This is a genomic window from Kitasatospora sp. NPDC004669 (assembly GCF_040609455.1).
Lineage (GTDB): Bacteria > Actinomycetota > Actinomycetes > Streptomycetales > Streptomycetaceae > Kitasatospora.
Genome location: NZ_JBEXKB010000065.1, coordinates 1 through 46862 on the forward strand (window position 1 = coordinate 1; position 46862 = coordinate 46862).

The 46862-nt window shown below is 72.5% G+C and carries 39 protein-coding genes and 1 pseudogene; 21 read left to right on the top strand and 19 right to left on the bottom strand.

All coding sequences use genetic code 11. The features are described from left to right. Window positions 1-187 precede the first annotated feature (187 nt). Window positions 188-1726, bottom strand: coding sequence for an FAD-dependent monooxygenase (locus ABZW30_RS36735; protein ID WP_355675608.1), 1539 nt, complete (start codon window positions 1724-1726; stop codon window positions 188-190). An 80-nt stretch (window positions 1727-1806) separates the two neighbouring features. On the opposite strand from ABZW30_RS36735, the gene ABZW30_RS36740 reads away from it, so the two are divergent. Then, window positions 1807-2349 carry a CGNR zinc finger domain-containing protein gene (locus ABZW30_RS36740; RefSeq protein WP_355675609.1) on the top strand — a complete coding sequence of 181 codons (543 nt, stop codon included), beginning with the start codon at window positions 1807-1809 and terminating at the stop codon, window positions 2347-2349. 214 nt (window positions 2350-2563) lie between these two features. Here ABZW30_RS36740 and ABZW30_RS36745 read toward each other — a convergent pair whose 3' ends face one another. The 4 genes from ABZW30_RS36745 to ABZW30_RS36760 form a co-directional block, all read right to left on the bottom strand. Next, complete coding sequence (locus tag ABZW30_RS36745; RefSeq protein ID WP_355675610.1) at window positions 2564-2857, bottom strand: DUF6296 family protein; 294 nt, start codon at window positions 2855-2857, stop codon at window positions 2564-2566. A gap of 102 nt (window positions 2858-2959) precedes the next feature. Continuing rightward, window positions 2960-4117, bottom strand: coding sequence for a hypothetical protein (locus ABZW30_RS36750; RefSeq protein ID WP_355675611.1), 1158 nt, complete (start codon window positions 4115-4117; stop codon window positions 2960-2962). Window positions 4118-4311: 194 nt separating this feature from the next. Then, on the bottom strand, window positions 4312-5100 hold the full coding sequence (locus ABZW30_RS36755; RefSeq protein ID WP_355675612.1) for a hypothetical protein: 789 nt from the start codon (window positions 5098-5100) through the stop codon (window positions 4312-4314). A gap of 107 nt (window positions 5101-5207) precedes the next feature. Continuing rightward, entirely contained in the window at window positions 5208-8003 is a 2796-nt protein-coding gene (locus tag ABZW30_RS36760) for an SdrD B-like domain-containing protein (RefSeq protein ID WP_355675613.1), read from the bottom strand. A 472-nt stretch (window positions 8004-8475) separates the two neighbouring features. Here ABZW30_RS36760 and ABZW30_RS36765 point away from each other — a divergent pair, with 472 nt between their 5' ends. Then, window positions 8476-9180 (top strand): TetR/AcrR family transcriptional regulator, encoded by a 705-nt coding sequence (locus ABZW30_RS36765; protein WP_355675614.1) that lies wholly within the window; start codon window positions 8476-8478, stop codon window positions 9178-9180. On the opposite strand, the gene ABZW30_RS36770 is transcribed toward ABZW30_RS36765, so the two are convergent. After that, a complete protein-coding gene (locus ABZW30_RS36770) occupies window positions 9117-9875 on the bottom strand; it encodes an amidohydrolase family protein (RefSeq protein ID WP_355675615.1) in 759 nt (252 codons plus the stop codon). The genes ABZW30_RS36765 and ABZW30_RS36770 overlap by 64 nt on opposite strands. A gap of 238 nt (window positions 9876-10113) precedes the next feature. On the opposite strand from ABZW30_RS36770, the gene ABZW30_RS36775 reads away from it, so the two are divergent. From ABZW30_RS36775 to ABZW30_RS36790, 4 genes are all read left to right on the top strand, one after another. Continuing rightward, window positions 10114-10611, top strand: a complete 498-nt coding sequence (locus tag ABZW30_RS36775; RefSeq protein ID WP_355675616.1) for a signal peptide protein — start codon at window positions 10114-10116, stop codon at window positions 10609-10611. A gap of 157 nt (window positions 10612-10768) precedes the next feature. Then, window positions 10769-10987 (top strand): hypothetical protein, encoded by a 219-nt coding sequence (locus ABZW30_RS36780; RefSeq protein WP_355675617.1) that lies wholly within the window; start codon window positions 10769-10771, stop codon window positions 10985-10987. 278 nt (window positions 10988-11265) lie between these two features. Further along, a complete protein-coding gene (locus tag ABZW30_RS36785) occupies window positions 11266-12681 on the top strand; it encodes a family 2B encapsulin nanocompartment shell protein (RefSeq protein ID WP_355675618.1) in 1416 nt (471 codons plus the stop codon). Next, the gene (locus ABZW30_RS36790; RefSeq protein ID WP_355675619.1) at window positions 12668-14122 is read left to right on the top strand and encodes a SufS family cysteine desulfurase; all 1455 of its coding nucleotides are present in this window, start codon (window positions 12668-12670) and stop codon (window positions 14120-14122) included. Before ABZW30_RS36785 ends, ABZW30_RS36790 begins: the two co-directional genes overlap by 14 nt. A 53-nt stretch (window positions 14123-14175) precedes the next feature. Here ABZW30_RS36790 and ABZW30_RS36795 read toward each other — a convergent pair whose 3' ends face one another. Continuing rightward, on the bottom strand, window positions 14176-15627 hold the full coding sequence (locus ABZW30_RS36795; protein WP_355675645.1) for an FAD-dependent monooxygenase: 1452 nt from the start codon (window positions 15625-15627) through the stop codon (window positions 14176-14178). Between the two features lie 87 nt (window positions 15628-15714). On the opposite strand from ABZW30_RS36795, the gene ABZW30_RS36800 reads away from it, so the two are divergent. The 3 genes from ABZW30_RS36800 (at window position 15715) to ABZW30_RS36810 (ending at window position 19523) form a co-directional block, all read left to right on the top strand. Beyond that, entirely contained in the window at window positions 15715-16359 is a 645-nt protein-coding gene (locus ABZW30_RS36800) for a TetR/AcrR family transcriptional regulator C-terminal domain-containing protein (protein WP_355675620.1), read from the top strand. Between the two features lie 231 nt (window positions 16360-16590). Then, on the top strand, window positions 16591-18426 hold the full coding sequence (locus ABZW30_RS36805) for an alkaline phosphatase family protein (RefSeq protein WP_355675621.1): 1836 nt from the start codon (window positions 16591-16593) through the stop codon (window positions 18424-18426). A 152-nt stretch (window positions 18427-18578) separates the two neighbouring features. Then, entirely contained in the window at window positions 18579-19523 is a 945-nt protein-coding gene (locus ABZW30_RS36810) for a TAXI family TRAP transporter solute-binding subunit (protein WP_355675622.1), read from the top strand. Between the two features lie 41 nt (window positions 19524-19564). On the opposite strand, the gene ABZW30_RS36815 is transcribed toward ABZW30_RS36810, so the two are convergent. The 4 genes from ABZW30_RS36815 to ABZW30_RS36830 form a co-directional block, all read right to left on the bottom strand. After that, window positions 19565-20947 (bottom strand): HAMP domain-containing sensor histidine kinase, encoded by a 1383-nt coding sequence (locus tag ABZW30_RS36815; protein WP_355675623.1) that lies wholly within the window; start codon window positions 20945-20947, stop codon window positions 19565-19567. Next, window positions 20944-21639 (bottom strand): response regulator transcription factor, encoded by a 696-nt coding sequence (locus tag ABZW30_RS36820; protein ID WP_355675624.1) that lies wholly within the window; start codon window positions 21637-21639, stop codon window positions 20944-20946. The genes ABZW30_RS36815 and ABZW30_RS36820 overlap by 4 nt, the downstream gene beginning before the upstream one ends. A gap of 34 nt (window positions 21640-21673) precedes the next feature. Beyond that, window positions 21674-23029, bottom strand: coding sequence for an MFS transporter (locus tag ABZW30_RS36825; RefSeq protein WP_355675625.1), 1356 nt, complete (start codon window positions 23027-23029; stop codon window positions 21674-21676). Between the two features lie 125 nt (window positions 23030-23154). Beyond that, the gene (locus tag ABZW30_RS36830; protein WP_355675626.1) at window positions 23155-23631 is read right to left on the bottom strand and encodes a hypothetical protein; all 477 of its coding nucleotides are present in this window, start codon (window positions 23629-23631) and stop codon (window positions 23155-23157) included. A 111-nt stretch (window positions 23632-23742) separates the two neighbouring features. On the opposite strand from ABZW30_RS36830, the gene ABZW30_RS36835 reads away from it, so the two are divergent. Next, window positions 23743-24363: a PadR family transcriptional regulator gene (locus ABZW30_RS36835; protein WP_355675627.1), complete on the top strand. Its 621-nt coding sequence runs from the start codon at window positions 23743-23745 to the stop codon at window positions 24361-24363. A 16-nt stretch (window positions 24364-24379) separates the two neighbouring features. On the opposite strand, the gene ABZW30_RS36840 is transcribed toward ABZW30_RS36835, so the two are convergent. Beyond that, a complete protein-coding gene (locus ABZW30_RS36840; RefSeq protein ID WP_355675628.1) occupies window positions 24380-25318 on the bottom strand; it encodes an RNA polymerase sigma-70 factor in 939 nt (312 codons plus the stop codon). Window positions 25319-25518: 200 nt separating this feature from the next. Here ABZW30_RS36840 and ABZW30_RS36845 point away from each other — a divergent pair, with 200 nt between their 5' ends. Beyond that, the gene (locus ABZW30_RS36845) at window positions 25519-26001 is read left to right on the top strand and encodes a carboxymuconolactone decarboxylase family protein (protein ID WP_355675629.1); all 483 of its coding nucleotides are present in this window, start codon (window positions 25519-25521) and stop codon (window positions 25999-26001) included. A gap of 471 nt (window positions 26002-26472) precedes the next feature. After that, window positions 26473-27666, top strand: coding sequence for a serine hydrolase domain-containing protein (locus tag ABZW30_RS36850; protein WP_355675630.1), 1194 nt, complete (start codon window positions 26473-26475; stop codon window positions 27664-27666). A gap of 434 nt (window positions 27667-28100) precedes the next feature. Here ABZW30_RS36850 and ABZW30_RS36855 read toward each other — a convergent pair whose 3' ends face one another. Both ABZW30_RS36855 and ABZW30_RS36860 read right to left on the bottom strand, forming a co-directional pair. After that, the gene (locus ABZW30_RS36855) at window positions 28101-28547 is read right to left on the bottom strand and encodes a hypothetical protein (RefSeq protein WP_355675631.1); all 447 of its coding nucleotides are present in this window, start codon (window positions 28545-28547) and stop codon (window positions 28101-28103) included. After that, on the bottom strand, window positions 28544-29659 hold the full coding sequence (locus tag ABZW30_RS36860) for a molybdopterin-dependent oxidoreductase (protein ID WP_355675646.1): 1116 nt from the start codon (window positions 29657-29659) through the stop codon (window positions 28544-28546). The genes ABZW30_RS36855 and ABZW30_RS36860 overlap by 4 nt, the downstream gene beginning before the upstream one ends. A gap of 423 nt (window positions 29660-30082) precedes the next feature. On the opposite strand from ABZW30_RS36860, the gene ABZW30_RS36865 reads away from it, so the two are divergent. Together ABZW30_RS36865 and ABZW30_RS36870 are read left to right on the top strand one after the other, a co-directional pair. Then, window positions 30083-31162, top strand: coding sequence for a PP2C family protein-serine/threonine phosphatase (locus ABZW30_RS36865; RefSeq protein WP_355675632.1), 1080 nt, complete (start codon window positions 30083-30085; stop codon window positions 31160-31162). Between the two features lie 153 nt (window positions 31163-31315). After that, window positions 31316-31525 carry a hypothetical protein gene (locus ABZW30_RS36870; protein WP_355675633.1) on the top strand — a complete coding sequence of 70 codons (210 nt, stop codon included), beginning with the start codon at window positions 31316-31318 and terminating at the stop codon, window positions 31523-31525. A 175-nt stretch (window positions 31526-31700) separates the two neighbouring features. Here the strand turns inward: ABZW30_RS36870 and ABZW30_RS36875 are convergent, their stop codons facing one another. Continuing rightward, a complete protein-coding gene (locus ABZW30_RS36875) occupies window positions 31701-32543 on the bottom strand; it encodes an ABC transporter permease (protein ID WP_355675634.1) in 843 nt (280 codons plus the stop codon). A gap of 2 nt (window positions 32544-32545) precedes the next feature. Beyond that, window positions 32546-33511, bottom strand: a complete 966-nt coding sequence (locus ABZW30_RS36880; RefSeq protein ID WP_355675635.1) for an ATP-binding cassette domain-containing protein — start codon at window positions 33509-33511, stop codon at window positions 32546-32548. 383 nt (window positions 33512-33894) lie between these two features. On the opposite strand from ABZW30_RS36880, the gene ABZW30_RS36885 reads away from it, so the two are divergent. The 5 genes from ABZW30_RS36885 (at window position 33895) to ABZW30_RS36905 (ending at window position 41144) form a co-directional block, all read left to right on the top strand. After that, window positions 33895-34338: a pyridoxamine 5'-phosphate oxidase family protein gene (locus tag ABZW30_RS36885; RefSeq protein WP_355675636.1), complete on the top strand. Its 444-nt coding sequence runs from the start codon at window positions 33895-33897 to the stop codon at window positions 34336-34338. A gap of 62 nt (window positions 34339-34400) precedes the next feature. Continuing rightward, window positions 34401-37436 carry an amino acid adenylation domain-containing protein gene (locus ABZW30_RS36890; protein WP_355675637.1) on the top strand — a complete coding sequence of 1012 codons (3036 nt, stop codon included), beginning with the start codon at window positions 34401-34403 and terminating at the stop codon, window positions 37434-37436. 25 nt (window positions 37437-37461) lie between these two features. Then, entirely contained in the window at window positions 37462-38685 is a 1224-nt protein-coding gene (locus tag ABZW30_RS36895; protein ID WP_355675638.1) for a cytochrome P450, read from the top strand. 45 nt (window positions 38686-38730) lie between these two features. Continuing rightward, complete coding sequence (locus tag ABZW30_RS36900; RefSeq protein WP_355675639.1) at window positions 38731-39966, top strand: cytochrome P450; 1236 nt, start codon at window positions 38731-38733, stop codon at window positions 39964-39966. 536 nt (window positions 39967-40502) lie between these two features. Further along, a complete protein-coding gene (locus tag ABZW30_RS36905) occupies window positions 40503-41144 on the top strand; it encodes a hypothetical protein (protein WP_355675640.1) in 642 nt (213 codons plus the stop codon). Window positions 41145-41224: 80 nt separating this feature from the next. Here ABZW30_RS36905 and ABZW30_RS36910 read toward each other — a convergent pair whose 3' ends face one another. The 3 genes from ABZW30_RS36910 to ABZW30_RS36920 form a co-directional block, all read right to left on the bottom strand. Then, window positions 41225-42409 (bottom strand): histidine kinase, encoded by a 1185-nt coding sequence (locus ABZW30_RS36910; RefSeq protein WP_355675641.1) that lies wholly within the window; start codon window positions 42407-42409, stop codon window positions 41225-41227. Between the two features lie 81 nt (window positions 42410-42490). Then, complete coding sequence (locus ABZW30_RS36915; RefSeq protein WP_355675642.1) at window positions 42491-43210, bottom strand: response regulator transcription factor; 720 nt, start codon at window positions 43208-43210, stop codon at window positions 42491-42493. A 321-nt stretch (window positions 43211-43531) separates the two neighbouring features. Then, window positions 43532-45124, bottom strand: coding sequence for an FAD-binding oxidoreductase (locus ABZW30_RS36920; RefSeq protein ID WP_355675643.1), 1593 nt, complete (start codon window positions 45122-45124; stop codon window positions 43532-43534). Window positions 45125-45358: 234 nt separating this feature from the next. On the opposite strand from ABZW30_RS36920, the pseudogene ABZW30_RS36925 reads away from it, so the two are divergent. Both ABZW30_RS36925 and ABZW30_RS36930 read left to right on the top strand, forming a co-directional pair. Next, window positions 45359-45638, top strand: a pseudogene (locus ABZW30_RS36925) (IS256 family transposase); the annotation flags it as partial. Further along, window positions 45625-46617: a hypothetical protein gene (locus ABZW30_RS36930; protein ID WP_355675644.1), complete on the top strand. Its 993-nt coding sequence runs from the start codon at window positions 45625-45627 to the stop codon at window positions 46615-46617. The pseudogene ABZW30_RS36925 and the gene ABZW30_RS36930, both read left to right, overlap by 14 nt. The last annotated feature ends 245 nt before the right edge of the window (window positions 46618-46862 follow it).

Here is a 46862-nt window from a genome sequence, read left to right on the forward strand (position 1 = left end):
GCACCCGGCTCCCCCGGTGCGGCCACGCCCAGCAGGCACACCTCCGGCCGCCGTCCGGCGACCAGATCGGCGGCGACGCCGACCGGCGAGCCGACTGACGCATCGGAGGATCCGATCACGAACCAACCCGGACGGCTGTGAGCCCCGCCACTCCCAGTGCAACAGCCGTGCAACGCTCCGCTGCCGATCAGACGGAGAGGACCGTCCGCAGGACGTCGCGCAGCCCGGCGTCGGCGGCCGGCGGCTGCGGGGCCCGCCAGGCGAGGTGGCCGTCAGGACGGACCAGGAGGGCTCCGTCCGCCGGGAGGTCGAGCACACCGGCCTGATCATTCCTCAGCTCCCTTAGAGCGACAGGCAGTCCGGCAGCGGAAGCGGCCTCCGCCTGGCGCCGCCAGGCGAGGCCGTCCGGCCGGGTGAGCAGGGTGAAACCGGGACCGACCAGGTCCAGCGTGGACGAGGACTCGGTGAGCCGCACGTGCGGGAGGCGGGTGCCGGACGCACCCTCGGGGTGTTCGCACTGCGGGTCGAGCGCGGGCCGCGCGGGCCCGTCGGGGTCGGGGATGACGGCGGTCGAGGCGTAGGCCGCGGTGAGCAGCAGCTCGTCGTCGATCCGGTAGCCGTCCCGGGCCCGGGAGTTGGCCAACGAGAGGTCGATGACCCGCCGGGCGACCGGGCGGCGTTCGGCCTCGTAGCTGTCGAGCAGCGCCTCGCCCGCCGTCCCGGCGGTGACGGCGGCGAGCTTCCAGGCCAGGTTGTCCGCGTCGCCGATTCCGGTGTTCATGCCGTGCCCCCCGGTCGGGGGCGTCACGTGGGCCGCGTCGCCCGCGATCAGCACCCGGGACCTGCGGTAGGTGTCGGCGAGTTGGGCGTCCATCCGCCAGGTGGTGGTGTCGCGGACGGTGACCGGCAGCTCCGGCAGGCCCGCCGCCGCCCGGATCAGGCGGGCCAACTCTCGTCGGTCGTTCCGGAGTTGTTCGACATCGTCGCGCCGGGGGTCGTACCGGTACTGGTAGATCCAGTGCCGGTCGTTGTCGACGGCCAGGAAGCCGCCCCGGGGCGGGTCGATGAGGAAGTAGGAGGCACTGGCCCGGTCGGCCACCACCTCGCCGAGCGGGGCCTCGAAGCGGACGCCGAGGTAGTGGCCCAGGCCGGTCGGCCCGTCCATGGCGATCCCGGCCGCGGCGCGGACGGTGCTCGACGCGCCGTCGCAGCCGATCAGCCAGTCGGCGCGCACGGTGTGCCGTTCGCCGCTGTCGCGCTCCTCCAGGACGGCGTGGACGCCGTCGTCGTCCTGGGTGAAGGAGCGCAGCCGGGTGGCGAACCGGACGCCGTCCGGGGCGAGTTCGCGGGCGCGGCGCAGCAGGACCGCCTCCAGGGCGTCCTGGGAGCAGACCAGTCCGGGCGAGGGGGTCCGCTCAACGCCCTCCCCCGCGACGGGCGCCACCCCGGTGCGGACGAAGTCCGGGTCGACCAGGCTGCGGCCACGGTAGAAGAAGACCTGGGAGGCGGGAAGCCCGGCTCGCCGAATCTCCTCCTCCAGGCCGCAGCGCCGGAAGATCTCCATCGAACGGGCCGACACGCCGCGGGCCTTGGGGTGGGTCGAGGTGCCCGGGTGCGCCTCGACGAGCAGGTGCCGCACGCCGTACTCGGACAGCAGGAGCGACGTCGTCAGGCCGACCGGGCCGCCGCCGACGATGAGCACGGACGTCGCTGCCGGGAATCGCATGCCACTCCTCTGTAACGCCTAATTGATTAATTTGACGTTACCATGGTGGCGGCGGACCCGATCAAGAGAAATGTGAGCCCATGACCCAGGCCCCCGACGGCGGCAACCCCCGCGGCCTCCACTTCCTCGCCGAACTCGCGAACACCGTCCGTGAGCACCCCGAGGCGGGAGCCGCCGAGCTCCAGGCCGTACTGGAACGCCACGGCGGCCCGCCCCTTGGACTCACCGACGCGGACGCCCGCGAACTGCGCGCCGCCAGCACCGCCGTGATCGCCGTCCTCGACACCGACGACGTCGACCGGGCGGCCGAGGCGATCAACGCCCTGCTCGACCGCTACCCGCCCCGCCCCCGCCTCGTCCAACTCCCCGGCCGCCCCTGGTCCCTGCACACCCGGGCCGCCGACGACGCCGGCCTCACCCACTGGCTGCTCTCCACCGCCGCCCTCGCCCTCGGCATGTGGCTCAGCGAACGCGGCAGCTGCGCCTGGGGCCGGTGCGCCGCCCCGGGCTGCGGCCGCCACTTCATCGACACCGGCCGCCGCACCCCCCAGCGCTTCTGCAGCCCCCGCTGCGCCACCCGCGTCCGGGTCGCCGCCCACCGCGCCCAACACGCCGGAAGGTGAGGGAGAGTTGCCGTCCGGGCCGGGCCCACCCGGACGGTGCCGGCGGCGGTTCCGGTCGTCGTCGCCCTGGCTGTCGTTGTCCTGGTACAGCACACGCGGGTTAACCCGCGGTTACCGGGTGCTCCTGGAGTCCGCCCTGGTGGACGGCGACGAGGGTGCGGCCGGGGTACGCAGCGAGGGGTGATCGGCAGGAGCGGTCATCCGCCGGAGCGCGTCACGGGTTCATCGCCCGGGACACGCTCGGTGCCTGGACGCGCTCGATGTCCAGGGGGCCTTCCGGCAGCGGTACGGCGTGCAGGCAGGGGTGCTGCGGCGCTCCGGCCGGGGCTGCCAGTACGGTGGCCACCTCGCCGGTGATCTCCACCCGGAGGTCGCCCTCCACGCTCTCCCAGACCAGGGTTCCGCCGGGGCCCACGGCCTCGGTGGCGTGGACCACCACGACGGCCGGTGGGGCGTGTCCGCCGATCGGTCCGGGCAGGGTCACCGCATAGCGGCGCTCGCGTCTCATGGCCGGCCTCCTCATGTGCCTCCCCCGCTCGCGTTGTCGATTCTCCTCCGCGCGGATGCCGTTGTACACGAACGGCGGCTACCCCACGCGCCGTGATCGGGCTCAGGCGGACCAGCGCAGGACGGCGCCCAGGCCGCCGGGCGGGCCCGGGACGGCCTCCGGCACCAGCAGGGCCTCCGCGCCGACGGCGGTCGCGCAGCGCAACAGGGCGTCGGCCGCCGGTGCCTGCCGTGGCTCGGCGACGCCCATGGCCCGCAGGTCGGCCCGCTGGACACCGATGTGCTCGTGCTGCGGGCCGGTCCACACCGGGCGCTCCGGGTCGTGGCCGCTCGGCTGGACCAGCAGTGCGGCGAGCTGGTGCTGCCGGGCGGCGGTCACCACGGCGGGCACGCCCTGGGCGGCGGCGCCGGGTGCGGTCTCGGTGCCGGTGGCGTCGGTGCCGTGCTCGCCCGGGCGGCCGATGCCGGTGCGGAAGGCGTCCAGCACGGTGTCCAGGTGGCGGGTCCGGTGGCCGTTCCAGGCGGTCTCGATCCGCTGGTCGAAGGCCTCCCTGGCGATGCCGTCGGCCCGGCCGCCGCCGTCCACCTCGACGGTGTCCGGCCACAGCTGCTGCGGCAGCAGCTCCCGGACGGCCCGGCGCTCGCGGACGTCGCCGGTGAGCACCAGCAGGTCGGCGCCGCTGCCCGGCCAGACCCGGGCCAGGTGGTCGGCGATGATCCCGGCGGTGCGGTCCCAGGCGTCCTCCACGCGGTGCCGGTAGTGCCACTCGTGCCGGTCGGCGGGCGGGGCGCGGTGGCCACGCCCCTGCCACTGCCGTCCCTCGACGGTGCCCATCCGCGCGGCGCCGCCGAGCTCGCGGCGCTCCAGTTCGGCGCCGGTCCGGTCTACGGCCACCACCAGGCAGCGCGGCACGGCGTCGTCGAGCAGCCCTAGCAGCGGGGCGGTGTGCGGCAGCGGCGCCCAGCCGACGGCGACGTCGGGCGGCGAACTGGCCAGCGGCGTGTCGACCACGACCTCTCCGTCGGCGGCGAACAGCGCCCGCCCCGGCGGGGAGCCTTCGGCCGGCTCGGTGGCCAGCCACTCCCGGACGGCGCCGCAGGTGCGCTCGTCGACGCCGAGCCCGGCCAGCCGGTGGACGGCCGCGCGGTCGAGAAGCGCCCGGCGCTGGGCGGCGTCCTCGGTGGCACGGGAGGTGTCGAGGTAGACGGAGGCCCAGGGGCCGGGCCGGTCGAGCAGCGGGGTGAGGAACGCGAGGTCCATGGCGGCCTCCCGAAATCGGTGGGCTACTGGACGCCTACCCGGTTGCGGACGGGGGACACCCGGCCGGGGCGGAGTGACTCCGTCATCCGTTCGGAGGTCGAAGGGCGCACGACCCGGAGCACTCCGGCTACGGCTTGCACGCACCCCACGACGAACAGTGTCGCTCTGTGCGCTTGCCCGACGGTCAGTTGACCTCAGCCCGTGAGCCAGGGCGCCTCGGGGAGCTTGGCGTCGGCGTTCCGCCCGGAGAAGTCCACCGTGGTCGGGGTGCCCAGACCCGCCATCTGCATGGTCACCCGGCCCAGCGTGCCGTCGCCGTCCACCCAGTAGGTGAGCGGCGAGCGCGCGCCGTCCGGGGCGGAGCCCTGGGCACGGGGGCCCGCGAAGCGGTCGTAGCCGCGGTCACCGATCCGGTCGCGGCCCAGCCAGCGGGCGCCGGACTGGGCGAGCAGCAGCGGGTTGTCCGGGCGGTCGGCGCCGACCTGGATGAGTAGTCGGAGGCTGGCGTCCAGCGGGTCCGCGGTGTACGAGCGCGGGGACCAGCCGGTCCGGGGGACGTGTTCGGCCTGCTGCCAGGGCGGGGCCGCATCGCCCGCGGGCTCGGGGGCCAGGCCGAGGCCGCCGGTGTCCCAGACGACCAGGCCGTGGTCGAGCTGGCCGCTCGCGCCGGTGGTCCGGTAGCGGCCGGCACCCCGGTGGGTGCGGTAGTCGACGACCCCCTCGACCCGGACCTGCACTCCCCCACCCTCGGAGGCGGTGAGCACCACCCCCACCGGGCTGGCCTGGTAGAGGTTCAACCGGGACAGCGCCAGCCGCGACGCCTCGTCCGTGGTGACCGGGCGCTCCGAGGCCTCGTCGGAGACGGTCCGGTAGGCGACGACACCGCCCGCCACGGCGCCGCAGAGCGCGATCGCGATCAGCGCCCACAGCCGGCGGGCCTTCCGGCGAGGCGGACGGGCGGCGGTCTTCGTCTTGCGGGCCATGCGGTTGCCTTCTCCCATCTGTTCCGTCACAGGACTCGGGCGGGTCCGCGAACCCGTGGTCCGCGAACCCGCCCGAGCCGGGCTGCCACCCCGTCATGACGGGATGGCTATCGGTGCTGGGCCCTGCGTCGGCGCGTCAGCACGAACAGTGCCGCACCGAGGCTGACGAGCGCCACGGCGCCGGTCACCAGCAGCGGCGTTCCGTCGCTCGCGCCGGTGTGGGGCAGTTGCCCACCCGGTGCCGGGGCCGGCGGGACCGGCGGGGCCGGGGTGCCGGGTGTGGTCGGGGTCGTCGGCGCCGGGGTGGGCGTCGCCGACCCGGTCGGGGTCGGGGTCGGGGTCGGAGTGGGTGTCGGGGTGGGGATCAGCTTGTTGACGGCCGTCACCGAGACGCCGGCGTCGAGGTTGTCGGCGGTGAGCACCAGCGGTCCGAAGACCGTGGTGTCCGGGGCCGAGTAGCCGTCCGGCGGGCTCAGTTCCTGCCAGTAGTACGTCCCCACCGTGCCGCTGCCCTGGCAGATGCCGTCGGCACCGGTCGTGCAGGGGTCGCCGACGGGCGTGTCCGGCTTGGTGCCCGTGGGCTGGAGGCCGTCGGTGCCGTTGGTTTCGTGCCAGAGCTGGAACTTGGCCCCGGCCAGCGGCTTGCCGTCCTGGTCGTGCTTGACCAGCTTCAGCGCGCCCTCCTGCTGGCGGTAGCCGAAGTCGAAGGTGTGGTCGTTCTCGCCCGGTCCGCCGGTGGTCAGCGCCCGTTCGGGGAACTTGGCATCGGCGGGGACGATGCCCTTGGAGTCGATGAAGTGGTTGTCGCCGACGTCGTGGTCGGTGGGCACCCACTGGTACAGGGGGCCGCCCTTGGCGTAGTCGGCCGGGTTGTCGATGCGGATGGTGTACTTCGTCCTCGGCTTCAGGCCGCCGGTGACGTTGCTGTCGTCGAAGTAGTACTCGCCGCGCGCCGTCGTCCTGGTGGTCCCGACCACCTTGCCCGACTCGTCGTAGAGGTTGACGGTGGCACCCTTCACCGGGGTCTGGCCCGGGTTCTGGATGGCCTTGCGCTCGGGGTCGTACCAGACCCGGTTGCCGATCTGCAGCGGCGCCTGGTCGCAGAGCACTTCGAGGTCGCCCATCGAGGCGCCCTTGCCGAACGGGGAGTTGGTCCCCGCCGGGGTCAGCCGCAGGCCGAACTTCGGGTCGTTCGTGCCGTCCTTGCGCTCCAGGAACGACGTGCCGTAGCCGACGGGGGTGTGGTCGGGGTCGAAGGCCGAGACCGCGATGGTGCTCTCGACCTTGGAGAGCGCCATGCCGGCGAACGCCGTGTTGTGGTGACCCACCGCATCCCAGCCGGTGGCGAAGAACCGGGTACCCCGGGCGGTCATCCCACAGCCCAGGTTGGTGTCCATCACGTACATGCCGTTCGACAGGCACGCCTTGTTCAGGTCACCACCGGACATGACAGTGGCCGAGTTCGGCGCGGGGGCGCCCGGCCCGCGGTCGGCGAAGCGGTCGCGGAAGGCCAGCAGCATCGAGCCGTCGGTCTCGAACTGGATCTCGCCCAACTCCGGTTCGGGGAAGGCGATGGTGGTGTTGCCGCACGTCTTGCCGTTCTGCGAGCCCGGGAAGGTGCTGGTCCACGGGAACCAGCCCGCGCCGTCGCACGGGCCCCCACCGACGGTGGACCGGCGCGGGTAGTCCAGCGGCTGGTTCAGCACCGCCTTGCCGAACGCCCCGGTGCCGAGGTCGAACGGCAGGACCACGGCGCGCACGTCCGCGAGCTTGCCGGTGGACTGACCGGAGCAGACCCCGCCGAGGAAGCCGGTGCCGTCCTGGAGGCCGAGGCCGAACGGCCGCCAGTCCGCAGCCGACGGGCAGCCCGGGTCCGGGATCGCATAGACGGCCTTCGGCGCCGACGCGGTCGCCGCCGTGGCGTCGTAGCGGTACAGCTGGCGGTCGTTCACGTTGACGACGAAGAGGTCCTTTCCGTCGTCGGTGATCTTGATGCCGCCCAGGCTCTCCTTGCCGGGCACGTCGAGGAAGGCGTCGTCCGTCCCCGGCCCGTGCACGGTGCTGCCCGCGTTCGGGACGGTGGTGAAGACCGTCGTCTTCTTCTGCGCCAGGTCGGTGACGTAGATCCCGCCGGAGCCGCCGGGGCCGTAGTCGGTGGTCCGCTTGGCCGTCGCCGAGGAGAAGACCCGCTTGTCGGCCTTGTTCCAGGCGATGCCGTACAGCGTGCCGGTCTCGGCGTCGGTGGCGATGTTGGTGGCATTGGCGGTGACGCCGTCCTGGCCGCGCGCGCTGTACGGGAAGGAGACCAGCGTGCGCTGGGCTCCGCCCTGGTAGGTGGCGGTCTGGCAGGTGGTCACCAGGGTGGCGTTCTTCTGGCAGTAGTCCCCCGGGTACCAGAGCCCGGTGGTGTAGGAGACGTTCTTGCCTCCGGAGAGGTCGACGAACTCCTCGTTGCTGCTGAGCTGGTTGGGCGCGCCGTCAAGCCCCTGGCGGGAGGCGAAGGCCGGGAACAGCACCCCCGGCTTCGGATTCACCACCTGCACCCGGTACTTGCCGCCGGTCGCCTTGGTCGACGCCGGAGCCAGCGTCACCGTGCCGTCCGCCGCCGTGGTGCCGTCGATGCCGACACCGGCGTCATCGGTGAGCGTCACCTTCACGCCCGCCATCCCCGGCTCCAGCGCGGGCGTCCACACCCCGCTGGTGTCCACGGCCCGGATCACCCGGACCGTCACCGATCCGTCGCCCGTCTGGGAGACCGCCGACGGGACGGCCGCCAGCGAGCTGCCGCCGACGGTGATCGCGAGCGCCGCGAGGCGGCCCACCGAGCGACGGCCGAGCATGCCCGACCGTCGCAGATCCGGGCCGCGCGCGACGCCGTTCGCCTGTTCTTTCGTTGTCTTCATCCCTGCTCTCATCGTCCAGAAGGGTCTTCCGACCCGACGTCATGAGGGAGCCCACGGCGTGTCCTGAATCCGCCATGATTAACGTGAGCTTAAAGGGATTTCGCCCAACCGGGTGGCGGAACGTGGAACTTCGATGCCCTCTCGGACGTATCCAAAGAGCTTCGACCTGATGATGCATCAGAGCCAAGGGGCGGCCGACCAGCATGAATCCACCCAGAGCACTCCCCCATTCGGAAACAAACGCCATGTCGACAAAGGCGCTCGACCGTTCAGATCGGCTCCCCGCTCGAACGCTGCTACGAATACTTCGGCAATTCGGCACACCGCGCACAGAATCGCGCACGACTCATTCCGACCCACCAGTCCTGGCAGCGGCCTCCGTTCGGGGTCCCACCGAACGCTCCGCCCCGGCCCAGCCGGGGATCCGGTCACCCCTGGATGACGTCAAGTTCGTTGACATAGCCTGTGGGGCATGAGCGAACGCGTGGTCCCCGAGCCCGAGCGCCGTCGACGCCGGCCCACCAAGCAAGGCGTGGTGCTCTCCCAGGAACTGATCGTCGACACCGCGCTACGGCTGATCGGGCGGCACGGCGCCGAGGCACTCACCGTCCGGCGGCTCGGCACCACGCTCGGCGCCGACCCCAGCGCGGTCTACCGCTACTTCCACAGCACCGACGACCTGCTGCTGGCCGTCGCCGACGAGCTGATCGGGCGCGCCCAGGCCGGCTGGGAGCCCACCGGTGACTGGCGGGCGGACCTGCGGGCCATCGGTCTGCGGATCCACTCCGCCTACCAGGCCCACCCGCAGGCCGCCGTGCTCGCCGCTCACCGCACCACCGGCCGCACCCACGAGGTAGCCGCCGTCGAGGCGATCCTCGGGGTCCTGCGAAGGGCGGGCTTCCCCGATCCGGAGGCGGTACGGATCTACCACGCCTTCGTGGACCAGAGCCTGGGGTTCGCCGCCCTGGACGCCGCCGCCCTCGCGCTCCCGGCGGCCGCGGCACGGGCCGACCTGGACGTCTGGCAGGCCTCCTACGCACGTCTGGACGCCGCCACCCACCCCCACATCGCCGCGACCGCCCACCTGCTCACCACCGACATGCGGCGCAGCGGCTACCCGTACGCCCTGGACCTGCTCCTGGACGCGGCCGGGGCCCGGTTGGCGGCGCTGGGCTGAGCCCGGGCAGGGGAGCCGGCACGGGCGCGGGCTCCGAAAGCCGACCGTCGCCGGGCCCGGGTGGGCTCGGCGACGGCGAACAGTGCGGCGGGGCGGGCGGCCTCGACAGCGTCCAGGGCCTCGCGGACCGCGCGGTCGCCGAGGGCGTGGAAGTGCACCTGGAAGCCGAGCGCGTCCAGTTCGGTGACGTACCCGCGCAGTGCGGTCGGATCGACGAAGCTGAGGCCCGAGTTGGCGGTGGCGCAGCCGCAGCCGTCCAGGTAGGGGCTGGTCATCGCGGCGGTGAAGTTCTCCGCGATGCCGTCCTGCATGATCTTCACCGAGCCCGCCCGGAACCGCCCGTGGCTCAACTCGGTCCGGTGCCCGACCAGTTCGGGGATCTGCTCGGCCCCCGGTCGCGCTCCCACCAGAGCGCGCCGGTCACCCGGGCGGTCAGCGCGCCGGAGCGGGCGGCGGCCAGGTAGGCGTCGGAGGGGTCCGGCTGGCCGTTGAAGACGCCGAGCAGCGCGTCCTGCCAGCCGGTGATACCGAGCGAGTGCAGCCCGCAGCAGGCCGTCCAGCCGCTGCGCGGTGGTGGTGGCCGGCACCAGTCGGGCGACCAGGCTGGTGGCTCCCTCCTGGAGGGTGCCGGCCGGGGTGCCGTCGGGCTCGCCCGCCTTGGTCGTGGGGGTGGGGTGGGGGGAAGTCCGAGCCATGAAACCGGCGGCACCCTCACACGTCAATGCCGTTGTCATAAGGGATTCCACTGTTCCACGGCCTCGTCGCCGGGCGGCGCCCTGAGGGCCTGCACGTGCCCGGCGGATGCGGCATCCGCCGGGCACGTGCAGGGTGGAGGGGTACGAACCGCCCGGCCGGCGACCGTCCGTAGCACTGCGGACACCGCCCGCCGGGAAACCCGCCCCCAGCCGCCGTCCCACGACCGAAGGAGGCGCCATGCTCACCCGGACGATCCCCCGTCGGGTTCTGGTGCTGACCGCCGTCGCCCTCGCCGCCCTGCCGACCGCCGCGCTCACCTTCCCCGCCGGGGCCGCGGACTCCGCACCCGCAGCGGCGGCGGCCTCCGCCGCCCCGGTCGGCTTCGTCGACCTGCCCGACAGCCCGCTGCCGAGCGACCACGCGCCGCACCAGGTCACCGTCACCTACCGCAACCCCACGTCGACGGACCAGACGGTCGCCCCGCAGATCCTCATCGAGTCGCCCGATGAGGGCCCGTTCCTCGACCCGGCGCAGATCAGGCTCGAACTGCTGGAGACGGACGGACGCTGGCACACCGTGCCACTCGCCAGCCAGACCGGCACCCTGTACACCGGGCTCATCCCGGCGAAGATCGTCCTGCACGGCAACCACAAGCTCACCGAGCACTACCGGCTGACGGTCCTCGCGGGGCCCGCCCAGGGCACGATCGAGCCCCGGGTGGCGATCTACGCCTGAGCCCCGGTCAGGCCCTGGCCGCCCCCGCGGCCGCGAGGGCGCCCAAGCGGGCGGCGGCCTCCGCGAGTTCGGCCGGTTCGGCCGCCGCGGCGAAGCCGAGCCGCAGGTGGCCGGCCGGCGGCTCGGCCGGGAAGTGGTGGTGCCCGAGGTGGCCGGGGTGATCATCGTCAGCCTGCGCCAGGCGGTGACACCGCAGTCGATGATGGGGCGGATGACCGCGGCGTTCCGGATGCTGCTCTTCGGCGGCGGATCGCTGGGCGGTCTGTCCGCCGGCCTGCTCACCGGGCAACTGGGCGCCCTGACCGTGGCCGCGACCGGCTCCGCCGTCGTCGTCATGGCGCTGCTGCTCTCCCCGGTCAGCCGCCTCCGGGCGTAGAGCGCCTCCAGGGCGGGGACGGGCGCGCGGGCGCACCCGGTGGTGCGCCTCAACTCGCCCCCCGTGCTTCCAAGTTCCGCTTGGGAGAGCATTGCCGCCGGTTATGGAAAAGGCACCCGTTCGAGTGAGTTTGGCGGGCTCGCGTCCCGTATTCGCGCAGCGGGTGTCCGCTATCCGGCGAGTTCAAACGTGGTCACACCCATCGAATCCAGGGGCAACAATCACCGAGTCGATCTGACGACACGTCGGTTGTTCAAATACCGGAGAGAGGACCAGTCGTGACCACCGAGGCCGTTCCGCAGAACCAGCCGAGCCAGCAGAGCCTCAGTACCTCGGCAGCCCGCAACCTCGCCACCACCACCAAGACCGTGCCGCAGATGCTCGGGGTCACCCCCCGCTACCTGCTGCGCGCACTCCCCTGGGTGGACCTGGAGGCGGGTGTCTACCGGGTCAACCGCCGCCGGGGCTTCATCCTCGGCGACGGGCTGGTCAGCACGTACGTCGACGGCGCCGGCGCCACCCGGGTCATCGCCGAGGACCTGCGCGAGCTGGCCTTCCTCAGCCAGGTCGACAGCCCGGTGCTCAGCACGCTGGCGGGCGGGTTCGTCGAGCGCGAGGTCGCACCCGGCGAGCTGATAGTCGACGCCGGCGCCCCGGCCGAGCAGCTGCACATCATCGCGTTCGGCCGCGCCGAGAAGCGCGCCACCGGCGCGTACGGCGACGACGCCCTGCTGGCCGTGCTCGGCGAAGGGGACTTCTTCGACGCCGCCGCCTGGGCCAACGGCAGCGCCACGACGTACCGGGTGAAGGCCGTCACCAGCTGTACCGTGCTCTCCCTCGACCGCCGCATGCTCGTCGAACTCGCCGATCGGGAGCCCTCGTTGCGCGCCCAGCTGACCGAGTTCGGCGCCGGTCAGGCCCCGACCGACCCCGAGCACCCGATCGCCCTCCAGTCGGGCCACTCCGGCGAGCCGTACCTGCCGGAGACCTTCGTCGACTACGACGAGAGCCCGCGCGAGTACGAGCTGAGCATCGCCCAGACCGTCCTCAAGGTGCACACCCGCGTCGCGGACATCTACAACTCCGACATCGACCAGGTCCGGGCCCAGCTCCGCCTGACCGTCGAGGCGCTGCGCGAGCGCCAGGAGTGGGAGATGCTCAACCACCCCGAGTACGGCCTGCTCAACAACGTCGTGCCGACCCAGCGCGTGCGCACCCGCAAGGGCGCGCCCACCCCGGACGACCTGGACGAGCTGCTCACCCGGGTCTGGAAGCAGCCGGCGTTCTTCCTGGCCCACCCGAGGGCGATCGCCGCGTTCGGGCGCGAGTGCACCCGGCGCGGGGTGCCGCCGCAGATCGTCGAGCTGTTCGGCAGCCCGTTCCTGACCTGGCGCGGCGTGCCACTACTGCCGTCCGACAAGCTGGACCTCAAGGGCTCGGCGAACTCGGCGCCCGGCACCACCAACATCCTGCTGATGCGCGTCGGCGAGGAGCGCCAGGGCGTGGTGGGCCTGCGGCCGGCGAAGGTGCCGGACGAGGTCGAGCCCGGCCTGGCGGTGCGCGCGATGGGCGTCGACCGGCAGGCCATCACCTCCTACCTGGTGACCGGTTACTTCTCGACCGCCGCGCTCGTGGACGACGCCATCGCGGTGCTCCAGAACGTCGAGGTGTCCAACTACCATGACTACTCCTGACGGATTCGGGCGCGGTACCGGGATCCACGGGGCGCCGGGAGGCATCTCCACCGCCACCGCCCCGACGGCCACGGCCCCGACGGTGACCACCCCGACGGCCCCGACGGCGATCCCGCTCCCCGAGGCGCTCGCCCATGCCGCCGGCGGCCCCCGGTACTGGCTGCCGACCCAGGCGGACCGGTCGTCGCCGCCCACCGCGCCCGCCGCGCCCACCGGCGGGTTCGACGTCGAGGCCGTTCGCCGCGACTTCCCCCAGCTGCACCGCGAGGTCAACGGCCGCCCGCTGGTCTGGCTGGACAACGGCGCCACCACCCTCAAGCCCCGCCAGGTGGTCGAGGCCGTCGGCGAGCACTACGCGACGGGCACCTCCAACGTCCACCGGGGCGCCCACACCCTCGCCAAACAGGCCACCCAGATCTACGAGGAGGGCCGCGCCGAGGCCGCCAAACTGCTCGGCACCCCGGACCCGGACGAGATCGTCTTCGTCCGGGGCACCACCGAGGCCGTCAACCTGGTGGCGCAGACCTGGGGCCGGGCCAACCTCGGCGTCGGCGACGAGATCCTGGTCTCCGCCGCCGAGCACCACTCCAACCTGGTGCCCTGGCAGCTGATCGCCAAGGAGCGCCGGGCCCGGGTCGTCCCCATCCCGCTGCTCCCCGACGGGCAGTTGGACCAGGACGCCTACCGGGACCTGCTCGGCTTCCGGACCAAGCTGGTGGCGCTGACCCACGCCTCGAACGTGCTGGGGACCGTCCCACCGGTGGCCGAGATGACCGCACTGGCCCACCGGTACGGCGCCAAGGTGCTGGTCGACGGCGCCCAGGCGGTGAGCCACTTCCCGGTGGACGTCACCGCCCTGGACGCCGACTTCTACACCTTCTCGGGGCACAAGATCTTCGCCCCGACCGGGATCGGCGCGCTGTACGGCAAGCGGGAGCTGCTGGAGGCCATGCCCCCGTGGCAGGGCGGCGGCAACATGATCGACTCGGTGAGCTTCGAGGAGACCAGCTACGCCCCCGTCCCGCACCGCCTGGAGGCCGGCACCGGCCACATCGCCGGGGTCGCCGGACTGCGGGCGGCCCTGCGGTACCTGTCCGGGCTGGACCGGCAGGCCGCCACCGCGCACGAGGAGCAGCTCACCGCGTACGCCACGGCCGCGCTGGCCACCGTGCCCGGGCTCCGGCTGATCGGCAACGCGCCGGGCAAGATCGGGGTGCTCACCTTCCTGGTCGCCGGAACGGACCCGATCGCCCTCGCCGGGGCGCTCGACCAGCAGGGCATCGCGATCCGCGCCGGCCACCACTGCGCCCAACCCGCCCTCGCCGCCTACGGGTTGCAGAGTGCGGCGCGGGCCTCGCTCGCCCTGTACAACACCGTGCAGGACGTCGACGCCCTGGTGGCCGCCCTCCGGGGCATCCAGGCGGAGGCCGCCGCCGGGTGACCGGCGTCGGGGGCGGGCACCGGGCCGGTGCCCGCCCCCGACATTCCCCGCGACTACTCGGCGACCGCCGTGACGGAGCCGACGACGCCGCAGCGGGCCGCGTACCGCGCCAGGCCCTCGGCGCTCGCCCCCGCCCAGCCGACGTAGCCGTCCGGGCGGATCAGGAACACACCGGTGCCGTACTCCTCGTAGGGCGGGATGCGCACCACCGGGACGTCGAGGGCGGGCAGTTCGCCCTCGGTGCCGACCGTCAGCAGTGTCCAGTGCGGCCCGCGGAAGGCGTCGAACAGCCGGGTACCGCCGCGCCGGCCGTCCGGGGCGCGGTCGCCGGCCCGCAGCGCGTCCTCGGCGAGGGCCGGTCGGGTGTCCACGGCGAGCGAGGACTCCCGGTAGCCGAGGCCGAGTTGCTGGGTGGCCCGGCCACGGCGGACCTCGCCGCGGTGGACCCTGGTGGACAGCTCCAGCATCGCCGCGGCGTTGGCCCGGCGCTCCTCCTCGTAGCTGTCGAGCAGTGCGGCGTCCGCCTTCCCGGTGAGCACGGCAGCCAGCTTCCAGCCGAGGTTGTAGGCGTCCTGGATGCTGGTGTTCAGGCCCTGGGCGCCCGCCGGGGAGTGCACATGGGCGGCGTCGCCCGCGAGCAGGACCCGGCCGGAGCGGAAGCGGTCGGCCAGGGCCGCGCGCGGCCGGAACTCGGAGGCCCAGCGCACCCCGTCGACCTGCTCGGCGGTCAGGTGGGAGCGCTCGGCGACCAGTGTCCGGATGCCGTCGAGCGTGAGGTCGACGGCCGTCCCCTCCGGGAACTGGGCGACGAGCTGGAACTCCTCGGTGCCGGCCAGCGGGCAGATCGCCAGCAGGCCCTGCTCGGCCTGGAAGACGTGCCAGTGCTCGCGGCCGAGGCCGGTGAGCCGGATGTCCGCTACCAGCATCGGGCCCGGGTCGACGGCCTCCCCCGTCATGCCGATGCCGAGCAGCCGGCGCACCGTCGAGCGCCCGCCGTCGGCGGCGACCGCGTAGCGGGCCCGGACCGGGCCGCCGGTCGCGAACTCGGCGGTCACGCCCTGCTCGTCCTGCGTCAGGCCGACCAGCTCGCGCCCGAAGTCGACCTCGCCGCCCAGTTCGCGAAGCCGCCGGTACAGCAGCTGCTGGGTGCGCCACTGGGGCACCATCAGCGTCTCGGTGTACGGCTCGCCCTCGGAGGGCTCGGTCGGGTCGTACATCCGGTGCTCGCCCTGCGGTGCGCCGGCCTTCCAGAGCAGGTTCGGCGGGTAGTGACCGGCCGTCGCGCGGATCTCCGCGAGCACGCCGAAGTCGTCCAGGACCTCCAGGGTGCGCGGCTGGAGGCCCTTGCCGCGCGAGCCGGGGAAGAGCTGCGCACCGCGCTCGACCAGCCGCGCGGCCACACCGTGCCGGGCGAGGTCGAGGGCGAGGGCGAGGCCGGTGGGACCGGCGCCGACGATCAGGACGTCGGTGTCCGTCCCGTGGTCGGACGCGCCGTGCTTGAACATGCCGTGGTCGGTCACGGCAACCCCCCTTTAACGTTGTTAAACAGCCGTTGCCCCCAGCCTGCAATTAACGGCGTTAAACTGTCAACCGTGACGTCACGGAGAACCCCCAAGCTCGACCGCGCCCAGGTCGTCGACACCGCGCTGACCCTCCTGAACGAGGCCGGCCTGGACGGCCTCACCCTGCGTGCGATCGCCGCCCGACTGGACGTCAAAGCACCGGCTCTGTACTGGTACTTCAAGGACAAGCAGGCACTGCTCGACGAGATGGCAACCGAGATGATGCGCCGCATGACGGCCGAGGCCGGGCCGACGGCGGGCGACTGGCGGGAGGCGTACCTGACGGCCATGCGCACCCTGCGCGCCCAGCTGCTGCGCTACCGCGACGGCGCCAAGGTCTACAGCGGCGCCCGGTTCACGGACACCTCGTACGCGGCGGGCCTGGAGTCCTCGATGCGACTGCTGACCGAGGCCGGCTTCAGCCCGGCGGCCGCCGCCCGGGCCTGGTACACGGCCTACAGCTACACCGTCGGCTTCGTCATCGAGGAGCAGTCCATGGGCCCCAACCCCTTCGACGGCGACGAGGGTTACGACCTGGACGCGCGCGCCGAGCGGCTGGCCGCCCACCCGCTGGCCGCCGAGGCGGGCCGGGTGATGTTCCAGGACTTCGACCGGGGCTTCGAGGAGGGCCTGGCGGCGGTACTGGCGGGGGTGGAGGCGACGCTGCTGGCGTGAAACCGGCGGGTGGGTGTCCTGTAATCGCCCCATTCGACGAGCATTCGACGGACTTGTCTGCCGAATCGCAGCCCTGACGCATCGTTCCGTACCACTGCGGTTAACCACGGGTTTACATACACCTGTTGACCGCGTTCACCTCCTGTGTCTAGTTTCGAGCCGCCGCGTCGTGCTACGCGCGTCACGGCCCCAACTTCTGACACAGATGACGATGACGTCGAGGAACCAACCATGCACGCAGTCCCCACCCGCAAGCGGTGGCTCCGGTACGGTGCCGGCCTGATCGGCGCGGCCTCGCTGACCGCGTTCGGCGGCGCGCCCGCCGCCTTCGCGGCCGACGGCCCGCAGACCGCCACGCCGATCAAGCACCTGGTGGTGATATTCCAGGAGAACGTCTCCTTCGACCACTACTTCGGCACCTACCCGAACGCGGCCAACACCGCCGACGACAAGGTGAAGTTCACCGCCAAGCCCGGCACCCCCAAGGTGGACGGCCTCAGCGACGACCTGCTCCACAAGAACCCCAACCGGAACAACCCGCAGCGGCTGGGCCCGACGCAGGCCGTCACCTGCGACCAGGACCACACCTACAAGGACGAGCAGCTCGCCTTCGACGGCGGCAAGATGGACAAGTTCGTCGAGCACACCGACATCGAGAGCTGCAAGGCCCCGATGTACACCGCGCCCGGCCTGGTGATGGACTACTACGACGGCAACACCGTCACCGGCATGTGGAACTACGCCCAGCGCTTCGCGATGAGCGACAACTTCTTCGGCACCAACTACGGTCCGTCCACCCCGGGTGCCATCAACCTCGTCTCGGGCCAGACGCACGGCGGTTACCCGGTCGACCCGAAGACCGGCGACAAGACCACCGACGCCTACGTGGTCTCCTCCCCGGACGCCAACGGCGTCGGCACCGTCATCAACGACCCCGACCCGGCCTACGACGACTGCTCCAACCCCAAGCACAACCAGCTGGTCCTGACCGGCAAGAACGTCGGTGACCTGCTCAACGACAAGGGCGTCAGCTGGGGCTGGTTCCAGGGCGGCTTCAAGCCGACCGGCACCAAGGACGGCAAGGCCGCCTGCGACGCCGCGCACAACAACATCGTGGGCGCCTCGCAGACCGACTACAACCCGCACCACGAGCCGTTCCAGTACTACAAGTCCACGGCGAACCCGAAGCACCTGGCGCCGAAGGACGTGGACGAGATCGGCCACGACGGCCAGGCGAACCACCAGTACGACCTGACCGACTTCGACGCCGCCCTCCAGCACGGCAACCTGCCGGCCGTCAGCTACCTGAAGGCCGCCAACTACCAGGACGGCCACGCGGGTTACTCCGACCCGCTGGACGAGCAGCACTTCGTCGTCGACACCGTGAACAAGCTGCAGAAGTCCAAGGACTGGGCCTCCACCGCCGTCGTCATCGCCTACGACGACTCGGACGGCTGGTACGACCACAAGTTCGCCGAGCCCGTCAACGGCTCCAAGGACGCCGCCAACGACAGCCTGAGCGGCGCCGGCCAGTGCGGCAAGGACGCCGGCTGGGGCGGCTACGCCGACCGCTGCGGCTTCGGCCCGCGCCTGCCGCTGCTGGTGGCGTCCCCGTACGCCAAGGCCAACTTCGTCGACCACACCCAGACCGACCAGACCTCGATCCTGCGCTTCGTCGAGGACAACTGGAAGACCGGCCGGATCGGCGACGCCTCCTTCGACGAGCACGCCGGCTCCATCGAGGGCATGTTCGACTTCAAGAACGCCCAGGCGGCCACCCTGATCCTGGACCCGACCACCGGCCAGCCGGCCGGCGGCGACTCCACCCCCTCCGGCCAGCCCACCGGCGGCTCCTCGGCCACCACCCCGGCCGGCTCGGCGACCTCGACCGACGGCGCCGGCTCCACCGCGGTCGCGGGTGCCACCAGCAGCGCGAGCGGCCCGGCGCTGGCCGCGACCGGTGCCGACTCCAACACCGGGCCGATCGCGGCCGGGGCCGTGGCGCTGCTGGCGCTCGGCGGCGGCGCGGTCTTCCTCGCCCGCCGCAAGCGCGGTCGCCGCGCCTGACCGGCTGACGCCCGACGCGCCGCCGATCACCTAGCGAACCGACACCGCCGGGTCCTCACCGAGGGCCCGGCGGTGTCGCCGTACCCGGAGTCAGGCGTTCAAGAGCGCGGTTGTCCGCAGCGCCCGCCGCGGAGTCGGGCTACTCTCCCCCCATGACCGGACCGACCCCACGCCGCCGCACCCTCCTGGGTGCGGCCCTGGCGGCGGCCCTCACCGCCGGGTGCTCGGGCGGGGACGAGCCGGTGCGCTCGCTGCGCCTGGCGACCGGTCCCGAGGGTGGGCCCTACAACGCCTTCGGGCGCTCGTTCACCGAGGCCGTGACGGCGGACGGACGGCTGACCCTCACTCCGGTCGGCAGCGCCGCGAGCGTGGACAACCTCCAGCAGCTCGACGACGGCACGGTGGACCTCGCGCTGACCACCGCGGACGTGGCCGAGGACGCCGTACTGGGCCGGGACACCTTCGACCGCCCGCTCGGTGTGACGGCGCTGGCCCGGGTCTACGTCAACTACCTGCACCTGCTCGCCCCCGCCGACGGGCCGGTACGCGAACTCGCCGACCTCGCCGACCGCCGGGTGGCGACCGGCGCGGTGGGCTCCGGGCTGCAGGTGACGGCGAGGCGGCTGCTGCGACAGGCGGGGCTCGGCGTGCGGCAGCAGTCGCTCGGGCTGGCCGAGTCGCTGGCCGCGCTGCACTCGGGCGCCCTGGACGCGGTGTTCTGGTCCGGTGGGGTGCCGACGCCCGCCGTGTCCGAGCTCGCGCGGGAACTGCCGCTGCGGTTCGTCCCGTTGGACGCGATCGCCTCAACCCTGCGGGAGCGCTACGGCCCGGTCTACACGGCGGCCACCCTCCCGGCCGGCGCCTACGGTCTGCGCGGCCCGGTCGGCACCCTCGGCGTCGGCAACTACCTGACCGCCCGGCCGGGGGTGCCCGAGGACGCGGTGCGGCGACTGCTGGAGATCCTCTTCGACCAGTGGGCCACCCTGCTGCGGGCCGTCACGGCGGGCGCCCGGCTGGAACCCCGGTTCGCCGTCTCCACCGGGGCGGTGCCGCTCCACCCTGGCGCGGCGGCCTACTACCGGTCGGTGTACGGCTAGGAAGCCGGACGGGTCTCGGTGGTGCGCGGTGGCCGTCGCCACTAGTTCGGGCCCGGACCCTGGGCCGCGGGCAGCCGGCACTCGACGGTCAGTCCGTGCGGGCTGGTCCCGGCGACGGTCAGCGAGCCGCCGCAGGCGCGGGCCAGCTCGTCGGCGATGGCCAGGCCCAGCCCGGTGCCGGGGATGTTCTGGTGCTCCGACGCCCGCGTGAACCTCCGCAGCAGCAGCGGGAGTTGCTCCGCCGGGACGCCCGGTCCGGTGTCGGTCACCCGAACCACCGCACAGCCCTCGGCGGCCTCCGCGAGCACCCGGACCCGCTCCCCCACCGGTACGAATTTGCTCGCGTTGTCCAGCAGCGCGTCCAGGATCCGTCCGGCCGCGTCGGGCAGCGTCAGGGCGCGCAGGCCGGGCGCGACCTCCGCCGTCAGCTCCAGCCCGCCGGCCTCGAACACCGGCGCCCAGGCCGCCACCCGGTCGGTCACCGCCGAGGAGACGTCGCACTCCCCCAGCGGCGCGGTGGCCGACTCCATCCGGGCCAGCGCCAGCAGGCCGTCCAGCAACTCGGCCAGCCGGTCGGCCTCGTCCAGGGCCAGTGCGTGCGCCTGCCGTCCCGGGCCCGGGCGGACGTGCGGTTCGGTGTTCTCCAGTTGTAGCACCAGGGTGGCCAGCGGGTTGCGCAGTTGGTGGGAGGCGTCGGCGACGAAGTCGCGCTGGCGGCGCAGCGAGTCGGCCACGGCCTGTGCCATGCCGTCGAAGTGCCGTCGCAGCCGCCTGAGTTCGGGCGGGCCGGTGTCGGCGGCGACCCGGACCTCGAAGCGGCCGCCCGCCACCGTGGCCACCGCCCGGTCCAGGTCGTCGACCGGCCGCAGCAGCCAGCGGGCGATCCCGGCCGCGACCAGGGCGGCGGCGCCGAAGGCGGTGAAGGCCCCGGCGGCGATCAGGACCCAGCGCACCAGCACGTCATGGCGGGCGGCGTCGGTGGGGACGGTCAACAGGACGGCGCCGCCCACCCGTTCGTCCTGGCCGACCGGTTCGGCGAGGACGACGGTGTCCGGACCCCAGGGGCGGACGGTGGGCAGCGCCTCGGTGGAGCGGCCGGTGAGGGCTCGGCTCTGCGCGTCCGGCGCGGCCGCGCCGCTCGGGGCCGGACCGGCCTGGCCGACGGTGTGCCCGGCGGTGTCGACCACGGTCACGGCCGCGCCGTAGAGCTGGGCGTAGCGGGTGAGTTCGGCGTCGAGCTCGCGGCGGTCGGCGTCGGTGCGGATCCGGTTGGCGAGGTCGGCGAAGCGCACCCCGTCGGCCCGGCGCTGCAGCAGCAGGTGCTCGGTGCGGCCGCGGGCGTAGGAGTCGGCCAGCGGCAGCGAGAGCAGCAGCACGGCCGTGCCGATCAGGGCGGTCAGCACGGCCAGCAGGCGGCGCCTCACGGGTTCTCCAGCTCGCCGAGCTGGTAGCCGTAGCCGCGGATGGTGCGGACCAGCCCGGCCCGGCCGGTCTTGGCGCGGATGCCGGCCACGTGCACGTCCAGCGAGCGGGAGGAGGCGAGGAAGGCGTCGCCCCAGATCCGGTCGAGGATCTCCTCGCGGGAGCGGACGTCGCCGGGCTGGCCGGCGAGCAGCGCGAGGACGTCGAACTCGCGGCGGGTAAGCCGGACTTGGGCACCGTCGACGGTCACGGTGCGCCCGGCCAGGTCGATCGCCACGTCGCCGGTGCGCACCCGCCGCTCGCCGCCGCCCTGGCCGCCCGGCCCGTCCTGGCCGGGGGCGGTGCCGGTGCGGCGGCGGACGGTGTCGATCCGGGCGATGAGTTCGGCCATCCGGAACGGTTTGATGACGTAGTCGTCGGCCCCGGCCCGCAGGCCCTGCACGATGTCGCGCTCCTCGCTGCGGGCGGTGACCACGATCAGCGGCAGGGAGCAGACCGTACGGAGCTTGCGCAGCAGGTCGAGGCCGTCCAGGTCGGGCAGGCCGAGGTCGAGCAGGACGAACTCGGCCTCCCGGGCGTGCCGGAGCGCCTCGGTGGCGCGGACCACCCGGCGCACGGTGTGTCCGCGCCGGGTGAGCCCGGTGGTGAGGGCCTGGGCCATGCGGTCGTCGTCCTCGACGAGCAGCATGTGCATGGATCCTCCCCGCCGTGGGACCTCTGTGAGGTGCCTACCGTACGGCCTCGGCCCGGGCGGTGGCCGCCGGGGCCTGCTCGGGGCTGAGCACGACCTGCCGGGTGTCCGGCATCAGGACGTAGGTGACCAGGGAGACCAGGGCGCAGCCGGAGACGTACCAGAAGAAGCCGGACTCGTGGCCGCTGTTCTTGAACCAGAGGGCGATGTACTCGGCGGTGCCGCCGAACAGCGCGTTGGCGAGGGCGTACGGGAGGGCGACGCCGAGGGCGCGGATGCGGGTGGGGAACAGTTCGGCCTTCACGGCCGCGTTGATCGAGGTGTAGCCGGTGACGATCAGCAGCGCGACCAGGGAGAGTCCGAGCGCGGACCAGTAGTCGGAGGCGGAGCCGAGTGCGGTCATCAGCGGGTAGGTGCCGACGGTGCAGCCGAGCGCGAAGGTGATCAGCAGCGGGCGGCGGCCGATCCGGTCGGAGAGCAGGCCGGCCAGCGGCTGGACGGCGGCGAAGACGGCGAGCGCGGTGAAGCTGACCAGGGTCGCGGTGTTCTTGGAGAGCCCGGCGCTGCCGATCAGGTACTTGGTCAGGTAGGTGGTGTACGTGTAGTAGGCGACGGTGCCGCCGAGGGTCAGGGCCATCACCAGGCCGGCCTGGCGCCGGTGCTCCCAGAGGCTGCGCAGGGTGCCGTGGGTGCCGGTCCGGTCGCCGTCGGCGGTCTCCGCGGTGAAGGCCTCGGTCTCCGGCAGCCGGCGGCGCAGCCAGAGCACCACGGCGGCGAGGGCGGCGCCGAGCAGGAAGGGCACCCGCCAGCCCCAGGAATGGAGTTGGGCGTTGCCGAGGGTGTGCTGCATGACGATGAGGATGCCGAGGCCGAGGAGTTGACCGCAGGTCATCGAGACGTACTGGAAGGAGGAGCCGAGTCCGCGCCGGTTCGGCGCGGAGGCCTCGGTCAGGTAGGTGGCGCTGGCCGCGTACTCGCCGCCGATGCTCATGCCCTGGAGCAGTCGGGCGAGCAGCAGGACGACCGCGCCGAGGTAGCCGGCCTGGTCGTAGGTCGGGGCGACGGCGATCAGCACGGCCGCCGCGGACATCATGGTGACGGTCAGGGTGAGCGCGCTCTTGCGCCCGTGCCGGTCGGCCGCCCGGCCGAGCAGCCAGCCGCCGACCGGGCGCATCAGGAAGCCGACGGCGAAGATCCCGGCGGTGTTCATCAGCTTCGCGGTGGAGTCGGAGCCGGGGAAGAAGTCGTCGGCGAAGTAGACCGCGAAGCTGGCGTAGACGAACCAGTCGTACCACTCCACCAGGTTCCCCAGCGACCCGCCGACCAGGGCGAGCCGCCGCCTGGCGCGCTCCTCGCCGGGCGGCTGCGGACGGACGGTGTGGGACGGGGACATGGCGGCTCCCGGGATCCGGTGCGGTGGGTGGGTGTCCCAGAGCGTGCGGCCGCCGGTCGGGCAGCGGCAAGGACCACCGCGCAGATCTAACATTCCGCTAAGGAAGCGGCCCGGTGGCCCGCCGTTCAGTGGGAGGTGCGGGCCGGGTCGTCGACGATCGGCATCCGGCCCTCGCGGTGGGCGGCGCGCACGTCGTCCAGGTACTCGCGGGAGAGCATCGCGGAGACGATCGCGACGCCGCCGCGGTGGACCCTGATCTCGCCGTCGGTGACGGTGCCGGTGAGCCGCACCCGGCGGGCGCCGGCCTTCGCCGGGGCCTGGTGGTCCTTGACCTTGCCCCGGGCGTTCCAGCGCAGGTCCCAGTGGTCCAGCCCGGCGTCCTCGGGGAGCAGCAACTTGACCATGGCGCGCTGCAGTTCGAGGTGGATCTCGACCTCGTCGGGGATCTTCGGCGAGCGCAGGTCGAGGACGACGGCGCCGCGGCGGGCCCGGACCTCGATCCGTCCGGCCTCGGTCCAGTGGCCCATCCGCTTGACGGCGGTGTGGTCGGCCTGGATGCGCTCGACGGCCGCGACGTCGCTCAGGGCGGTGGTGGTGCTCATCTCGGTTTCCTCCCAAGTGGGTTGTGACGCCGGCCGGTCGTCCGGCGTGCTTCCATGATGCACCTGGACTAGTTTCAGTGCAACTAGTTCTTCTGGGGATAGAATCGGGGCATGGCCACCACCCCGCTGCGCAGCTCCCCGCTCGCCCTCACCGTCCTCGCCCTGCTGCACTACAAGCCGCTGCACCCGTACGGCGTGCAGCGGCTGATCAAGCAGTGGGGCAAGGACCAGGTCGTCAACGTCGGCCAGCGCGCAAGCCTGTACCGCACCATCGAGCGGCTGCTCGCGGCCGGGCTGATCACGGTCCGCGAGACCGAGCGCGACCAGCTCTACCCCGAGCGGACCGTCTACGAGATCACCGATACCGGCCGGGAGACCGCCCGCGCCTGGCTGCTGGAGATGCTCGCCGCGCCCAAGCAGGAGTTCCCGGAGTTCCCGGCGGCGCTCTCGCACGTGCTGCTGCTGACCCCGGAGGAGATCGTCCGGGCGCTGGACGACCGGCTGGCGCGGGTACGGGCGGCACTGGAGCGGCTGGAGGCGGACCTGGCCCAGGGCGCCGCGATCGGCCTGCCCCGGATCACCCTGCTGGAGACGGAGTACCTGCGTGCCACCACCCGCGCGGAGGCCGACTGGCTGGGCGCGGTACTGGACGACCTGCGCGCCGGCCGACTGGCCTGGTCGACCGAGCAGCTGGTCGCCTTCGCCCAGGGGCAGGAGTCGGCCGAGGGCTGAGGACGCGGGGCGCCGGTCAGCGGCCCAGCGCGGTCTCCCGGGTCATCCGGGACAGCTTCTCCGGGTTGCGCACCGCGTAGAGGCCGGTGACCAAGCCCTCCTCCAGGCGCAGCGCCAGCACCGTGTCGACCTCGCCGGCCAGCCGGATCACCAGCGCCGGATGGCCGTTGACCTGCTCCGCCCGGAGCGAGACCGCCCGCCGGGTGATCCCGCGGAGCAGCCCGGCCACCAGCTCGGCGCCCACCACGGGGGCCGGCGTGGCCTGCACCAGTCCCCCGCCGTCGCCCACCAGGACGACGTCGGGCGCGAGCAGGTCGAGCAGGGTGCGCAGATCGCCGGTCTCGACGGCCCGTTGGAAGGCCGCGACCGCCTGCCGGGCCTCGGCGGCCGAGACCGCCCCGCGCGGCCGGCGCGCGGCGACGTGCACCCGGGCCCGGTGGGCGATCTGGCGGACGGCGGCCTGGCTCTTGTCGACGGCCTCGGCGATCTCCCCGTACTCCAGGCCGAACACCTCGCGCAGCACGAACACCGCGCGTTCGGTCGGCGCGAGGGTCTCCAGCACCAGCAGCATCGCCATCGAGACGCTCTCGGCCAGTTCGACGTCCTCCGCCACGTCGGGCGCGGTCAGCAGCGGCTCGGGCAGCCACGGGCCGACGTACGACTCGCGGCGGCGGGCGAGCGTGCGCAGCCGGCCGAGCGCCTGGCGGGTGGCGATCCGCACCAGGTAGGCGCGGTGGTCCCGGACGGCGGTGAGGTCGACGCCGACCCAGCGCAGCCAGGTCTCCTGCAGCACGTCCTCGGCGTCGGCGGCCGAGCCGAGCAGCTCGTAGGCGACGGTGAACAGCAGGTTGCGGTGGGCGAGGAACGCCTCGGTCGCCGCGTCCGCGAGGTACGCGGCCCCCGTGGGGTGCGCGGCCTCCGTGACGTGCGCGGCCTCCGTGGGGTGCTCGCTCATACCCGTTCCCACCTCTCACTCGCGGATGCGTCCCGATGCGTGCGGATGCGCCGCACACAAGACACCGGTGGGCACCGTCCCGTGACATCCCCCGGCGGTGGCGTGCATCACTCCGCAGCTCTGTCACAGGCACGCCTCCGTCCGCGTCTTGTGGTCGTCCAGCGCGGATGCGCACGACGAGAACGAGTGAGGACGACACCGTGGAAACCCGCTTCAACCTGCTCGCCAACCCGACCGCCGCCAAGGTCGCCAAGCGCTTCTTCAGCACCTCGCAGGCGATCCAGGAGTCGACGCTCCCCAAGGCCCTGCAGGACCTGGTCATGCTGCGCGCCAGTCAGATCAACGGCTGCGGCTTCTGCATCGACATCCACAGCAAGGAGGCCGCGGGCCACGGGGAGACGCCGTTGCGGCTCAACCTGGTCGCCGGCTGGCGGCACAGCACCGTGTTCACCGCGGCCGAGCGCGCCGCGCTGGCGCTCACCGAGGAGGGCACCCGGCTCGCGGACGGCGCCGGCGGCGTCTGCGACGCGACCTGGGCCGAGGTGCGCGAGCACTACGACGACGACCAGGTCGGCGCACTGGTCTGCCTGGTCGCGATGATCAACGCGGCCAACCGGATGAGCGTGATCGTGAACAACCTGGGCGGCTCCTTCGAGCCCGGCGCCTTCGCGGCGCTCGGCTGAGCCGACCGGCATGCCCCGCCCGAGGCCGGAACACCGGCCCGGGCGGGGTTCCTCGCCGCTCCTCGGACGGCGGGCTCCCGCACCTGGCACGCGGCGACCGGGCACTGCCCCGCAGCGCTTGTTGACGAAAAGTCAGCAAGTTGCCCGCACCGCCTTGACGGCACACCGACGCGGCCCTGGAACGTAGACGGCTCCCCGCTCTATCGCTGCTCCGGTCGCGGATGGGTCGTCGTGCACGGTGATCACTTGGCCGGGCTGAAGGTGCTGGCACTGCGAGAAGTCGATCGGTGTGAGTCGCACCGCGGATCGCGCACGGGCCCACGACGAGCGGTGGAGCACGGGCAAGGCAGGGAGAACCCTGGTGGACCCTCAGGGGTGCCTCCGGGAGATCTCCGGGTGCTGCCCTGAGGCCCCGCACCAGCGGGGTGGGCCAAGATCCGGACACGACCTGTCGCACGCACCGGAGGACCCGTGAAGAAGCCGTTAATCCTGATCTGCGCCACGCTGTTACTGGCCGCCGCGCCCGGCACCGCGCTGGCCGCGAGCACGGACGGTGCCTATCGCGCCCAGCACTCCAGCCGCGCCGCGTTGAGCGCCGCCTTCTCGATCCGCCCGGGCGAGCCCGCCGTGGGCGGCGTCGGCCGGGTGACGCTGGACGGCTGGAGCTGGCGCGGCGCCGACCCCGACACGGTCACCGGACGGCGGGTGGCGCCGGACGCGGAGTTCCACGTAGGCAGCATCAGCAAGACCTTCCTGGCCACCGTCATGCTCCAGCTCGCCGCCGAGCACCGGGTCGACCTGGATGGCACGGTCCAGCAGTACCTGCCGGGGGTGCTGCCGGACACCTTCCAGCCGATCACGATCCGTGAGCTGCTCAACCACACCAGCGGCCTGCCGGACGTGAACGCCGGCGCGCCGCCCATCACGGTGGACCAGCAGATCGCGGGTCGTCTTCAGTACCAGACCTTCGACCAGATCATCCAACAGACCCTGCGGCCTCACGATCGTCCCTGGCCGGGGCCGGTCTTCGCGCCCGGCACGGCACAGCAGTACAACTCCTTCGCGTACCGGGTGGCGGGGCGGATCATCGAGCAGGTGACCGGGCACTCCTTCGCCCAAGAGGTGACGGTTCGGATTGTGCGGCCCCTGGGCCTCGCGCACACCTGGGTGCCGCAGGGCGACCCCTTCCTGCCCGACCCGCACTTGCCGGCCTACCTGACCGACAGCGCGGGCACTCCAGCCGAGGTGACCGAGCAGGGCGGCGACCCGTCCTCAATGGTCTCCACCACCGGCGACCTGGACCGCTTCCTGCGCGCCCTGCTGGGCGGCGAGCTGGTGCCGCCGGCCCAGCAGGGCGAGCTGCTCACCCTGCCGCGGGACGCGGCGGGCCGGTTGCTGCCTTCACAGGACCCGAACTGCGCCTCCGGCCCGAACAAGGGTTTGGCCTGCTTCAGCGCGGGACTGCAGAAGGTGATACTGGCGGACGGCACCGTGCTCTGGGGCAAGACCGGCCACGACCTCGGCTACGCCAACGGCATGTTCGCCACCCCGGACCTTCGGGAACGGCTGGAGTACTCGGTGGCCGAGACGGACGGCAGGACCGGTGCCCCGCCGGCGCCGGCCTACCGGCTGGCGATGGCGGCGGTCGGACCGCTCGCCTCCTGACGCCCCGCAGCAGCCGGGGTCACCCGGCTTACGTGTAGCGGTCCCCGGCCCGCCGAGCGGTGCTGTGCCTGGCGTGCGCGCAGAACGCGGGCGAGGCCCGGCACCCTGGTGGGTGCCGGACCTCGCCCGACAGTGGAGCGCCAGGCCCGGGTCGCACGGACTCTCCCTACTGAAAGTAGGACGTGCTCTGGTAGCACCGCTGACGCCTGACGAGGAATCATCTCCCTCGCGACGAGAAGAATATTAGCAGGTCAGAGGCCCACCATCGAAGTCGGACCACCTGGCCCGCTGCGCCCGCACCCAGCAGCCGAGCGACTCGCCCTCGGCCTCCGGCGTCTTCCCGGGGCCGCCGTAGCGTAGCGCGCGCCTAGGACCCCGGCCCCGGGCCGGGGTCCTATACCGGGGGTGCGTCCGCTGGCACGCCCGGGACACCCTCACCACCGGTCTTCCGGGCGTCCCCGGCGCCTGACCGGGTCGGAGCGGTGGCGCCACCGCCGGGCAAGCGTGGTCAGCAGCGCGAGCACGGCAGTGGCAGCCAGCAGGAGCAGCCAGTTGCGCAGGTAGGGCAGTGGCAGCAAGGTCGGGTTGCCGGAGTCCGCACCGGACCGCAGGACGGCGGGCAGGGCGACGGCGGTCACGGACACGGCGACGACCAGCCAGCCGCGCAGGGCCGGCCCCCGCGCCACGAGCGCACCGACCAGACAGAGCAGCGGCACCCACAGGCCGTCGTGGAGGACCAGGGCGTCGACGGCCCAGAGCAGCACCCCGGACGGGTCGGCGATGACGGGGTCCTGGAGGAGCCCGTACAGGCCGACGCCGGTCAACCCGAGCCCGGCCGCCAGGATCGCCCCATGAAGCCACGTCGTCAGCCGGGTCATCATCGGACCACCTCGATCCTGGCCACCCACTTGGTCTGCAGCACCCCGGGGCGGTTCGGCGCGATGATCCGCGCGGGGAAGCCGTGGTCCGGGCTGAGGACCTCGTCGTCGAGCGCGAGCGCCAGCAGGGTCAGCGGATCCTCGGCGTAGGGAGCGGGCATCTCCATCACCCGGAACGGGCCCTCGGCCTCCAGTGAGGTGACCCGTACGGCGGAGCCCGGGGGAGCGCCGGCCCGCGCGAGAAGATCGGCCACCCGGACCCCGCTCCAGCGGGCGCTCACGCTCCAGCCTTCCACGCAGGCGATCGGCAACACCGCCTCGTACTGCGGGAGTTCGCGCAGCTCGGCGAGGGTGAGCCGGAACGGGCGGGGGCCGTCCACCTCCAACTGCCAGTCGGCGGGCACGGCGACGGTGCCGGCCTGGGCGGCTGTGCGGTTGACCGGCAGGCCGCGCGGGCCCGACCCGGGGCGGCGGGGTGCCAGCAGGTCCACCGCCCGCAGCCACGGCACCGTCTGCCCGGCGGTGGTGAGCGTCACCGCGCCGACGGCCACCCCCACCGAGGCGAGGAAGCCCCGGCGCCCGGCCACCGCCGGCGCCTGCGCCCGGCGCCAGTGCCGCGCGACGAGCGGAGCCTTGACGGCGAGGTGGACGAGCAGCCCGCCGGTGGCCAGCCAGCCCAGCCAGAAGTGCGTCTGGCGGAACGGGAACGGCCAGGGGTACCACTGCAGCGTGTTCAACAGGCCGGTGAACAGCTCCAGCAGCACGGCCGCCACCAGGACGGCGATGCCGAGGCGTTCGAGCGCGTGCAGCGCGCTGCGCGCCGGCGGCCACTCGAACAGCCTCGGATAGACCGTCCAGAGCTTGGCCCCGGTCAGCGGGATCGCGGCGACCCCGCTGATCACGTGCAGCCCCTGGGTGACGCGGTAGCCGTCCACCGGGCGCGAGGGCAGCATCCCGGCCAACCAGGTCGGCGGGTTCTGCAGCAGATGACTGGTCAGGCCGGTGAGGAAGCAGACCAGCAGCGCGCCGCCCAACCACCTGCCGAGGACGACGGCGGTGCGCGGCTCGTGCAGGGCCGAGGTGAAGACGCCGTCGCGGAACGGCCCGCGGCGCAGGAACGCGGGCGGGGAGGGGAACCGGGGATCGAATCGGCGCCGGGCGCCGGAGGGCTTGGAATCCACCCCACCATCGAAGCGCCCCCGACCCGTCAGGAGGTGGTGCGCGGTGCTTACGGATTCCGAACGGCGCTGCTGCCCGGTCCGGGTCGTAGCCGTCAAGGTGCCGGCGGCCGAGCACGAGACGGAGGCTGACGTGGCATCAGCCGAGATGGGCACCAACGGGTCGTGATCGGCCGTCGCGCGGGTGAGAAGCGGTGGAGATCCCGAGGTGCTCTCGGGTCTGCAGCCATTCGCCGGCGGTTTGCCGCCGACATACGGGCCCAACGGGGATCCATGGCGGTTTTGTACCGCTAGATTTGCATCGTGAGCGTGATTGCACGGTTTCGGCGCCGCCGTTCTCCCGCTGGCCGGTGGGAAGCCTTGCTGTCGCCGGTGGTACTGATCGCGGCCATCGCCGGCCTGGCGTTCACCACGCCGAGGGAGGTTGCCTTCAGCCGCTTCCTGCCCGTCGTACCTGCCGTCGCCGCCTCCATGTGGCCGGTGCTTCCCACCGTCCTGCTGGGGACGCTCTGCCTTCTGATCATGGTCGGCCTCGGCCTGGTCTACCCGGATCTGGGGACGTGGTGGACGGCTGCGGCCATCGTCGCGGGCACCGCGGTCGGCGCGTACGCAAGCCATGTCCGACTCAAGCGGGAGCAAGCCCTGCTGCAGATCCGGCTCGTCGCAGACGCTGCGCAGGGTGTGCTGTTGCGCCCCCTGCCGCGCCGCCTCGGATGTGTCGAGATCGAGTCGCTGTACCTGGCAGCCGCAGCGCAAGCCCACATCGGCGGTGACTTCTACGAGGCGCTCGACACACCGTACGGGGTTCGGCTGCTCATCGGCGATGTGCGGGGCAAGGGGCTGACCGCGGTGTCGGCGGCCTCGGCGGTGGTCAACTCCTTCAGAGAGGCCGCTTACGACCTGCCCGATCTGTGCGGCATCGCGCGCCGTCTGGAGGTCGGCATCACCCGCCACAGCGCTGCGTACCCCGCCCCGGACCTGCCGGAGCGTTTCGCCACCGCCCTCCTCGTCGAGATCCCGCACGAGGGTGGCTGCCTCAGACTCCTCAACTGCGGACATCCCCCGCCGTTGCTCCTGCACCGCGGGGAGCTCCGCGTCCTGAGTGCTACCGCCCCCTCGCCGCCTCTCAATCTCGCGTCGCTCATCGGCGGCGGCCACTACAGAATCGACACCGCCGCCTTCGACCCCGGTGACCACATGCTTCTCTACACCGACGGCGTCACCGAGACCCGCAATCACACCGGCGAGTTCTTCCCACTGTCCGACTGGCTACGGCAGCAGACCGCGGCGCCGCCCCGCGAACTGCTGGACAGGCTCCACCGGGACCTCCTCCACTACAGCAGCGGAGGACTGGACGACGACATCGCGGCCCTCGCCGTACACCTCCACGCGTATCCGGACCGCGAAGTTCCCCGGGCGTCCGATTCGGATGCCACTTGACGCCCGCAGGCCGGCCCCATGGTCTACCGGTCGCCCGGAACCCGGGACGAAACCGCGACACACGCATTTCCCTCGCCGAGCGCAGTATGGAGTCGTCGGGGCGGCTTCGATGGCTGACATCGAGCCGCCGGGTGGACTGCGCAAGGAGGCGTGATGACGTCGAACGAGTCTTCGGCCCCAGGGTTCTCGGCGGAGGTCGAAGCACGCACCGAGCTGCTGAGGGCGATCAGCGCGGAGACCCGCGCCCTGGACCGGTACAGCGGGCAGCACCACCGTGCTCTGGTGGAGCTGGCCCATGCCTACGCGCTGGTGACCGGCGGCATCGGGGCACTGCCCACCTCCAGCCCGGAGCAGCGGCTGTAGCCGGGCCCGGAGGCAGTGCGGTGCCGCACGGCCCGGTGCCCGGTTTCGGCGGTCCGGGGAGCGAGCAGCGGCTGCCCGCCGGGCCACCTGGTGGCGACGGCGCACCCGCCTGGGCATGGCAGCGAACACCGTCCCGGCGGGGCCCTCGTGCCGCGGCGCGAACTCGCACCACCTCTCAGCCGACCGCGTTACGGTACTTGCGCACCGACAGCCAGGAGAACAGCCCCAGGATCAGTAGCGACCAGAGCACGGAGGCCGCGACCGGATGCCGCATCGGCCAGGCGTGCGCGCCGTCGGCCCCCGGGTTGCCGAACAGCTCCCTGCACGCCTGGACGGTGGCGCTGAACGGGTTCCAGTAGGCGATCGTCTGTAGCCGGTCCGGCAGGGTGTTCACCGGCACGAACGCGTTGGAGAGAAAGGTGAGCGGGAAGAGCCAGATCAGGCCCGCCGAGGTGGCCGCCTCCGGGCTGCGCACCGACAGGCCGATCAGCGCCCCGATCCAGGAGAAGGCGTAGCCCAGCAGGAGCAGCAGCAGGAAGCCACCCAGCGCCTCGAGCACCCCGTGGTGCACCCTCCAACCCACCAGCAGCGCCACGACCGCCAGCACCAGCAGGACGAAGGCGCTCTGCACCGCGTCGGCCAGAGTCCGCCCGCTGAGCACCGCTGAGCGCGCCATGGGCAGCGCGCGGAAACGGTCCACCAGCCCCTTGGTCATGTCCTCCGCGATGCCGGCGGAGGCCCCGGCCACTGCGAAGGTGACCGTCTGGGCGAAGATCCCCGCCATCAGGAACTCCCGGTAACCGCCACCCGGTACCTTGATCGCGCCGCCCAGCACGTACGAGAAGAGCAGCACGAACATCACCGGCTGCAACAGCCCGAAGACCACGATCTCCGGCATCCGGGTCATCCGGCGCAGGTTCCGCCGGGCGACCACCCAGGAGTCGCGCGCCATCTGGACGACGCCGCCGCGCGGCCGCGGCATCTTGTCTCCCCCGGTGTCGGTGGTGACGATCGCCATGGTCATGCGTCCTTTCCCAGATCGGTCCCCTCGGCCGCGTGGCCGGTGAGGGAGAGGAAGACGTCGTCGAGGGTGGGCCTGCGCAGGCCGATGTCGTCGATGACGATGTCCCGCCCGTCCAGCTCACGGATGACGTCGGCGAGCACCAGGGCGCCCCCGCTCACCGGCACGGTGATCCGCCGGGTGTGCTGCTCCACGCTGAGCCGGTCCTCGCCGTACGGGGTGAGCGCCGACACGGCCGCGCCGATCAGCTCCTGCTCGTGGACCACCACTTCCACCCGCTCGCCGCCGATCCTGGCCTTGAGGTCGTCGACGGAGCCGCGTGCGATCACCCGGCCGTGGTCGACCACGGCGATGTCGTGCGCCAGCCGGTCGGCCTCCTCGAGGTGCTGGGTGGTGAGCAGCAGGGTGGTGCCCTCCGTCACCAATGTCTCGATGACCTTCCACAACGCCAGCCGGTTGCGTGGGTCCAGACCGGTGGTGGGTTCGTCGAGGAACATCACCGGAGGCCGCACCACCAGTGCGGCCGCCAGGTCGAGCCGGCGGCGCATACCGCCGGAGTAGGTCTTGGCCAGCCGGTCGGCCGCCTCGGCGAGGTCGAACCACTCCAGCAACTCCCGGGCGCGCGCCTTGGCGGCCCTGGTCCGCATCTGGTAGAGCTCGCCGACCATCCGGAGGTTCTCGCGGCCGGTGAGGTACTCGTCGACCGCCGCGTACTGGCCGCAGAGGCCGATCAGGCTGCGGACCCGGCCGGGGTCCTTGAGCACGTCCACCCCCGCGACGTGGGCGCTGCCCGCGTCGGGCCGCACCAGGGTGGTGAGCACCCGCACCGTGGTGCTCTTGCCGGCGCCGTTGGGGCCGAGCAGGCCCAGCACCGTACCCTCCGGCACGTAAAGATCGACCCCGTCCAGGGCCCGTACGCCGTTGAAGGTCTTCACCAGGCCCTCGGCCCGGATGCCTGCCCTCATGCGCCTCTTCCTTCTGCCGGTGAGCCACCGGGCGAGTACGACGGCCACCGCTGACAACGGGCTTCTCATTGTGCTTTCCAGCGAGGGGAACGGCCCGGTGGCCCACGCGTATCCCGGGCCGTCCCAGGTGCACGGTCGCCCGGAATGCGGCGCGCCCGGGTGTGATGAAAACCTGGAAGAGGGCCTGGCCCGACCCGGCCCCCGCCCCGGTCGAGCCGCCGGCTTCCTGAAGGCCGTGTGCACCGGCCGGGGCGAGCGGAAACCCGCGCGCACACGCGGCGGTCGCGCGCCGGACGGTGGTCACCCACCGGCTCACCCTGCGCGGCACACCCGACACCGTACGCGCTCTCTGCCGAATCGAGGCGGTACCAGTGGATCTCAGGATGTCGGTTGAAGACCGGGAGGAGTTCCTCGCCGGCCTGCACGTGGGGATCCTCGGGGTGGACGACCCGCGTGATGGCGGTGGGCCGTTGCTGGTCCCGCTCTGGTACTCCTACCGGCCCGGTGGGCTGGTGACGATCGAGACCGGGCGGGAGACGCTGAAGGCCAGGCTCATCCGCAGCGCGGGCCGGTTCAGCCTCTGCGCGCAGGACGAGTCCGCACCCTACCGCTACGTCAGCGTGGAAGGGCCGGTGGTGGCCGTCGAGGACCCACTGCCACCGACCGAGCGCGAGGAGCTGGCCCGCCGGTACCTGGACGCGGACACGGCGACCGCGTACCTGGCGGCCAATCACCGGCAACTGGCCGACGACATCCTCATCCGGATGCGGCCCCGGCGATGGCGCAGCGTCGACTTCGCCGCCTTCGCCAAGGAGTTCGAGCAATAGTTCTCCCGCACCACGTACTTCCTGCGCAGCAGAGACGAGATATCCCGATGGACCCTCAGGCAATGAGGCATCAGGTGGCGGCGGCCGAGGTCGAGACGGTCCGGTATCCGCGCGATCGCTGTCTCCACGAACTGTTCGACGCCCGGGCGGCCGACCGCCCACAGGCCACCGCCTGCGTACAGCACGGTCGCAGCATCGGCTACGACGAGCTCAGGATCGGCTCCGACGCGCTGGCCGCCCGGCTGCACGATTCCGGTGTGCGGCGCGGTGACAAGGTCGGCGTGTGCGGGGCGCGGTCACCGGAAGCACTGGTCGCCTTCCTGGGCATCCTCAAGACCGGCGCGGCGTACGTTCCGCTCGACGACGCCTCACCGCCCGCGCGTCTGCAGGCGATGGCCGAGGACGCGGGGGTGCACACCATCGTCACGCTGCCCGGCGGTGCCCGCCGCATCCGGCGCGTGCGTGCCCGCGTCGACCTGGGCGGCCTGGCGCCGACGGCTCCGGTCGCGGTACCGCGGGTCCGGGTACCTCCCACGGACTGCGCCTACGTGATGTTCACCTCCGGCTCGACCGGCCGTCCCAAACCCGTGGCGATTCCGCACCGCGGAGTCGTCCGGTTGGCCGCCTCCGACCTGGTCCGGCAGCGGCCGCGGCCCGGTGAGCGGGTGCTGCACGCCTACGGCATCTCCTCGGACGCCTCCGCGATCGAGATCTGGCCCGCACTGCTCGCGGGCGCCTGCATCGTGATCGCCGACCAGGAGGAGCTGCTGTCGCCGGCCGCTCTGGAGTCGCTGTTGCTCTCCGAGCGGGTCAACATCGCCTATCTGACCACCGGGGTGTTTCACCACATCGCACGCACCAGGCCGTCGGCGCTGCAATCCCTGCGGTTCGCCTCGGCCGGGGGTGAGGTGATGGACGCGGAGCTGGCCCGCGCGATCCTGGCGGCCTGCCCGAACACCAACGTGGTCAACTTCTACGGTCCGACGGAGAACAGCGTGGTCTCCACCGCACACCTGGTGCACGACCTGCCTCCCGAGGTGACGGCCGTGCCGATCGGCCGCCCACTGGAGAACTCCACGTGTCACGTGCTGCGCGCGGACGGCACCCTCGCGGACGCCGGCGAGGAAGGTGAACTCCTCGTCGGCGGAGACGGCCTGGCCCTGGGGTACCTCGGCGATCCCGAGCTGACCGCCGAGCGCTTCGTCGACAACTTCGTCGAGCCCGGGACGCGCCTGTACCGCACCGGTGACCGGGTGGTCTGTCGCCCGGACGGCGTACTGGAGTACCGGGCCCGGGCGGACCGGCAGATCAAACTGCGCGGGCACCGCATCGAGCTCGACGAGGTGGAGGCGCGGCTGCGGGCGTCCGACGCGGTGGGCGAGGCCGTCGTCGAACGGGACGGCGACACCTTGATCGGATACGTGACACCGGCCCGCCCCGGTCAGGCACTGTCGCTGGACCGCATCCGCAGCGGTCTCGCGACGTGGCTGCCCGCAGCCGCAGTACCCTCGCGGCTGGTGGAGGTCGCGCGGTTCCCGGTGACCGCGGGCGGCAAGGTCGACCGGCACCGGTTACGCGCGCAGACGGCGACCGAAACGGCCGCCACCCCGGCGACGGCGAAGGGCCCCGGGACCGGTTCCCAGGACGCCCTGGCGCGCATCTGGCAGGTGGTGCTGGGTGTGCACCCGGCACCGGACGACAGCTTCTTCGACATCGGCGGCGACTCGCTGCTGGCAGCCGAGGTCGTCACCCGTACGCTGGCCGCCTTCGACCTCGACGCCCGACACGGCCGCACCCTGGTCCACAGTCTGCTGCGCTCCCCCGCGCTGGAGGACTTCACCGGCGCCGTCGCCACCCTCAAGGACCGGCACGGCGAGGCGCTCGCCGACACGGGCCCGGTGGACTTCCGCGCCGAAGCGCGGCTGGGCTTCGCCCTGCCACCGCGGCGCGGGCCGGAGCCGGACTGGCGCCACCCTGGGGAGGTACTGCTCACCGGCGCTTCCGGCTTCGTCGGCGCCTTCCTGCTGACTGCGCTGCTGCGTCGTACCGACGCCCGGGTGCACTGCCCGGTGCGAAGCCGGAACCGCGCCCACGCCCGGCAGAAGGTGACGCGAAACCTGGCCCGCTTCGGCCTCGCCGCCACCGAGGCGGCCCACCGCATCGTGTGCTTCCCCGCCGACCTCGCCGAGCCCGGTCTCGGCCTCGAACCGGGTCACGCCGACGAACTCGCCGACACCCTGGATCTGGTGATCCACTCGGCCGCGCAGGTCAACTTCCTCTATCCGTACGACGCGCTGCGCCGCACCAACGTGGAGGGCACCAGGGAGCTCATCCGGCTGGCGGCCGGGCGTGGGGTGCCGGTGCACTTCCTCTCCACCATCGCGGTGCTGGCCGGCTTCGGACCCGCCGGCGTACGACGCGTCGACGAGGACCTGCCGCTCGACCACGCCGACGGGCTCACCATGGGCTACGCGGAGAGCAAGTGGGTCGCCGAGGAGGTGCTGCGCAACGCCGCGGACCAGGGCCTGCCGGTGGCGATCTACCGGCCGTACGAGATCACCGGCGACCGGCACACCGGCGCCTGCAACACCGACACCGCGATCTGCTCGCTGTTCAAAACGATCAGCGAGACCGGGCTGGCCCCCGACATCCCGCTGCCGCTGGACTTCGTCCCGGTGGACTACCTCGCCGACGCGGTGGTGCACGTCGCCACGGCGAGGCACGCCACCCGCCGGACCTACCACCTGACCAACCCCCGCGCGGCGAGCCTGCGCGACATGCTCGACCGGATGGACGCCCACGGCCATCGGATTCGCCGGCTCCCCTACGACGAATGGGTGGGCGAACTCGTCCGCCATGTCGCGCAGCACCCCACGAGCCCCACAGCCCCCTTCGTCTCACTGTGCGTGGACCGCTGCAAGCAGGCCGACATGTCCGTCAAGGAGATGTACTTCGAGGGCACCTTCCCGACCGTGGGGCGGGCCAACGTCGAGCGTGACCTGGCCACCGCGGGCCTGGACTGCCCTCCTGTCGACGCGGAACTGCTGGACCGCTACCTGGAGTACTTCTACGCCAGCGGCTACATCGAACGCCCGTAGCCGGAGCACCGGAAGGAGAGCGAGCGTGACGGCACAGCCACCCGGTACGCGGGGACCCGACCCCGAGGCGGATGTCCTGGACTTCCCGCTCCCGCCGCCGGGCACCATGGGGCCGCCCGAGGAGGCCGCGCGGTTGCGGGCGCGCTGCCCGCTGGCCAGGGTCAGGATGCCGATGGACGCGACCGCCTGGTACGCCACGCGGTACGAGGACGTCCGGAAGCTGTTCGCGGACTCCCGGCTGGTCAGACCGACCATCAACGACTGGCCGTCCCGCCCCGGGCAGCCCGCGGACGACGGGCCGCGCCTGGTCACGATCGCCGAACTCGACGGCCCCCGGCACGCGGCCCTGCGCCACGTCCTGGCCGAGCCGTTCAGCGCCCGGGCCGTACGGCACCGGCTGCCGTGCATCCGCCGGCTCGCCGAGCAGCTGCTGCAGGCGTTCCAGGAGGACGGCCGGCCCGGCGATCTGGTCGCCGGCTTCACGGACCCCTTCCCCCTGCTCGTGCTGTGCGATCTGGTGGGTATCCCCTTCGAGGACCGGGACCGGTTTCTTCCGGTCCTGGAGGAGGCCCTCAGCGCGATGGTGACCTCGCAGGAGGGACGCCGGGTCACCGACCTGCTGCACGAGTACGTGGCCGGACTGATCACCCGGAAGCGAACCCGGCCCGGCGACGACGTCCTGACCTTGCTGGTCCGCCAGTGCGACGACGGAGTGCTGAGCCATGACGATGTGATGGCCTTCGCGCTGTCCATGCTCACTGTCGGCTTCGGTATCAGCGGCTTCTTCCTGGCCGACACGGTGCACATCCTGCTGGGCCGGCCGGACCTGTGGGCACTCCTGCGCGACGACCGGAAGATGATGCCCGGTGCGGTGGAGGAGTTCCTGCGCTACATGCCGGTGATGAACGGCACCGTGATCCTCCTGGCGACCGAGGACGTCGAGCTGCGCGGGCGGACGATCCACAAGGGCGAAGCCGTCATCCCCGTGCCGGCCTCCGCCAACCGCGACGAGCGGATCTTCGCCGACGCCGATCGGCTCGACCCGAGCCGGACCGGAAGCGGCCATATCGCTTTCGGCCGGGGGACCCACAACTGCCTCGGCGCCCACCTGGCTCGCGCCGAACTGACCGTGGGGCTGGAGGCGCTGCTCGACCGCTTCCCACGACTGCACCCGGCCGAAGGACAGGAACCCACCTGGGACGACGAATCCGTGACCAAGTCACCGCTGACTCTCCCGGTCAGCTGGTGAGGCCTCCGCACTCGGCCACCTCACACCCATCCAGGGAGCGCGCCAGTGAGCAGCCCACCGCCGGAACCCGTCCAGGACACGCCCGTCATCGGCATGCCCCTCCCGCCGCCGGGCACCATGGGGCCGCCCACGCAGTACGGGTGGCTGCGCCGGGAGTGCCCGCTGACGCGGGTCCGGCTACTGTTCGGCGCCACCGCCTGGTACGCCACCCGGTACGAGGACGTCCGGGACCTGATCGCGGATCCCCTGCTGATCAGGCCGACCATCAACGACTGGCCGCCCCGGCCCGACCGAGCCGCCGACGACGAACCGGGTCTGATCACGATGATGGAACTGGACGGCCCCCGGCACGCGGCCCTGCGCCACGGCCTGGCCGAGCCGTTCAGCGTCCGTGCCATCCGCCGCCGGCTGCCGCGCCTGCGTCGGTCGGCCGACCGGCTGCTGGACGAGTTCGCGGCCGGTGGGCAGCCCGGTGACCTGGTCGGCGGCTTCCTGGAGCCCTTTCCGCTCCTGGCCATGTGCGACCTGGTGGGCATCCCCTACGAGGACCGCGGGTACTTCCTGCCCAGGGCGGACGCCGCGCTGGGGGCGCTCATCACCCTGGACGAGGGTCGCCGGGTCACCTCCCAGCTGCGCGAGTACATCTCGGCGCTGCTCGACCGTAAGCGCCGCGAGCCCGCGGACGACGTCCTCACCGAGCTGGTCCACGCCTGGGGGCGCGGCACCCTGGACGGGGAGAGCGTGGTGACCTTCGGGCTCTCCATGCTGGTCGCCGGCTACCGGACGAGCACCATGTTCCTGGCCGACGCCGTGGTGGCCCTGCTGGCCGTGCCCGGCCAGTACGCACGGCTGCGCGACGACCGCGGACTCCTGCCCGTCGCGGTGGAGGAACTCCTGCGGTACATACCGGTCATGAACGGTGTCGTGGTCCTCCAGGCCGTCGAGGACATCGAGTTGCACGACCGGAGGATCCACGCGGGCGACGCCGTGCTGCCGGTCCTCGCCTCGGCCAACCGCGACGAGCGTGTGTTCGCCGACCCCGACCGGCTCGACCTGTGCCGAGCGGACAACCCTCACCTCACCTTCGGCCGCGGAGCGCACAACTGCATCGGCGCACACCTGGCACGGGCCCAGCTGACCGTGGGCCTCGAGGCGCTCTTCGACCACTTCCCCGACCTGCACGTGCCCGATGGCCACCACCCCACCTGGGACGACGAATCCCCGAGCAAGTCACCGCTCACCCTCCCCGTCAGCTGGCGCGCCACCACCGCTGCCGCATAGGGGGCACGAAACGGACTCAACCCCCTCCGAGACCGGAAGGGAGCCGGGCGGGCTGTTACGAGTTTCGCTTGTGTCCGACAGGTTGCATGCGATTGGGCCGCCGCCGACAGCGGGGGCGGCGGCCCGGCGGAGAGAGCCGCCCCGCCGCACCCAACGGGATCCAGCCGCCCGTTTCAGCCGACGGGTTACCCAAACGCGCTTGGTCGGCGGACGTTCCCTTCTGCCCGTCCGCGCGAACCTCGATGGTCGGCATGCACCGCACTGCGGTCCTGCCCTACCTCGCCAAGTGAACCTTCGGGGATCCACAGCCGGCCGAGGACCTCACACACGAGACCTTTCTACGGGCGTTGCACCACCTCCGGGTCACCCCGCGGTACCACCCGGCCACCGCCCTCGGGCGCCAGGTCACCCCGCCGGTCACCGCCCGGCAGGACGAGGGAGCGGGGCCCGCGCTCCTACCGTCGTGAGTGCCGGAAACCGCCGCGGAGCACCGGGGGACTGCGGGCCTCCACCGTCCTGAGAGGAACGCACCCGTCATGACGTACGTACGTGGCATGGCCCCCTGGGTCGTCTTCGCCCTGCTCTCCGAAGTGGGCTGGCAGTGGGGCGCGCTCGGCGGCTTCGTCGTCGCCGTCTGGACCGTCCTGCACGGCTACGCCAAGGGCACGCCGACGTCCGCACTGATCATCGAGATCAGCGGCGTCGTCTACCTCGCGGCCCTGGCCGCCGTCGCCTTCCGCTGGCCGCACTCCGCCCTCGACACCTACAACGGCGGGCTCTCGTTCGCCTGGCTCGCCCTGATCGCCTGGGGCTCGCTGATCTGGCGGCGTCCGTTCACCCTGCCGATCGCCCGGACCCGCACGCCGCGCCGGCTGTGGTCCACGCCGGGGTTCTTCCGCACCAACGTGATCGTCACCACCGTGTGGGCGATGAGCTTCACCGTCTCCGCCGGCTTCGTCGGCCGGTGCGAGGCCACCGGCGCCGGGACCCTGCCGCGGGCCGTCGGCCAGCTGCTCTGCCTGATCGCCGCCGCCGTCTTCACCGCTCGCTACTCGGCCCGGGTCCGGGCCCGGCGCGCGGCGGCGGAAGCCGTCGAGCGGGCCCGCGCGGACCGGGCTCCGCGAGCCCCTCGGGCGCAGGACACGCCGCTGGTCTCCTCGGCCGGCCCGGCCGACTGACTGACTGGCTGACTGGCTGACTGGCTGACTGGCTGGACGACACGACCGGCCCAGCCTGCTACGGGCTGGGCCGGTCGCCGTTACGGGCGCGCTGACGTGTCGCGGGCAAGGGGCTCCTGGGCCCGGTGCGGCAGGGTGGCCACGACCACCCATCGGCCGTCGATCGGCCCCGCGTCCAGGGTGCCCTGGAGGAGCGTCAGCCGCTCGCGCATCCCGGTCAGGCCGTAGCCGCTGTCGACCGTGGACAGGCCGCCGCTCGCTGCCGCCCCCGGGCCGAGCGGGTTGCCGACCGTCACCGTCAGGGCCTTCGGCCCGTGGTCGAGGCTCAGCTCGACATCGCGTCCGGGCGCGTGCTTGGCGGTGTTGACCAGCGCTTCCTGGACGACCCGGAGCAGGCAGAGCACGTGCTCGGCCGGCACGGCCGCCGGCTCTCCGCCGACCCGCAGGCGCACGGCGACCTCGTGACGCCGCTCATGGGTCTCGGCGAGGCGCGCGAGTTCGCCGGTCAGGTCGAGGTCACCGTCGGCGCGCAGGGCGTGCACCGCACGGCGGGTCTCGGCCAGGCCGTCGGAGGCCATCCGCTGCGCCCCCGAGAGCAGTTCGGCCACCCGCACCGGGTCCTGGCCCGCCTCGACCAGCGCCTTGGCGGCCTGGACCTGGACGGCCAGGGCGCCCAGCGAGTGGGCGAGGACGTCGTGGATCTCGCGGGCGAGGCGGGCGCGTTCGGCCAGCACCGCCGAGTGCTCCCGTTCGGCACGCAGGAGTTCGCTCTGCTCCAGCAGCCGCCGGGCCTGGATCGCCTGCACGCGGAAGGCGCGGCGGTTGGCGCCGTACAGCAGGGCGATCAGTACCACCACGGTGAAGCCCAGCACCCGGTCGCGTCCGGCGCCGAAGGCCACCCCGGCCGAGACCATCGCGGCCACCCCGGCGCCCGCCACGCTCCAGCCGACGGCGAGCCGGGGTTCGCTGCCCGCCTCCACCACGGTGAGGGCCGCCAACGCGATCATGGTTCCGTGGTCGTGGAAGACGCTCAGGGCGCCGGAGGTGGCCGCCAGGACGCCGAGCATCCACCACAGCGGTACCACCCGGTCAGGTCCGCCCCGCGCCCGCCCCCGTCCGATCCAGGCCCATCCCAGTGCCATCACGCCGCAGACCGCGAAGCCGGCCACCGACGCGGCCCGCAGCGCGGCTCCCGGTCCGCCGCCGTGGCCGAAGACCTCCACCGCCACCACGAGGAACGTACAGACCCGGATCAGCCAAGACACAGCGCGCAGCACCGCAGCACCGCAGCAGCCTAGCGGCGGGTCGGGGCCGACAGGCCGTCGCCGTCCCGGCCGCGGGGCGCGTCAGACGAAGCCGTGACGCTGGGCGTACTGGATGGCCGCGACCCGGTCGCGGCTGCCGGTCTTGGTGAAGATGCGGTTGATGTGGGTCTTCACGGTGTTGCCGCTCAGGAAGAGCGTGCCGGCGATCTCCGCGTTCGTCATCCCCTGGGCCATCAGGGTGAGGATCTCGGCCTCACGCCCGGTCAGCCCGTCCGGCAGCTCCCGCGGCCGGTGCGGTTGCGGGGCCCCGTCGGGAGGGGCGGCGGCCCGGGCGAGCAGGGCGGCCTGGACGCGGCGGTCGAGCACCGCCAGCCCGGACGCGGCGCTGTGCAGGGTCCGGGCGATGTCCAGCCGGTCGGCGTCCTTGGTGATGTAGGCGCGCGCACCTGCCTGCAGCGTCTCGATGACGGAGCCGTCGTCGGCGTAGGTGGTGAGGATGACCACGGTGACGTCGGGGAACTCCTCGGCGAGCCGGCGGGTGGTCTCGGTGCCGTCCATCACGGGCATGTGCAGATCGAGCAGAACGGCGTCCGGGCGGTGCCGGCGCACCTCTTCCAGCGCCCGCTGCCCGTCGCCCGCCGAGCCGACCACGTCGATGTCCGGCAGCAGCCCCAGCATCAGGACCAGCCCCTCGCGGACGCTGGCCTGGTCGTCGGCGATCACCACCCGCAGGGGCGGCTTGCCCGTCTCGTTCATCGTCGCCCCCACAGCCGTGCTCGGGTCGTCCTGGTCCGTCGTCACTCGCGCTCCGCGATGCGAGTAAGCCGACTCTAGAGTCGTGATCGCCGCTGACGCATCACCCCGACCGGTGGGTGACGGGCTGCTACGGCTACGCCGCGTCGGCGTCAAGGTGCGGGTCCGCCGACCGGAGCGCGGCGCGGGGGTGCTGATCACCGCCGACGCCGGCGGCTCGAACGGCTACCGCACCCCGCCTGGACGGCCGTACCCGCCGCCCTGGCCGTCGAGACCGGCCTGGAGATCACCGTCTGTCACTTTCCGCCCGCCCCCGCTGTCCCGGGGCGGTGGTCCACTCGCAAGAAGGTCCCATGGACCACACGGGTGTCAGGTGCCGATCCCCTGCGGGTAGCCGAAGAAGCCGGTCGGGTCGTACGTCCGCTTCACGCGGACCAAGCGGTCGTAGTTCGCGCCGTAGTAGGCCCGCTGCCAGTCCTTCAGCGTCGGGTCGGGGAAGTTCTGGTACGAGTGCTCGGGTGGCCGGTCACGGAAGATGCCACCGTAGAACTCCCCGAGCCAGCGCAAGTTGGCCTCGGCGACACCGGGGTGGTCGTAGTCCGCCCAGGAGGTCTCGGCGGCGAAGACGAACAGACCGTTCCGGTGCACGAACGCGGACGCATCCGGCGGCACCCGGTTGATCTCGCCGCCGAGGGCGAACATCGCGAACCCGCCTCCGTCCTCGTTGCCGCTGCCAGGCCAGTCCAGCAGACGCTCGGCCGCCGCGCCGACCTGCTGGTCGGTCAGGAGTGTCCGGGCGTCCAGGATCGCCGACTTGGCGGCGAACCGCTCCACCGGCGTGGTGGCGCTCAGCAGCACACTCGCCTCGCCGGGGGTGACGGCGCGGACGGACGCGCGGTTGCGGGCACGCTCCTCGGCCGTGCCGATGTCGAGCAGCGGGGCGAGGATGGCACGCAACTCCTCGACGGTGCCGTAGTACTGGCCGATGGCATTGACGTTGGCGTTCGCCCGGACCTGCGACCTGGTCTGCCCGTGAGTCCCGATACCGAGGCGCAGGTGGAACCGCCTGTCGTCCACGGTGCCCTGGGCGATGTGCTGCGCGGTGGTGATCACCGGCTGTACGGAGTCCAGGCTCCAGCGCAACCGGTAGATCCCCACGGTGCCCTCGAACTGCTCGTACCGGAACGTAAACGAGGTGTTGACACCGAAGTTGTTGCCGGCGCCGCCGCGGCAGGCCCAGAACAGGTCGGGGTGCGAGCCCTCGCCGGCCTCGACCACCTGTCCGTCGGCGAGCACGACGGTCGTGGCGGTGAGCCGGTCACAGGTCAGGCCGAACATCTTGTCGCTGAAACCGATGCCGCCGCCCAGCACCAGCCCGGCGACCCCGACGGTGGGGCAGCGACCGGTCGGGACGAAGATGCCCTGATCCTCCAGCAGGGGATGCAGGTCGCCGTTGGTGACTCCGGCCCCGACGGTGACGGTGCCGGCGTCGTGCACGACCTTCAGCGGCCCGTAGACCCGGGAGCGGGCGCTGCCCTGCGGCGGGGTGGCGGCGATGCTCCTCATCCGGGCCATGTTCAGCAGCAGGCCCGTGGTGGTGGAATACCCGGCGTAGTTGTGTCCCAGCCCGGAGCGGGGCACGGCGGGCAGCCCCACCGCGCGGGCCCAGCAGATCGCCTCGCGAACGTCTTCGGTGGTGGCACAGGCGACGATTCCGGCCGGCTGGACTCCGGCGTAGCGGTGGTTGAACGGGAGGGCGAACGGCGGGTAGACGGAACCCTCCGGCCGGTACAGGGTGGAACGCGGGGACAGCGCTTCAGCCAGCCGTTCCCAGTCCCGACGGCTGACCTGCTCCGCTGCTTCGGGTACCGCGGCCGCACTCGCCGGCACCTGCAGGGCCACCGCCCCGGCTCCGATGGCACCGAGCACGCCCGTGCGCAGCACGTCCCGTCTGTTGATCACTGTGGCCTACCCTCATGAAGCGGTCGCGAGCTCGCCTGTCATCCCATCGGCCAGTCCATCGATCATGGATCGGTGCCGGGCTGCCGATTCCTGTCCGCCAGGCCCGCCACACGAAAGGGTGAGCGATGCCCGCCGAACAGCGCAGGCTGTGGATCCGTTCATGCCGTCGCCTGCACCGCCGGTACGAGCGCAAAGCGGAACACTTCCTCGCCTTCGTCGGCATCGCCGGCGCCGACCTTCGCCACCGTCCGGCTCCGCACGAAAGTCACCAAGGGCGCCGGCTCTCGCGCCGCCGGCCTGGCGATGCTGTTCAAGCTCGTCAAGTCGGCCCAGGGTCCGTTGGCGGGCCGTCAACGGCGCCCACCTCGTCCCGCTCGTCCGCACTGGAGCCCGCTTCGAGCGCGGAGCCCTGATGGAGCCTGACCGAGCGGCGGCACAATCGCCACGACGAGCGGAAATCGATGGTCTCCCCGATGCCGGCCAGGCGATACTGGTCCGCCATGACGAGCGATGAATACTCGGCCGGTCCGGCGTTGCGCCGAGTTCTGGCCAAGGCAGGCGGACCGGAACTGCTGGACCTGCTGGCCGAGGGGCTGACCGGGGCGGATCTGACCACACTGCTCCTGGAAGTCTTCCGACGCCGCGCCGATCGGCTCACCCCGGCCGAGGTGATGCGGCGCTATCGCACCGACCGGTTCGTGACCCCGGCCCCGACAGGGTTCGCGCACATACGACGCGCCGAAGACTTCCTGCTCTCGGCGCTGCCGGATGACTTCCAGATGCTCACCTTGGCTCCGCTCGTCCCCCTGGCAGCGCATACGGCGGTCGCGACCGTCGACCCGCGCAAGGTCGTCGCCACCATTCGTGGCAGCGAGGTCGCAGCCGACCCGACCAATGCCCTGGCCCTGGAGGCGGCCCAGCGGAGATCCCAGGCCCTGGCCGCCGATCCCCGCTCGGCGGTGCCGGTCCGGCTGGCCGCCAGCCAACGAGTCGTGCGTGCCCAGCACTTCGACGCGCCCGGCATGCTCGCCCACTTCCAACTATTCGCCCTGGTGACCGCCGGCCGGGACACCGGCAGCCGGGCCTTCGAGCAACAGCACCTGGTCGAGCACCTGCATTTCGCCGTCCGGGCGATGGCACGTGCCGGAGTGCGCCGGACCGAGATCCGCATCACCTGCCTGAACGACTCCGCCGCTCCGGTCCTGGCCCGCACACGTACAGAGCTGGCCGGAACACCGGGCATTGACATCATCGACGATCCCAACCGGGTGACCGGACGCGGCTACTACACCGACCTGTGCTACAAGATCTACGCAACCATCCACGGTCAGCAACTGGAGATCGCGGACGGCGGGTTCGTCGACTGGACCCAGCGCCTCACCGGAAGCCACAAGGAACGCCTCCTGATCAGCGGATTCGGCGTTGACCGACTCGCCACCATGCTGACACCACCCACCGACACCGAACCATCACTTCCGCGCCAGACCAGCTAGCAGATCCACAGGTTTTGACAATTTGGGCGGCAACACTGCGGCCCCGCACGAGGCGTGGCGGCTGGAAGGGCGAAGCCGGGCTGGACGCAGCCTTGGCGGCTCATTACTCCAGTCGGCCTTGAGAGGGGGTGTGTGCGGCTATGACTTCTCCCCGAGTTCGACAGTCGGCGGGCACACGATCATGACGGATTGTGGTTGTGACCTGCGGGAACGGGCGTGAGGTGCCGGCGGGGGCGTGTGTCCAC

What these genes read in the sequence shown, in the direction of transcription:
- ABZW30_RS36885 (WP_355675636.1), top strand. Translation starts at nt 33,895, where the DNA reads ATGTCGGTTGAAGACCGGGAGGAGTTCCTCGCCGGCCTGCACGTGGGG.
- ABZW30_RS36890 (WP_355675637.1), top strand. Translation starts at nt 34,401, where the DNA reads ATGAGGCATCAGGTGGCGGCGGCCGAGGTCGAGACGGTCCGGTATCCG.
- ABZW30_RS36840 (WP_355675628.1), bottom strand. Translation starts at nt 25,318, where the DNA reads ATGAGCGAGCACCCCACGGAGGCCGCGCACGTCACGGAGGCCGCGCAC.
- ABZW30_RS36750 (WP_355675611.1), bottom strand. Translation starts at nt 4,117, where the DNA reads ATGGACCTCGCGTTCCTCACCCCGCTGCTCGACCGGCCCGGCCCCTGG.
- ABZW30_RS36755 (WP_355675612.1), bottom strand. Translation starts at nt 5,100, where the DNA reads ATGGCCCGCAAGACGAAGACCGCCGCCCGTCCGCCTCGCCGGAAGGCC.
- ABZW30_RS36765 (WP_355675614.1), top strand. Translation starts at nt 8,476, where the DNA reads ATGAGCGAACGCGTGGTCCCCGAGCCCGAGCGCCGTCGACGCCGGCCC.
- ABZW30_RS36855 (WP_355675631.1), bottom strand. Translation starts at nt 28,547, where the DNA reads ATGATGACCCGGCTGACGACGTGGCTTCATGGGGCGATCCTGGCGGCC.
- ABZW30_RS36735 (WP_355675608.1), bottom strand. Translation starts at nt 1,726, where the DNA reads ATGCGATTCCCGGCAGCGACGTCCGTGCTCATCGTCGGCGGCGGCCCG.
- ABZW30_RS36775 (WP_355675616.1), top strand. Translation starts at nt 10,114, where the DNA reads ATGCTCACCCGGACGATCCCCCGTCGGGTTCTGGTGCTGACCGCCGTC.
- ABZW30_RS36805 (WP_355675621.1), top strand. Translation starts at nt 16,591, where the DNA reads ATGCACGCAGTCCCCACCCGCAAGCGGTGGCTCCGGTACGGTGCCGGC.
- ABZW30_RS36820 (WP_355675624.1), bottom strand. Translation starts at nt 21,639, where the DNA reads ATGCACATGCTGCTCGTCGAGGACGACGACCGCATGGCCCAGGCCCTC.
- ABZW30_RS36835 (WP_355675627.1), top strand. Translation starts at nt 23,743, where the DNA reads ATGGCCACCACCCCGCTGCGCAGCTCCCCGCTCGCCCTCACCGTCCTC.
- ABZW30_RS36790 (WP_355675619.1), top strand. Translation starts at nt 12,668, where the DNA reads ATGACTACTCCTGACGGATTCGGGCGCGGTACCGGGATCCACGGGGCG.
- ABZW30_RS36810 (WP_355675622.1), top strand. Translation starts at nt 18,579, where the DNA reads ATGACCGGACCGACCCCACGCCGCCGCACCCTCCTGGGTGCGGCCCTG.
- ABZW30_RS36740 (WP_355675609.1), top strand. Translation starts at nt 1,807, where the DNA reads ATGACCCAGGCCCCCGACGGCGGCAACCCCCGCGGCCTCCACTTCCTC.
- ABZW30_RS36930 (WP_355675644.1), top strand. Translation starts at nt 45,625, where the DNA reads ATGACGAGCGATGAATACTCGGCCGGTCCGGCGTTGCGCCGAGTTCTG.
- ABZW30_RS36905 (WP_355675640.1), top strand. Translation starts at nt 40,503, where the DNA reads ATGACGTACGTACGTGGCATGGCCCCCTGGGTCGTCTTCGCCCTGCTC.
- ABZW30_RS36760 (WP_355675613.1), bottom strand. Translation starts at nt 8,003, where the DNA reads ATGAAGACAACGAAAGAACAGGCGAACGGCGTCGCGCGCGGCCCGGAT.
- ABZW30_RS36825 (WP_355675625.1), bottom strand. Translation starts at nt 23,029, where the DNA reads ATGTCCCCGTCCCACACCGTCCGTCCGCAGCCGCCCGGCGAGGAGCGC.
- ABZW30_RS36745 (WP_355675610.1), bottom strand. Translation starts at nt 2,857, where the DNA reads ATGAGACGCGAGCGCCGCTATGCGGTGACCCTGCCCGGACCGATCGGC.
- ABZW30_RS36795 (WP_355675645.1), bottom strand. Translation starts at nt 15,627, where the DNA reads ATGTTCAAGCACGGCGCGTCCGACCACGGGACGGACACCGACGTCCTG.
- ABZW30_RS36830 (WP_355675626.1), bottom strand. Translation starts at nt 23,631, where the DNA reads ATGAGCACCACCACCGCCCTGAGCGACGTCGCGGCCGTCGAGCGCATC.
- ABZW30_RS36875 (WP_355675634.1), bottom strand. Translation starts at nt 32,543, where the DNA reads ATGGCGATCGTCACCACCGACACCGGGGGAGACAAGATGCCGCGGCCG.
- ABZW30_RS36870 (WP_355675633.1), top strand. Translation starts at nt 31,316, where the DNA reads ATGACGTCGAACGAGTCTTCGGCCCCAGGGTTCTCGGCGGAGGTCGAA.
- ABZW30_RS36880 (WP_355675635.1), bottom strand. Translation starts at nt 33,511, where the DNA reads ATGAGGGCAGGCATCCGGGCCGAGGGCCTGGTGAAGACCTTCAACGGC.
- ABZW30_RS36770 (WP_355675615.1), bottom strand. Translation starts at nt 9,875, where the DNA reads ATGGCTCGGACTTCCCCCCACCCCACCCCCACGACCAAGGCGGGCGAG.